Below are 56,162 nucleotides of genomic sequence, written 5' to 3'. Positions count from 1 at the left end.
GCGCTCGCCCACGGCCGCAAGAAGGTCACGGTGGTGCACAAGGCCAACGTGCTGAAGGCGCTCACCGGTATCTTCCTCGAGGTCGGCCGTGACATGGCGCGGGAGTACGAGGGGCGCGTCGCGATGGACGATCGTATCGTCGATGCCTGTGCCATGCAGCTGGTGATGAACCCCTGGCAGTACGATGTCATCGTCACCACCAATCTGTTCGGCGATATTCTCTCGGACCTGCTGTCCGGGCTGGTCGGCGGGCTCGGCATGGCGCCGGGCGCGAACATCGGCGAGAAGGCTGCGATCTTCGAGGCGGTGCACGGCTCGGCGCCTGACATCGCCGGCAAGGGTATTGCGAACCCGCTGGCGCTGCTGCTGGCGGCCGGCCTGATGCTCAAGCATGTCGGCCGTGACGATCTTGCGCAGCGTCTCCAGGTTGCGATCGACCAGGTGCTGCGGGTCGACGGCGTACGCACCGCCGACCTCGGCGGCCACGCCAAGACAACGGATTTCGCCGCCGCGATCATCAGGCGGATCGCCAACGCCTGAATGGATGGGCACACGCTGCCCTGTCTGCTGACCTGCGAGAAGAAGGACTGTCGACATGACCAAGGGATCGGACCTGCTGGTAAGGGCGCTGGAGCATGAAGGTGTCGATCGCATCTTCGGTGTGCCCGGTGAGGAAAACCTCGATGTCGTCGAATCGCTGCGCGGTTCGAAGATCGAGCTGGTGCTGACCCGGCACGAGCAGGCCGCCGCCTTCATGGCCGCGACCCACGGCCGCCTCACCGGCAGGCCGGGCGTGTGCATCTCGACCCTCGGTCCGGGGGCGCTGAACTTTGCCACCGGCGCGGCCTACGCCCATCTCGGCGCCATGCCGATGGTGATGATTACCGGCCAGAAGGCCATCATGAGCAGCCGGCAGGCTCGCTTCCAGATCGTCGATGTGATCGCGTCGATGAAGCCCTTGACCAAGTTGTCACGGCAGATCGTCAGTGCGGTTAGTATCCCGACGCTGGTGCGCGATGCCTTCCGGGTTGCGATGGAGGAGCGGCCGGGCCCCGTGCATCTGGAACTGCCGGAAGATATTGCCGGCGAGGAGGTGGCGGACGTGCCGATGGTGCCGATCCATCCGATCGAGATCCCGGTCGCGCATCGCGCCGCGCTCGACCGTGCCGCCGAGATGATCCTGCGTGCCGAGCGCCCGCTGATCATGCTGGGCGCGGCGGCCAGCCGGCCGCGTTCGACCTTCGGCCTCGCCGGGTTCGTGCGCCGGACCGGCATTCCCTTCTTCACCACGCAGATGGGCAAGGGGACCGTGCCCGGCGGCACCAACCTCTATATGGGCACCGCCGCGCTGTCCGAGCGCGACTACGTGCACGAGGCCGTCGACAAGGCCGACCTGATCATCGCCATCGGCCACGACACCATCGAGAAGCCGCCGTTCATCATGGGTCCGAAGGGGCCGCAGGTGATCCATATCAGCTACACGCCGGCCAACGTCGAACAGGTCTATTTCCCCAATGCCGAGGTGGTCGGCGACGTCGGCCCGAGCCTCGAACTGCTGGCCGACCGCCTCGAAGGCAAGCTGCCGCGTGCGGGGGCGCTGCTGTCGCTGCGCGATGGCATCCTCAGTCGCATCGCCGATCGCGCCACCGAGAGCCGCTGGCCGCCGACGCCGCAGCGGCTGGTGCACGACGTCCGCCAGGTGATTCCGAGCGATGGCATCGTCGCGCTCGACAATGGCATGTACAAGATCTGGTTCGCGCGCAATTACCGTACCTTCGTCGCCAACACCCTGCTGCTCGACAATGCACTCGCGACCATGGGCGCCGGCCTGCCGTCGGCGATGATGGCGGCGATGCTCTATCCGGACCGCCGGGTGATGGCGGTGTGCGGTGACGGCGGTTTCATGATGAACAGCCAGGAACTGGAGACCGCGGTACGGCTGAAGCTCAATCTGGTGGTGCTGATCCTCGATGACGGCGCCTATGGCATGATTCGCTGGAAGCAGGCGGTCGACGATTTTCCGGATTTCGGCCTGACCTTCGGCAATCCGGATTTCGTGCGTTACGCGGAATCGTATGGCGCCCGTGGGGCCCGCGTCGAGAAGCTCGACGACTTCATTCCGACGCTGGAAGCGGCGTTCAAGAGTGGTGGCGTGCATCTGATCGCGGCGCCGATCGACTATTCCGAGAACATGCGCGTGCTGGTCGAGGAACTGCGCGCTCGCATTCCGGCGGATCCCGCCTAGCCGCGGGCTCTCCGCTGGCGCGTCCTTGTCTGCCGGGCTGGCGCAACGTGCCGGAACGGCTCCGATTGGTTCTCAGGATTTCGACCCAGGATACGTACGATGAATCCATTCACCTTCCAGGCCCCTGCCAATATCCTGTTCGAGGCCCGCGCGGCACGAAAGATCTCCGACCTTGTCGGCCACTACCGCGCACGCCATGTCATGCTGGTCACCGACAAGGGGGTGCGCGCGGCCGGCTTGACGCGCGATGTCGAAGCGGCGCTGGTCGGCGATGGCGTGACGCTGACCGTGTTCGATGACGTGGTCGCCGATCCGCCATCGGAGGTCGTCGAAGCAGCGGTCGCGCTGTGCCGCGAGCGCGGGATCGACCTTGTGCTGTCGATCGGCGGCGGCAGTGCGCTCGATACCGCCAAGCTCGTCGCCTATCTCGCGCGGACGCCGGACCGACTCGAGGACATCTATGGCGTCGGTCTGGCGAAAGGCGAGCGGTTGCCGCTTATCCTGGCGCCGACCACGGCCGGCACCGGCTCGGAGGTGACGCCGATCGCCATCGTCACCACGCCGACCACCGAGAAGAAGGGCGTGGTGTCGCCGAAGCTCATTCCCGACTGGGCGGTGCTCGATCCCGAGCTGACGCTCGGCCTGCCGGCCCATGTCACCGCCGCCACCGGCATCGACGCCATGGTCCATGCCATCGAGGCCTATACCAGCAAGGTTCGCAAGAATCCGATGTCGGACCAGCTTGCGCGCCAAGCGCTGGCGCTGCTGTCAGCCAATGTCCGCACCGTCTGCCGTGATGGCCAAGATCTCGAGGCGCGGTCGCAGATGCTGCTGGGCTCGATGCTCGCCGGCATGGCCTTCGCCAATGCGCCGGTCGCGGCAGTCCATGCGCTGGCCTATCCGATCGGCGCCATCTTCCATGTTCCGCACGGGCTGTCGAACGCGCTGGTGCTGCCGCATGTGCTGGAATTCAACCTGCCGGCGGCGGAGGCGCTGTATGCCGAGCTTGCCGGCATTGTCCGGCCTGGCCTCCCTGCCGAGGCGCCGGCCGCACGGGCACGGGCTTTCATTGACGAAGTGGCCGCGATCTGCCGCGACTGCGAGGTTCCGGCGTCGCTGACCGCCGTCGGCATCGGCCGTGACGACCTGAAGAAGCTTGCCGAGGATGCCATGAAGCAGACCCGCCTGCTGGTCAACAATCCGAGACCGCTTGCCTATGACGACGCCTATGCGATCTACAGTGCGGCTTTCGAGGGCAGCAACCGTGCGCTGCGCGCGACCCATGGCTGACGATACAGCCCGCGGAGATCCCTTCAGCCAGAGCGTTCAGCAATGGAGCGCGCTCTGGCGTTCGATGGCCGATGTGTCGACGAAGGCCGGCGAGGCGTGGTCGAACTCGATGCTGCCGTTCATCATGGCACGCGCTGCCGAGCATCGTGGCGGGGCCGGCGGCAATGAACTCGGCGATGCCATCGAGCGCCTCGCGCAGGGACCGCGGCTGGCCGACATGCTCGATTTCGATCGCAAGCTGTGGCTGCTGTTCTCGGCCTGGAGCGAGCTGCAGCACAAGCTCGCCGCCTACAACCTGATCGCGGCACGCCCCTGGCAGCGCGCGGCGGAGCAGTACGCCGCCACCGCGAAGCCGGATGCCGGCGACGACGGCTGGCGCGGCCGGCTCGGCGCCTGGACCGCACTCGCCAACGACGAGATGATCCGCAACCAGCGCTCCGACGAATTCCTGTCGGTGCAGAAGGACCTGCTGCAGGCGGCGACCGAGTTCCGCAGCCGCCAGACCGAAATCAACAAGACCGTCGCCAAGCTGTTCGGCCTGCCGACGCAGAGTGATTTCGACGACGTCACCCGCCAGCTCACCGAGCTGCGGCGCGAGGTTCGTGCCCTGGCGCGGCAGCGCGACGACGCCGGTGCAACGGAGAAGCAGCGATGAGCGGGCAGGGACCGGGCGAGCGGGCCGCACGCGACGCGGCGGCATTCGCCGAGAAGATGTTCAAGGCGACGCAACTGCTGTCCGACATCAAGGATGCGGATGTCGATGTCGGCGCCACGCCGAAGCAACTGGTGATGCGGCGCGACAAGACCGAGCTCTATCGCTATGCGCCGCTCGTGCCGCGCCAGGTCGAAACTCCGGTGCTGCTCGCCTACGGCCTGATCGGCCGCTACACCATGGCCGACCTGCAGCCCGATCGCTCGCTGGTGCGCAGCCTGCTGGGGCAGGGGCTCGATCTCTGGCTGGTCGACTGGGGCCAGCCGAACCGCACCGAGCGCTGGCTGACCATCGACGATTATGTCGACGACTATATTCACGCCGCCGTCGAACGGGTGTGCCGCGAGACCGGCCATGACAAGGTCACGCTGCTCGGCATCTGCGAGGGAGGCGTATTCACCGCCTGCTATGCGGCGCTGTATCCCGATCGGGTCAAGAACCTCGTTCTCACCATCACGCCGATCGATTTCCATGCCGACCGTGATGATCCGGACGCCCATCACGGCTTTCTCAACGTCTGGACCCGCAGCCTCGACCGGGCCGACATCGATCGTCTCGTCGATACCTATGGCGGCTTGCCCGGCGAATTCATGAGTTCGGTGTTTTCGCTGATGACGCCGATGCGCTCGCTGACCAAGTACAACGTCGATCTGCTCGACGTGGTCGACGACGAAGCCAAGCTGATGAACTTCCTGCGCATGGAGAAGTGGCTTGCCGACCGGCCGGCGCATCCCGGCGAGGCCGCCAAGCAGTGGCTGAAGGACCTCTACCAGGACAACAAGCTGGTGAAGGGCGAGTTCGAATTGTCCGGCCGGCGTGTCGACCTCTCCGCCATCGCGGCGCCGGTCCTCAATGTCTATGCGCTCAACGACCATATCATTCCGCCGACCTGCTCGCAGGCGCTGCGCGGGCATGTCGGCAATGCCGACTATTCCGAAATTCCGCTGCCGGGCGGCCATGTCGGCCTGTTCGTGTCGAGCAAGTCGCAGGGCGTCCTGAGCCGGGATATCTCGCAATGGCTGGCTGCACGGGATTGAGGCAGTGATGCTGAAGAACAAGATCGTTTCCGCCGACGAGGCCGTCGCCATCATTCGCGACCGCGACACCATCTGCACATCAGGCTTTGTCGGCGTCGGCACGCCGGACGAACTTCTGATCGCGCTGGCCAAGCGTTACCGCGAGACGCGCCATCCATCGGACCTGACGCTGATGTTCGCCGCTGCGCCCGGCGATTCCCGCGAGCGCGGCCTCAACCGTCTCGACCAGGACGGCCTGCTGAAGCGGGTGATCGGCGGCCACTGGGCGCTGGTGCCACGGCTCGGCGAACTCGCGCTCAAGAACCGCATCGAGGCCTACAACCTGCCGCTCGGCTGCATCTCCCACCTCTATCGCAACATTGCCGCGCGTGGTCCGGGCACCATCTCCAAGGTCGGCCTGCGTACCTTCGTCGATCCGCGCCTCGAGGGCGGCCGTCTCAATGCCGCGACCACCGAGGATCTCGTCGAGCTCATCGACATCGGCGGCGAGGAGTGGCTGCGCTACAGGTCGTTCCCGATCCATGTCGCGCTGCTGCGCGGCACCACGGCGGATCCTTCCGGTAATATCACCATGGAGCGCGAGGCGCTGACCCTCGACAATCTCGCGATGGCGATGGCGGCGAAGAACTCTCGCGGCTTTGTTGTGGTGCAGGTCGAGCGCATCGCCGCCGCGCACTCGCTCAATCCGCGCGAGGTGCAGATCCCCGGCATCCTCGTCGATTGCGTCGTCGTCGCCGAGCCGGAAAACCATGTGCAGACCTACGGTACGGGCTATAGCCATGCCTTTTCCGGCCGTCAGCGGGTGCCGATGGACCGTGTCGAGCCGCTCGCCCTCGACGAGCGCAAGGTCATCGCGCGGCGCTGCGCCTTCGAGCTGCCGCCCGGCGGTGTGATCAATCTCGGCATCGGCATGCCCGAGAGTGTTGCCGCGGTCGCGACCGAGGAGCATATGCTGCAGTACCTGACGCTGACCGCCGAGCCCGGCATCATCGGCGGCATGCCGCAGGGCGGACTCAATTTCGGCACCGCGCTCAATCCCGACGCCGTCATTCACCAGAACCAGCAGTTCGATTTCTACGATGGCGGCGGCCTCGATCTCGCCTGCCTCGGCATGGCGCAGGCGGATGCGGCCGGCAATGTCAACGTCAGCCGTTTCGGCAACCGTCTCGCAGGCGCCGGCGGTTTCATCAACATCTCGCAGAGCGCCAAGAAGCTGGTGTTCGCCGGCACCTTTACCTGCGGCGGGCTCAAGCTCGCGATCGAGGATGGCGCGCTGCACATCCTGCGCGAAGGCACGTCGAAGAAATTCATCAGGCAGGTCGAGCAGGTCACCTTCAGCGGCGACTATGCCGCGGAGACCGGTCAGCCCGTCTACTATGTCACCGAGCGTTGCGTGCTGCAGCGAACGCCGGCCGGCGTCGAGCTGATCGAGGTGGCGCCGGGCATCGATATCGAGCGGGATATTCTCGCCCACATGGAATTCGCGCCGCTGATCCGCGACGTGCGGGCGATGGACGGGCGCATTTTCCGCGACGGCCCGATGGGGCTGCTCCATGCGCTGCTCGGCCGCAGCCTCGCCGATCGTCTCAGCTACGATGCGGCGCGCAATACGCTGTTTGTCAACTTCGAGGGGTTCGAGGTGCGGACGGTCGAGGATGTCGACCTCGTGCGGCGCGAAGTCGAGCGCGTCTGCCAGGCCGCCGGCAAACCGGTGGCTCTGGTCGCCAACTACGATGGCTTTCATCTCGATCCGATGGTCGGCGACGCCTATTTCTCGATGATCGCCTACCTCGAGAAGCGCTACTACGCCTCGGCCTCGCGCTACACCACCAGTGCGTTCATGCGTCTCAAGCTCGGCGAGGCGCTCGCCGACCGGCATGTCGCGCCCCATATCTTCGAGACCCAGGTCGAGGCGCAGCGCTTCGCCGACATGGCGTGGCGTCCCGGCGAGACGGCGGCCGCGGCTGTCGGTCTGGTACATTGAGATGACGAACGCGGATGAAGCCGCAGAGGGCGCAGATGCCGCGCCGGCGCCGGACCGCGCCGGCATGGTGCTGGGACTGTCGCCGGCTGGCTTTCACGAGATCGCCTGTACCGATTGGGGGCCGCTCGACGATCCCCGGCCCATCGTCTGTGTTCATGGTCTGACGCGGCAGGGGCGCGATTTCGATCCTCTCGCTGCGGCCCTTGCCGCCCGCGGCCGGCGCGTGATCTGCCCGGATCTGCCGGGACGCGGACGCAGCGGCCGACTGCGCAACCCCGATGACTACGCATTGCCGCAATACTGCGCCGACATGAACGCAGTGATCGCGCGGCTCGGCGTGCGCGAGGTCGATTGGGTCGGCACCTCGCTCGGCGGTCTGATCGGGATGATCATGGCGGGGTTTGCCGGCAGCATCGTGCGCAATCTCGTGATCAACGACATCGGCCCGTTCGTGTCCGCCAGCGGACTGAAGCGCATCGGGCAGTACATCGGCAGCATGCCGGCGTCGTTTCCGACGCTCGACGCAGCTGACGCCTATATCCGCACCGTGCTCGCGCCCTATGGCGATCTCAGCGATGCGCAATGGCGTCATCTCGCTCGCCACAGCGTGCGCTGGAATGCGGAGCATCAGCGTTACGACATGCTGTGCGACCCGGCGATCGCCAAGGGGTTTCGCTCGCCGTGGTTCTATCCGCTGAATCTGTGGGCCTATTGGGAGGCGATCACCGTGCCGGTGCTGGTGTTGCATGGCGCACGCTCGGACCTGCTGTCGTTCGCCCTCACCCAGGAGATGAAGAAGCGCAATCGCGGCGCCAGCGTGTTCAGCTTCGACGATTGCGGTCACGTTCCGCCGCTGATGGCGGAGGAGCAGATTGCGGTGGTGACGCGCTTCATCCTCCAGGAAGCACCTGCCTGGCGGCAGCCGTCCGCCGGCGCGGCAGGGGCGCGCTGATACCGGCTACATTCGTGCGGCGATCGCCTGGCCGAGCGCGGCTGCCGCGGTCGGCAATTGGCGGCGGAACAGGGCATGACGTTCGTCGGTGAAGCGCACCGTCGGCACCGCGAGATTGAGCGCGCCGAAGAAACGGCCCTCATGAGTGACGGCGGTCGCCATGCCGGTGATTCCTGTGGTGAACTCTTCGCGCGAGTAGGCAAAGCCGCTCTGCTGCACGGCCGGCAGCTCGTTGCGCAGGGCGTCGGTGGTGGTGATGGTCACCGGCGTGATGGTCTCGAAGGTCAGGCCGCGCAGGTAATCGTCGAACTCGGCCGCTGGCATGCGCGACAGCACGATCTTGCCGCTCGACACCGCGTAGAGCGGCGCCCGCTCGCCAACCTTCATGGTGTAGGTCAGCGCCTGGCTCGAAGCGGCGGAGGCCAGTGCCTCCATGACATTGCCGATGCGCACGTAGAAGCCGGAGGTTTCGTTGAGCTCGGCGGTGAGGCGCTTGAGGAATGGCATCGCGATGGTCGCGAGCGGTGGCGGTGACACCTTGTGCACGAGCAGGCGAACCTGATCGCCAACGCGGTAGCGATCGGTGATTTCGTCCTGCTGCAGATAGCCGCGCGCCAGCAGGTTGTTCAGCAGGTGAAACAGGCTGCTGCGTGGAATGCGCAGGTCCGTCAGCATCCGCGAGAACGACGGCGGCTCGTTGGCGTCGGCGACGTACTCCAGAATGTCGAAGGCTCGGTCCGCGGATTTCACCGACGCGGCAGGATTCAGTTTCATCACGGCAACCGGTTCTCACACGGGGATGGAGGGTAGCTTGACGGCTGCTTATCATAGTTCCATAATTAGTACTAGTTTACAAATGTAAACTAACCCCGTGACTTTTCGACACTGTGGCCGGCACATCCGGCCGCGCGGCGACAAGAGGCCTGCATGAGCGACGAAACTGCCGACCGGACCGCAATTCAGGAATTGATCGAGAACTGGGCGCTGTGGCGTGACGCCGGCCTGTGGGATCGCTTTGCCACGGTGTGGCATGAGGACGGCTGGATGTCGGCGACCTGGTTTCAGGGCCCGGCCTCCGAGTTCATCCGTGTCAGCAAGGAGGGCTGGGACAAGGGCGTCAGCATCCTGCACTTCCTCGGCGGCATGACTGTCGACCTGTCCGCCTACCGCGCCGTCGCGCAGACCAAGATGACCATCTCGCAGCGCGGCCCGGTCCATGGCGTCGAGTGCGACGTCGTCTGCACGGGGCGGTTCTACGACTTCCTCGAAAAGCGCCATGGCAAGTGGGGCGTGGTGCGCCGCCAGCCGATCTACGAAAAGGATCGCCTCGATCCGGTCGATCCCGCCGCGGTGCTCAAGCTCGACCAGGACAAGCTCAGGCAATTCCCGGTCGGCTACCGCCATCTCGCCTATATCCAGGAGGAGATCGGCTATCGCGTGAAGCGTGACATGCCCGGCCTCAAGGGGCCGGAGGTCGAGAAGCTGTACGCCGAGGGCCTCGCCTGGCTGGGGTGAGTTCTCTCACCCGCGGCATGCTTCGTGTCACCATATGATGCCACGTTGCTGTTGCGCATGCTCCATCCCCTCATCCTGAGAAGCCTGCGCAGCAGGCGTCTCGAAGGATGAGGCCCCGGGCCTTCGTTGTGGCGTCCCGCATGTTGCCGTGCTCAGGGGAGCTCCAGCAGGCCTGCGCATGCGCTGGCCGCATGCACATGGTGCCTGCCGCGTGCCGGCGTTCCTCAGCGCATCAACCGCCGCCATCCCACGACGACGCCGCTGAGCGAGACGATGAGGCCGATCAGCGACAGCAGCCACACCACGATGTCCCAGGCCGGCCGGGAGGCCAGCAGCGGCAGCAGGTCGATGCTGTGCAGCGCGTTGAACCACCAGCGATAGGCGCGGCGGCTGTCATCACTGCGGCCCAGGATCTCGCCGGTGGTCGGCGAGATGTGAAACCAGCTGTGCGCGGCATCGTCGAAGCCGATGCGCAGGATCGGCAGCAGCCGTTCCTGGTGGTGCGAGTACCAGTACCAGTCCGGCTGTGTCAGTTGTTGCCGCAGCGTGACCGTGGCGTCGGGCAGCAGGCGGCGCGCGGCCGCGGCGATGTCATCCTGGGTCAGCGTCAGCGGTGCGCCGCTCGCGGGATCGGCGGTGGTGATGTGCCCCGCGTGATCGGCGAGCAGCATCAGCGCCCGTCCGCCGAGCCAGACGTAACGCGCCTCGACCGCCGGGACCTGCGGCCGCGCCACCGCGTCGGCGATCCGGGGCGCACTTTCGCCGGCGTAGCGCACGGCCATGTCGCGGCCGACGGCACGGCCGGCGAACAGGTCCAGCGGATTGAGCGACAGCCAGCCGCTGACCATCCAGGTGAACACGAAGACGCCGCCGATCAGGCCGGCGACGTGATGCCACGCCATCCAGCCGCGATAGGGCGTCACATGCCCGCGGGCGGAGCGTTTGCGCAGGCGCAGCCGCAGCACGCCGATCCAGAAGCCGGTGACCGCGACGACGATGCAGAAACCGGAGATCCACAGCACCACCTGCCGCCAGGTCGCGCCGTCCTTGCGCAGCACGGTGGGATAGATCCAGTGCGGGATCGAACCCAGCCAGTTCCAGACGCGCTCGTGCCGCGTGGTGTCGAGCGCGATCTCGCCGGTGCGTTCGGAGATGTAGAGCTCGGTGCCGTCGGCGTCGCCGAGCATCACCAGGAACAGCGGCCGCAATGGATCGTAGCGCGCGGTCACGCTCCACTGGTCGCGCGTGACGGTCCCGATCACCTGTGGTCGCGTCGCGGCCGGATGATGGGCCGCGATCGCTTCGGCGTGATCGGCGGTGATACTGCCGATCGATCGACCGTCGGTCGCCGCGATTGTCGCGCGATGGCCGTCCCAGCCGGTGATGCGGTACACCGGCATCCTGTCCATCATCGCGAGCCGCAGCTCGCGCGGATAGGCCGTGACGCCGGCGAGTGTCATGGCGCGGTCCGGCGTCACCAGCACCTTGTCCCAGGCGATGGGCGGCAGTGCCGTCCAGCGCTCCGTGTCGGTGAGCTGTGGAAACGCGACATACATCATCACCACGCCGGACACGAACCACATGGCGAACAGCAGGCATGTGGCGATGCCGATCCAGCGATGGATGATGTAGAGCCAGCGCCTGGCGTGTCGTGTGATCCGCAGGCTCATCTCAGGGCAGGCTCATCAAGGGCAGGCTCATCGTCAGAACTTGACGTTGACCGACAGCTCGGCGGTGCGCGGCATGCCGAGCAACCACTGGCCGTTGTAGGGCGCCGATACCGCGTAGACCTTGTCGAAGATGTTGTAGATGCGCAGCGCCACCGTGGTGCGCGCATCCGGCGTCCAGCGCAGGCCGGCATTGACCAGCGCGTAAGACGGCCGCTGCAGTGTGTTGGCAGCGTCGGTGTACATCGCGCCGACCACCTGCACGCCGGCGTTCGCCGACCAGTTCGGCGCCAAGTTCCAGGTCACCCAGGCATTGCCGACCTGCTGCGGCACGTTGATCGGCACGTTGCCGGCATAGCTGACCAGCTTGCCGCCGGCGACGGCGGAAAAGCTGTCATACTTGGCGCGCAGCAGCGCGATATTGGCGTCGACCCGCCAGGCGTCGTTCAGGGCGAGCCCGAGGCTTGCCTCGATGCCGCGCGACGATTGCTGGCCGACCTGCAGCGAGGGGCCTGCGATGTTGTTGGGATCGGGCGTCAGCAGATTGTTCTTGACGATGTCGTAGGCGGCAAGCGTCCACTCGCCGCGGCCGCCCCAGAACGACTGCTTGACCCCGACCTCGACCTGGCGGCCGGTGGCCAGCTGGAAGTTCTTCTGGCTGGTGTTGAGTGTGATCAGGTTGCCGACCGGATCGACCGCAGTGGCGTACTGGCCGTAGAACGCCAGATTGTCGATCGGAGTATAGACGGCGCCCGCGCGCCAGCTGGTACCGGACAGCGAGGTCTCGAAGCTGTTGGCGGCGACGCGGTCGTCAGTCCGGCTGATTGTCGGCCGGTCGAGCCGCACGCCGCCGACCAGCGCGAGCTGGTCGGTGAGGATCAGGCGATCCTCGGCGAACAGCGCATACTGATTGGTGACCGAGTGGAAGCCCGGCGTGGTCGGGCTGGTGGTCGCCGAAAACAGACCGGGATCGTAGTTGAACGGCGGCACGTAGGTCTGGCCGGCGTAGGGCGAATTGTTGATGTGGGCGAAGTTGATCTGGTTGACGTCGAAGCCGGCGACGAACTCGTTCCTGATGCCGAAGATATGGCCGCGCAGCGTCACATCGGTGCGGGTGCCGAGCTGCTTCTGGTCGTGGAAGATCTCGATGTAGTTGTTGCGGCCGACGAGGCCGGTCGCCGGATTGAACGTATAGGCCTCGATGTCGCGCCAGTGCCGATTGCTGACCAGATAATAGGTGGTGTTGCGCACCGACACGCCGTCGGCGACATCCCACTCGGTCTTGAACTGCGTCCAGTTGTCCTTGTAGCGGATCTGGCTGTCCCAGGTGTTGTAGTTCTGGAAGCGCAGCGCCGGGTCGATGGCGCCGTTGATCAGCGGTGTGCCGAAATAGCGTGACGGGCTGCGGTCGCCGTAGTCGTTCGACAGTGTGAAGGCGAGGTTGTCGGCGGCCTGCACCTTCACTGCGGCGGAGAAGGCGACATTGGAGGTCTTGTCACGCTCGACCCAGCCGTCGGACATGTTGCCGGCAGCGGTGACGCGGTAGGAGACGTTGGGATTGATCGGCCCGCCGCTGTCGACCGCGAGCCGGCGCGTCATGTTGGTGTCGAGCGAGATTTCAGCCTCGTTGTGTGCGGTGGTGATCGGCTTCTTCGGCACAACGTTGACGATGCCGCCGATCGCGCCTTCGCCGTACATCACCGACGCCGGCCCGCGCATCACCTCGATCTGCTGGGCCGACCATGTGTCGAACGGGAACGTCACGGTACCGGAGCCGACATAGAAGCGCGTGCCGTCATACAGCGTCATCACCGAGTTGCTGCCGGAGAAGCCGCGGGTCGAGAACGACAGGCCGCCATTGCCCGGCGCCGGATTGGCGGTGAAGCCCGCCGCGTTCTGGGTCACGGCGTCGAGCACGGTGTGCTGGCCACGGGCGGCGATGGTGTCGGCGCTGATCACTTCGACGCTGGCGGGCGTCTGCAACGGCGTGAGGCCGAGGCGGCTGCCGGTGGTCGATGGCGCGGTGAGATGCAGCGCGGTCGGCGCCGCGACTGCCGGCGTGGCGCCGGCCGGTGCGTTCGTCGCGGCAGCGGTTGCCGCGGACCTGGGGCGTGCGCGCCCGGCGCGCTCCGCGCGCTTGCCGGTGGCGCGCTTCGGCTTGGGCTGAGCGGTCGGCGACACCTCGATGGCGTCGAGCCGTCCTGCCGGCTGTGCAGTCTGGCTGAAGGCGTCGGCGGGCAGCAGCAGTGCCGTGGCGACGGAGCAGAGCAGGGTGGCGCGCCGGCGCGATGCGGCGTGGGAGGGAAGTCGCATGATGATCAATGGGCTCGGAATAGGGAGAGGATGATGGGGCGGTGGCTGATGCCGGGCGCTTCAGCGATGGTTGGCGGCCGGCCGGGCCTCGCGGCTGCACCCGTGGGGCTGTGCATGCGCGCGACGGCGGCCGGTCGTGACCGGTTTGCGCGACGCCGTCGGGGGCGTTCACAGGGCATCATCGCAACTCCGCTATTTTGAATATGTAATGTTATAACATTACATATAGGTAGAGCGGAACGCAAGGCGCTGCTGGCGGAATGAAGTCGTTGCCTCGCCGCAGAACGGGTCCGGCAGACGGCTGACGCCCTGGCAATGAGCGAGACGTACGTGGGGAAAATCATGAGTCGGCGACTCGCGGTAACGTGGCACGTCACCGCGAACGCAAGACGGCCCGAACGCGTGAGCGCGACGGATCGACCTCCACCAGGACGCCCCGCCCGATGTGCTCGCGTGTGACCACGACTGACGGCAGGTCTCCTGGCTCACGGGTCATCGCCTGTCGTCGCCTTCCCGAGCGAAGCTGCTCAGTGGCTGGGTGGCGCGCGGTTCAGGCCGCGCGCTGACGAAAGGCTCGCCGTTTACAGTTGCGGGGACAGCCGCGGCTTAGGGCGAGCCCGCACCGCATTCCCTTTTGATCCCCCGAGGGGAACCGTCGATGGGAACGATAGGCAGTGCCGACCGGAGGGTCAATCGAGGCAGCGCGCCATGCACAGGCGGGGGTGGTCCTGTGGCAATAGGTCTCACCGGTGTCGCTTGTCCCGACCGGCTGGCATGAACTGGCGCCTGCGGTGGCGCTGGTTGACTGGCCAAGGCGCCCGCCTATGGTTCGCAGGTAGGTTCAGGGCTGCATCCATGCCTTCGCTTGCGCCATCCGCGCCGACTGTGCACCCGTCGGTTCGCAAAAAGAATCTCACAAGAATTGAAGACCACACGCCCATGAATCTCCATCGTCTGTTGCACACGCGTCTCGCCGCCGGCCGTCCGGTCCGTGTTGCGCTGATCGGCGCCGGCAAGTTCGGCTCCATGTTCCTCGCCCAGGTGCCGCACACGCCGGGCCTCGAGGTGACGGTCATCGTCGATCTCGATCCGGAGCGCGCGCGCGATGCCTGCCGCACCGTCGGCTGGGAAGCGGAGCGCATCGCCGCGACGTCGTTCACGAAGGATGGTCTTGCGGCGATCGGTGATGCCGCCGTCGAGGTGGTGATCGAGGCGACCGGCAATCCCGCCGTCGGCATCCGCCATGCACGCGCGGCGATTGCCGCCGGCAAGCACATCGTCATGGTCAATGTCGAGGCTGACGTGCTGGCTGGTCCCTTGCTGGCCGAGGAGGCGCGCCGGGCCGGCGTCGTCTACTCGCTGGCCTATGGCGATCAGCCGGCGCTGACCGCCGAGCTCGTCGACTGGGCGCGCGCCACCGGCTTTCGCGTCGTCGCCGCCGGCAAGGGCACCAAGTACCTGCCGATCTATCATGATGTCACGCCGGCGGATGTGTGGACGCATTACGGCCTCAGCGCTGCCGAAGCACAGTCCGCGGGCATGAATCCGCAGATGTTCAACTCCTTCCTCGACGGCACCAAGTCCGCCATCGAAATGGCGGCGATCGCCAACGCCACCGGCCTCGACGTGCCGTCGGCCGGCCTTGCATTTCCGCCCTGCGGCGTCGACGACCTGCCGCATGTGTTGCGGCCGCGCGAGGCCGGCGGCGTGCTCGAACGCGCCGGCACGGTCGAGGTGGTGTCGTCGCTCGAGCGCGATGGCCGTCCCGTGTTCCGCGATCTGCGCTGGGGCGTCTATGTCGTGCTCGAGGCGCCGAACGACTATGCCGCCGACTGCTTCCGCCAGTATGGCCTGAAGACCGACGCCAGCGGGTGCTATGCGGCGATGTACAAGCCGTATCATCTGATCGGGCTCGAGCTGAACATCTCCGTGCTGTCGGCGGTGCTGCGCGGCGAGCCGACAGGCCAGGCGCAGGATTTCCGCGGCGATGTCGTCGCGGTGGCGAAGCGGCCGCTGCGCGCCGGCGAGACACTGGACGGCGAGGGTGGCTACACCGTGTGGGGCAAGCTGATGCCAGCGGTCGACAGTCTCAAGGTCGGCGCGCTGCCGATCGGCCTCGCTCATGGCGTCAGGCTCGTGAGCGACATCGCCCATGGCGGGGTCGTGCGCTGGGAAGACGTGGCGTTCGACGCCAGCAACGAGACGGTCGCGTTCCGCCGCGCCATGGAGGCGCGCTTCGCGGGGCGGACGACGGGTTGACGTTCGATCCGCATGCAACCCGCTGACGTTCACCGCTGCTGAACCTGAGGAGCGGCGCAGCCGCGTCTCGAAGCATGAGGCCCGGGGCCGGGTGTTGCCAGATGTGCCCTGGCCTCATGGTTTGCGACGCGCGGCTATGCCGCGCTCCTCACCATGAGGAGAGACTCATTTCTTGTCCGCTTCGGCCGCCCCGCGAAAATCCGGCTTGCGCCTGCCGAGGAAGGCGTCGACGCCCTCGCCAAATTCCGCGCTGCCGAACGCCACCGCCTGCATCATGGTCTCGCGTGCGAGAAATTCCTCGATCGGCTCATAGGCGCTGTTGACCAGCGTCTTGGTCAGGCCGAGCGAGGTCGCGGGGCCGGCGGCGATTTCGTTCGCGAGCGTCAGGGCGGCCGCGCGCAGTTCGGCTGCGGGCACGACGGCCCTTGCGAAGCCCAGTGCGACGGCGTCGGCGGCCTCGATGCGGCGGTTGGTCAGCAGGATGTCCTTGGCGCGCGATGTGCCGATGGCGCGTGGCAGCGTCAGCGCGAGGCCGAGGTCCGGTGCCGCGCCGAGGCCGGAAAAGGCCGGGCGGAAGAACGCGCCGTCGGCAACCAGGACGAGATCGCACATCAGCGCCAGCGAGAAGCCGGCGCCGGCGGCGGCCCCGTTCACCGCGGCGATGACCGGCTTTTCGCCAGTGAGGATGTATTTGACCCACGCATGGCTGCGCTGCATCCGCGCCCGCACCGCCGGAGCGTCGCGCTCGCTCATGTTGGTAATATCGCCGCCGGCGCAAAATGCGTCGTCCGTGCCGGTGATCACTACACAGCGCACGGCATGATCTGTCATCAGCGCCGGGATCATCCGCTCCAGCCCGGCCTTGATCTCGACACTCAGGGCATTGCGGCTGCGCGGCCGGTTGAGGCGCACTAGCGCGACGTCGGCATGGTGTTCGATGACGACGGCGTCGTCCACGGCGGGGGAGGGGTGAGTCATGGGATCGGGTCCGGATGGGTGGGGGCAGTCGGAAGGCTAGTCCGCTCCCCACAAAAATGAAATAGAATTTCGCAATTGTGCGACGCGCCGGGATTGGCTTAACTGCCGGCCAACGACACAACAACAATGGTCGAGGAAGCGATGAACCTGACGGCGGGCCTGCGCAAGGCAGCGGCATTCGATGGCGATGGCATGGCGCTCAGTTGCGGCGACATCCGTATCGACCGGCGCACCTTCGTCGATCGCGTCGCCCGTCTCGCCGCCGTGCTGCGCGACCTCGGCATGGCGGCGGGCGATCGCGTCGCGATGCTCGCCCTCAATGGCCAGCCCTACATCGAGTTCTATTTCGCGGTGCTGTGGGGCGGCGGCGTGATCGTGCCGATCAACGCGCGCTTCGCCCTGCCGGAAATGGTCGAGCAATTGCGCGATGCCGGACCGGTGGTGCTGATGGTCGATGCGCATTTCGCAGGTCTCGGCGCCGAGCTCGCCGCCGCCGCGCCGTCGGTGCGGACGGTGTTGCATGTCGGACCGGGCGAGGCACAGGGCGGCGCTGTCGCCGGGGAAGCGGCGATGGCCGCGGTGCGGCCGATGGACGATGCCTTGCGCGGCGGCGAGGATCTCGCCTGCCTCTTCTACACCGGCGGCACCACGGGCCGCTCGAAAGGCGTGATGCTGAGCCACCGTAACCTGTGGGCCAACGCGGTGGTCACCGCCGGGCGCTTCGGCTTCGACGAACGCACCGTGACGCTCCATGCCGGGCCGCTGTTCCATCTCGGCGCCGGCGCGCGCGTCTTCACCACCGCGGTGGTTGGCGGCGCCCATGTCGTGATCCCGCGCTTCACGCCGCAGGAGGTGGTGGAAGCAGTCGCGCGCCACCGCGTCACCACGGTCACCTTCGTGCCGACCATGCTCGGCATGCTGCTGGAACTGCCGGACCTCGATCGCTACGATCTCTCCAGCCTCAACCTGATCAGCTATGGCGCCTCGCCGATGCCGGAAGCGGTTCTGACGGCCTGCCTGCAGCGTTTTCCGTCGGTGCGGTTCGCGCAGTCCTACGGCATGACCGAGCTGTCGCCGGTCGCGACCATTCTCGGCCCCGAGGATCATGTCGCGGATGCGCCGCGACGGCGGCTGCGCTCGGCCGGCCGGCCGGTGTGGTCGGCGGAAGTGAAGGTGGTCGATGCCGATGATCGCGAACTGCCTTGCGGCGACATCGGCGAGATCGTGGTGCGCGGACCGATGGTGATGCAGGGGTATTGGAACAAGCCGGAGCTGACGGCACAGACGCTGCGCGGCGGCTGGATGCATACCGGCGACAGCGGCTACTTCGAGCCCGACGGCTATCTCTATGTCGCCGACCGCATCAAGGACATGATCATCTCCGGCGGCGAGAACATCTATTCCATCGAGGTCGAGAATGCCGTCGGCAGCCATCCCGACGTCCTGCAATGTGCCGTCATCGGCGTCCCCGACGAGCGCTGGGGCGAGCGGGTGCATGCGGTGGTGGTGCGCCGGCCCGGCACTGCGCCGACCGCGGAGGCGATTCTCGCCCACTGCCGCGATCTCATCGCCGGCTACAAATGCCCGCGCAGCGTCGACATCCGCGACGACGCGCTGCCGCTGTCCAGCGTCAACAAGGTCAACAAGGCCGAACTGCGCGCGCCGTTCTGGGACGGACGGACAAGGCAGGTGAATTGAGGCGGAGCGGCAGCAGGGGGCCTTGCTCGTGTTCTGCCGCGAGCTTTCCCCTCATCCTGAGGAGCGGCGCAGCCGCGTCTCGAAGGATGAGGCCGAGACCGGGCAGTCGCCGGACAGACTCGGGCCTCACGGCGCGCGGCGCACCGCCTTTCTCGCCTTGAGGGGCAAGCTGGATGGCCGCGAGTCCGTCGCTCAGTCGCCGCCCATGGCGGCGCTGATCTCGCGGGCGATGGCGGCGATCGCCGGGCCGTAGTCGTTCTCGAGTTCGTCCGGCGACACCAGATAGGCCGGGCCGCCGATGCACAGCGCATACACCGTGCTGCTGCCGGGCACCGTCACCGGCGCGCCGACGGCGTTGATGTCCTTGCGCCACTCGCCGGCCGAGACGCAGTAGCCGCGCTCGGCGACCTCGCGCACCGAGCGCTCGACCGAGCGCTGGATCATCGGCCAGTCGTCGCCGTGCTGGCGGCGGATGCTGTCGAGCAGCGGCTTGCGCTCGCTGTCCGGGATCGCGGCGAGATAGGCCTTGCCGAGGGCGGTGACGGCGACCGGCATGCGCGACCCCGGCGGCAGCCGCAGCCCGACCAGGCCCTGGCCCTCGCAGGTTTCGATATTGAGCATCATCAGCTTGTCGCGCATGGCGAGGGCGATATGCAGGTTATGGGCGTCCGCGAGGCGCTCCATGATCGGGCGCGCGACGCGGCGGATGTCGAGGTTGGCGAGCGCCGCATAGCTCAGCGACAGCGTGCGGCCGCCGAGCTGGTAGGTCGCCGCGCGCGGATCGTAGGCGAGGTAGCCGAGCTGGGTCAGCGTGTGGGTGATGCGTGAGATCGTCGGCTTCGGCAGGCTGGTGCGGCGCGCCAGTTCGAGGTTGCCGAGCGCGCGGTCGCGGGAGCCGAACGCGCTGAGCACCTCGAGGCCGCGCGCCAGCGCGGTGACGAACAGCCGGCCGCCGGCGCCGTCGGTCTCCTCGTCGTTGTCCGCCGCGCGCGGCCGCCGGGTGGCGCGCTGCAGTTTCATCCGCGCGGTGCGCTTGCGGGCGCGCTCATCGGCGACGGCGGTCGTCGTGGCTTTCTTCCCGGCGCGTACCGCAGGCGCCGTCGATCCCGCCAATGCCGTGCCCGAGGCCCTGGCGGCGACCTTGGTGGTCGTCGCCTTCGCCGCGGGACGTTTCGCAGATGCAGGTCGCGCGCCGGTCGTCTTCGTGGCCTGAGGCCGTGTGGCGGCGGAACGGCGCGGGGGCTTGTCGGCGTCCATGCGGGATCCTTCGTGGTGGAGCGCGATGTCTCGTCATTTTCCGCCGCGCGGTCATCGCGCGGCGTCGCCGTGTAGCAGCTTCGTGCCGGTCTGTCTCGCCGCAGTGGCAAGCATATGCGAAATCAATTTTCGCATGTTGCCACGCTCCTGCCGCCGTGGCAATTTTCGCCGCAACGAACCTGAAGAAGACGATAGCCGAGGAGACGCCGCCGATGCCGATCGACCCGCAGGCCCTGCGCAACTGGCCGTTCGAGGATATCGAGCACACCTACGCCACCCGTGACACCATCCTCTATGCGCTCGGCGTCGGCTGCGGCGCCGATCCGCTCGACGAAAGCGACCTGCGCTTCGTCTACGAGGCACAGCTGCAAGCGCTGCCGTCGATGGCGGTGGTGCTCGGCTATCCCGGCTTCTGGCTCGGCGATGCCCGCACCGGCGCCGACTGGAAGAAGGTGCTGCATGGCGAGCAGGGTTTTACCATCTTCAAGCCGTTGCCCGCATCCGGCACCGTGATCGGCCGCACCCGCGTCACAGGCCTGTTCGACAAGGGCGCCGGCAAGGGTGCGGTGCTCTTGTCCGAGCGCGACGTCATCGATAAGGCGAGCGGCGAAGTGCTGTGCCGTCTGACCTCGACCACCATGCTGCGCGGCGATGGCGGCTTCGGCGGCCCGTCGGGGCCGCTGCCGACGCCGCATCCGATTCCCGAGCGCGCACCGGACGCGACGCTCAGCCTCGCCACGCTGCCGCAGGCGGCGCTGATCTACCGCCTGTCCGGCGACTACAATCCTCTGCATGCGGATCCCGCGGTCGCCCGCGCCGGCGGATTCGAGCGGCCGATCCTGCATGGCCTGTGCACCTATGGCGTGGTCACCCGCGCCCTGCTGCGCCTCGCCTGCGGCAACGATCCGGCGAAGCTGCGCGCCATGCAGGTACGCTTCTCCTCGCCGGTCTATCCCGGCGAGACCATCGTCACCGAGCTGTGGCGCGAAGCCGGCGGCGTCGTGTCCTTCCGCGCCCGCGTCGCCGAGCGCGACCTCGTGGTGATCAACAACGGCCGGGCGGAGGTCGTTTGAGGAGCAAGAGTTCGAGCCGCAAGGGCGTTTCCCCCTCATCCTGAGGAGCTCGCGCAGCGGCGTCTCGAAGGATGAGGCCCGGGAGCCCTCGCGCATCGAACGCCATGGCCTCATGGTTCGAGACGCGCGGCGTTGCCGCGCTCCTCACCATGAGGAGAGAGGGCATGACCCCGAGCTGGAGGAGCCCTCAAATCTGCCGCTTCGCCGCCGCCCAATAGGGATCGCGCAGCCGGCGCTTGAAGATCTTGCCGGAATCCTCGCGCGGCAGGTCGTGCTGCACTTCGATGCGCCGTGGCACCTTGTAGCTCGCGAGCGCGGCCGCGAGACTTTGGCGGATCGCCTCGACGTCGAGCGTGACGCCGGCCTGCGGCTCGACGACGGCCATCAGCGCCTCGCCGAATTCCTCGTCGGGAATGCCGAACACCGCGCAATCGTGCACGCCGGCACAGCCGTGCAGCACCGCCTCGATTTCGGCGGGGTAGATGTTGACGCCGCCGGAAATCACCATGTCGCGCTTGCGGTCGGAGATGAAGACGTAGCCGTCATCGTCGATGTAGCCGACATCGCCGCTGGTGATCAGGCCGTCGCGTTCGATCTCGGCACGCTTCTCCGGCTTGTTGTGATAGCTGAAGTCGGGATTGGCCTTGATGCGGGTGTAGATCTCGCCGACATGGCCTTGCGGCACCGCGCGGCCGGTGTCGTCGAGGAAGCGGATCTCGGCGCCGGGAAAGATGCGGCCGACCGTGCCGGGCTTCTTCAGGGCGTCCTCCGATGTCGCGAAGGTCACCGCGCCGGATTCGGTCGAGCCATAGAACTCGTAGATCACCGGGCCCCACCAGTCGATCATCGCGCGCTTGACGTCGGCCGGGCAGGGCGCGGCGGCGTGGATGACATGGCGCAGCGACGACACGTCGTAGCGGTTGCGCACGGCGTCCGGTAACTTGAGAAGCCGCACGAACATGGTCGGCACCATGAAGATGTTGTCGATCCGCTCGTCCTGGACGATGCGCAGGAATTCTTCCGGATCGAACCGCGGCATCATGATCAGCGCGCCGCCGAGGCGCCCGGCGCGCACCGCGAAGGCGTTTGGTGCCGAGTGATAGAGCGGCCCGGGCAGCAGCGCCCGCACGCCGGGCTTGAGGCCGTAGATCGTCGCCCGCATCGCCTCGGACGCGGCGGCCTGTTCCGGCGTCGGTGCGTCGCGGCGCACGCCCTTGGGATGGCCGGTGGTGCCGGAGGTGTAGATCATGCTCTGCGGCGGCGGCCGTCGCTCGCCGTCATAGGGTGTCTGCGCCGCGAGCCAGCGTTCATAGTCCTGCGAGCCCCGTGGTGGTGCCAGCTGGGCCGGATCGATCGCGTAGGACTGCAGGATCTCCGGCGGGGTCGGCACGCTGATCTGAGTGACGCCAGCCGGAATCGCCTCACGCGACGCGTTGAGCAGGTCGGCGTGGCCGATCAGTACCTTGGTCGCAGTGTCCCTGAGGATGTAGGCGACTTCGTCGGCCTTGAAATGCCAGTTCACCGGTACGGCATAGGCGCCGAGCATCATCGCCGCATAGCTCGCCTCGAGGAAGGCGATGTCGTTGCGCATCAGGATGCAGACGCAATCGCCCGCTCCGATGCCGAGCCGCGACAGGCCGCCGGCGATCGCCTGCGCGCGTGCCTCGGTGGTTGTGAAACTCTGATGGCGCGCGCCGCTGGTGATGCCGTTCGCTTCGCTCGTCGCCGTCATCGATCATTCTCCCGTGCCGCCCTTGGCGGGCTGTTGTCGTGATGTGGCCGCGCGAAATATTGCGGCGTGCGGAATGCGTGCCGCGCAGGTCACGCGCGCGAGGGGTGGTATGGCTGGACGTGTCGTGCGACGAAAAATTCGGGCAAAATCACCGGCGTCCTCGCATGTTCTGATTTTGCGAAATGCTATTTCGCATGTTTGACTTTTGCAAGGTGCCGTGGCACATCGAACGCGATCACGACAAGAACAACGCGGGGCGATGTTCACGCTCCGCACGGGAGAGAGAAATGGCAGCCCCCGCACGCGCCCGTCCGGTGCCGACACCGGAAACCAAGCATTACTGGGAGGGCGCCGCGCAAGGCGAGCTCCGCCTGCAGCGTTGCGACGATTGCGCCAAGGCCTACTTTCCGCCACGTCCGTTTTGCCCGTCGTGCGGCTCGCGCCATGTCAGCGTGTTCAAGGCCAGCGGCAAGGGCACGCTCTACAGCTACGTCATTCATCATCGCCCCGTTCCCGGCTTCACGCCGCCTTACGCCATCGCGGTGGTCGAGCTCGCCGAGGGACCGCGCATGATGAGCAACATCGTCGACTGTCCGCAGACGCCCGAGGCGCTGGTGCTCGACATGCCGCTCGAGGTCGCGTTCGAGAAACTCGACGACGCGATCACGCTCCCTCAGTTCCGCCCGGCGAAGGGGTGAGCCATGCGTCGTAACCAGGTCGCCGTTGTCGGCGCTGCCGAAACCACCGAGCTCGGCGTCGTGCCCGGCATGTCGCAGCTCCAGCTCCATGCGGATGCCGCGCTCAACGCCATGGCGGACGCGGGCCTCAAGCCCTCGGATATCGACGGCATCGCCACTGCGGTCGAGGCGCCGCAGCAGATCGCGCATTATCTCGGCATCACGCCGACCTGGGCGGACGGCACCTCGGTCGGCGGCTGTTCGTTCATGCTGCATGTCCGCCATGCGGCGGCGGCGATCGAGGCGGGTCTGTGCAAGACCGTGCTGATCACCCATGGCGAGAGCGGCCGTTCCAATATCGGCAAGCCGCCGCGCGTGGTGGCGGCCGACAGCCTCAATGGCCAGTTCGAAATGCCCTATGGGCCGTTCGGGCCGCCGAGCCTGTTCCCGATCCCGGTGCTGCGCTTCATGAAGACCCATGGCATCACCCAAGAGCAGATCGCCATGGTGTCGGTGGTGCAGCGCGAGTGGGCGGCGAAGAACCCGCGCGCCACATATAAGGATCCGATCACCGTCGACGACGTGCTCAACTCGCGCATGATCGCCTATCCGTTCCGCATCCTGCAGTGCTGCGTCGTCACCGACGGCGGCGGCGCGCTGATCCTGACCAGTGCCGACCGCGCCAGGGATTTCCCCCAAAAGCCGGTCTACGTCATGGGCACCGGCGAGAGCGTCGAGACGCCGATGGTCAGCCAGATGGAGACGTTCAATTCCTCGCGCGCGTTCCGTGTTGCGGGACCGACCGCGTTCCGCGAGGCGGGCATCAGCCATGCCGACGTCGATCATCTCATGATCTACGACGCCTTCGCCCACCTGCCGCTGTTCGGTCTCGGCGATCTCGGCTTCATGCCCCATGCGGAGGCCGGCGCGTTCATTGCCGGGCGCAACACCGCACCGGGCGGCAAGCTGCCGGTCAACACCAATGGCGGCGGCCTCAGCTACATGCATTCCGGTCACTACGGCATGTACGCGCTGCAGGAGAGTGTGCGCCAGATGCGCGGCATCGCGCCGGCGCAGATCCCGAATGCGAAGATTTCCGTGTGTCACGGCGTCGGCGGCATGTTCGCCGCCAGCGGCACCATCGTGTTCACGAACGAGAGGTGATGTCGTTGAATTGTTATCCGTCACCCCGAGGTGGGCCTGCGCAGCGGGGCCCTCGAAGTGCGACGGCCACGACGACCGAGAGGCACTGGCCGTTCATCCTTCGAGGCTCGCTTCACTCGCACCTCAGGATGACGGAATACAGGTTGGCAGCACCACAGGGAACCACACCATGACACAGAAAAAGGCACTCGACGGCAAGGTCATCATCGTCACCGGCGCCGGGCGCGGCATCGGGCGCGAGATCGCGCTGCTGGCGGCGGCGGAAGGCGCCAAGGTCGTGGTCAACGATCCCGGCGGTGCGGCGGACGGTTCCGGCACCAGCGCTGCGCCGGCGGAAGAGGTGGTCGAGGAGATCCGCAAGCGCGGCGGGACCGCGGTTGCGAATTTCGAGACCGTGGCCGAGGCCATTCCCGCCAGCAAGATCGTTCAGACCGCGATCGATGCCTTCGGCAAGCTCGACGGCGTCGTCAACAATGCCGGCATCCTGCGCGACGCCATCTTCCACCGCATGAGCGTCGACGCCTTCGAATCCGTCATCAAGGTGCACCTGATGGGCTCGTTCTATGTGTCCCATGCCGCGGCACGCCTGTTCCGTGAGCAGGAGAGCGGCGCCTTCGTGCACTTCACGTCGACTTCCGGCCTGATCGGCAATTTCGGCCAGGCCAATTATGCCGCCGCCAAGCTTGGTATCGTCGGCCTGTCGAAGTCGATTGCGCTGGACATGAACCGCTTCAACGTGCGTTCGAACTGCGTGTCGCCGTTCGCCTGGAGCCGCCTGATCGGCACCATTCCGACGGAGACGGAGGCCGAGAAGGCCCGGGTCGCCCGCATGCAGCAGATGGGCCCGGAGAAGATCGCGCCGCTGTCGGTGTTCCTGCTCGGCGACGACGCCAGGGATGTAACAGGCCAGATCTTCGCGGTGCGGATGAACGAGATCTTCCTGATGGGCCAATCGCGCCCGCTGCGGTCGATTCACCGTGACGAAGGCTGGACCTGCGAAACGCTGGCCAACCACGGCATCCCGGCGCTGAAGTCGTCGTTCTACAAGCTCGACCGCTCGGCCGACATCTTCTCGTGGGACGCGATCTGAGCCGGGCTGCCAACTTCGCTTGTTGCGGAAGGTTCTGGCCGTCTTCTTTGTCGTGGCCGGGCTTGTCCCGGCCACCCCGCTTAGGGACGCATTGCTTTCCTTGCTGGGGTCGCCGGGAGACCTTAGTCCTGGCGATCCGTTAGAGACGGATCGCGCTGCCCGGCGACGACACTAAGGTCACGGCCCCAACGCCCATGGCCTCATAGTTCAAGACGCGCGGCTTTGCCGCGCTCCTCACCATGAGGCGCGGTGTTGTCAGCATTTGACGCCGCCGTCCAAAATCGGCTTAGCTCACAGCAAGCGCCGCACACGATGGCGCAGACAGATTCGGGAGGCTGACGATGACCATCACCCGCCGGACCTTTGGCCTCGGCGCTGCAGGCGCCCTGATCGCGCCGGTAGCCGCGCCCTTGGTGCGCCGCGCATCGGCCGCCGGGCCGACCATCCGCGTTGGCGTGGTCAATTCGATGAGCGGCAGCCTCGCCGCCTATGCCCAGGAAGGCCAGCCGGCCTTCGAATACATGATCAGGAAGATCAACGCCGAAGGCGGCATCCACAGCAAGGGCGGCGCGCAGATCGAGCTGGTGATGGCCGACGACACCAGCCAGCCGGCGCGCACCGCGGCCGAGGCGCGGCGGCTGATCACCGAGGAGAAGGTGCAGCTGCTCACCGGCACCATCCTCAGCGCCCAGATGCTGGCGCTGACCCCGGTGCTCGACGAGCTCAAGGTGCCGACGCTGTCGGTATGGGCCGGCGGCGCGCACTCCAGCTACATGTTCACGCTGGGCTACCCTTACGACCGCGGCTATGCCCAGACCATGCATGACTTCGTCGTATCGCTGCGCGATGACGGCAAGTTCCCGATCAAGACCGCGGTGATGGGCTACTCGAACTACGAGGCCGGCCAGCAGGTCAACAAGTTCCTCACCGAGAAGCTCAAGGCCAGCAACATCGAGATCATCGGCGAAGCAGCGCTCGACATCCGCGCCCAGGACCAGACCGCGGCGATGGTGCGCATCCGCTCGCTCAAGCCCGATGTCGTGGTGGGCCTCGTGACGCCGCGCGACGGCATCCTGCTGCATCAGGCGCGCTACAACCTCAACTACCACGGCAGCATCTTCTGCGGCGGCACCGGTGGCTACACCGACCTGTCGCTGTGGAAAGATCTTGGCCCCGAGATCGGCAAGGCGGTGCTGACGCGCAACCTGTTCGGCATGACCGGCTTCAGCACCGGCGCCAGGATCGAGTCGATGCAAAAGATCATCGCCGAACTGCGCGATGTGGCGAAGCTCGACCGGATCGGGCAGGGCGCCATCCAGTACGCCCAGGCCGCGCGGGTGCTGCAGCAGGTGCTGGAGAACGCGACGTCGCTGGAGAGCGAAGCGCTGCTCAGCGCCTTCAAGAAGCTCGACATCCCCTACGGCGATCCCAACCTTTATGTCGCCAAGCCCCAAGGGCTGCAGTTCGCCGAGGATCGCCTGCTCAAGGACGGCTCGGCGATGTTCATCCAGTGGACGGCGGACCAGGAGCAGCAGGTCGTATTCCCCAAGATCTTCGCCCAGGCCGCGCCGCGAGCGAAGTCGTGAGGACAGGGGAGTGATAGTTCCTCATGGTGAGGAGGCGCGCAGCGCCGTCTCGAACCATGAGGCCCGCGCGTTGCGGCTTCATCCTTCGAGACGCAGGCTTCGCCTGCTCCTCAGGATGAGGAGGGAGGTCCGCCAACGCTGGACCTCCGGAGACGGTGAGTGAGGGGAAGGGGCTGACGTGGCATTTCTGGAGGTCGCCGGCATCACCAGGCGTTTCGGTGGTCTCGTCGCGCTTAACGCCGTCAGCTTCGCCGTCGATAAGGGCGAGATCGTCGGTATCATCGGCCCGAACGGCGCAGGGAAGACGACGCTGTTCGGGGTCATCTCCGGCTTTATCCCGCCGAGCGAGGGCACGGTGCGGTTCGACGGCGAGCCGATCGGCTCCCTGCGGCCGGACCAGCTGGTGCGCCGCGGCCTGATGCGCAGCTTCCAGATCGTGCAGACATTTGCCGACATGACCGCGCTCGACGTCGTCACCACGGCGGCACTGACACGGCGGCCGATGCGTGAGGCGATCGACTATGCCGCGCATGCGCTCACGCGTGTCGGCCTCGGCGCGAAGTGCGACGCCACGCCGGCGACGCTGTCGCTGCAGGACAAGAAGCTGCTGGAAATCGCCAAATGCATCGCCACCGATCCCACGTGCATCCTGCTCGACGAGGTGATGGCGGGCCTTACCATGGCCGAGACGGCCGCGCCCATGGCGGTGATCCGGGAGCTCAATGCCCAGGGCGTCACCATTGTCATGGTCGAGCATGTCATGCCGGTGATCATGCGGCTCGCCACCCGCATCGTGGTAATTAACTTCGGCGAGAAGATCGCCGAGGGCACCCCGGACGACATCATTCGGGACCAGCGCGTCGTCGATGCCTATTTCGGAGACCATGTCGATGCTTGAGGTCGATCGGCTGGTCGCGGGTTATGGCGGCGTCTCGGTGCTGCACGAGGTGTCGATGTGCATCCGGCCCGGCGAGATCGTCGGCCTGCTCGGCGCCAACAATGCCGGCAAGACCACGCTGATCAACGTTTTGTCCGGCACGGTGGCGGCAAGCGCCGGCCGGATCGTGTTCGCCGGCGAGGATATCACCCGCCTCACCGCCAGGCAGCGGGTCGAGGCCGGCATCGTCCAGGTGCCGGAGGGACGTCTGGTGTTTCCGGAGATGAGCGTGCGGGAGAATTTGCTGCTCGGCGGCATCAACCCGCGCGCCCGCGCGCAACGGCCGCAGCAGATGGACCGCGTGCTCGACCTGTTTCCGCGTCTGCAGGAGCGCCTCGGCCAGGCCGCCGGCACGCTGTCCGGCGGCGAACAGCAGATGCTGGCGATCGGCCGCGGCCTGATGGCGGATGCGAAACTGCTGATGCTCGACGAGCCGTCGCTCGGTCTGTCGCCACGCTTCGTGCAGTACATCTTCGCCATCGTCGACCGTTTGCATGCCGAGGGACTGACCATCCTGCTGGTGGAGCAGAACCTCAACCTGACGCTGCGCCACGCCGGGCGCTGCTATGTGCTGGAGCGCGGTCATGTCGCGGTCGAGGGCACGGCCGACGTGGTGAAGAACGATCCGCGCACCCGCAGCGCGTATCTCGGGCTTTGACGGGGAGAGCGACGTGACCGAACTTTATCAGGCGTTGGCGCAGGGCTTTCTGATCGGCTCGACCTACGGGCTGCTCGCCCTCGGCATGGGCCTCGTCTATGGCGTCAGCGGTGTCGTCAACTTCTCCCATGGCGACTTCATCTCGCTGGGCATGTTCATGTGCCTTGCGCTGTATTCGGCGTTCTCGCTTGATCCCTATGTTTCGGCGGTGATCACTGTGCCGGTGATGACAGCGCTCGGTGCGCTGGTCTACCGTTTCCTGATCCGGCCGATGGTCGGCCATCAGTTTTTGATGATCGTGCAGCTCACGCTGGGCTTAAGCCTTGTGCTGCAGAACGGCATCCTGATGGTGTTTGGCGGTCAGCCGGCGCGCACGCCGTCGGTGGTCGAGACCAAGCTGATCCTGCTCGGAGATGTCGTGCTGCGGCTGCCTCATGTCATCGCCTGCGTGATCTCGTTCGCCCTCGCCATTGCGCTCTACGTCATGCTGCGCTCGACCGACTTCGGCCGCTCGATCCGCGCTGTGCATCAGAATTCCCATGCCGCGGCACTGATGGGCATCAATGTCGGCCGTGTCCAGGTGCTGACCTTCGCGATGGGCATCGGTCTCCTGGCGCTCGCCGCGGTGCTGCTGCTGCCGGGCACGCCGATCCAGCCGACCCAGGGCCTGCGCTACACGGTCATCACGCTGCTGGTGGTGGTGCTCGGCGGCATGACCAACTTTGTCGGCATCATGCTCGGCGGTCTCGTCATCGGCGTCGCCGAGGCTTTTGGCACGATCTACCTCGAGGGGCCCCTCGGGCTCCTGATGCCGTACCTGATCTTCGTCGCCATCATGTTGTTCCGGCCGCAGGGCCTGACCTGGAGGGCGGCACGATGAAGGACGAGTTCTATCGCACCCTGCGCTCCCCGATCTGGTGGGGCGTTCTGCTGCTCGCCGCGCTGCTGCCGCTGGTGTTGTCGAGCTACTATCTGCACATCGTGACGCTGGCGCTGGTCTATGTCGCGCTGGCATCGTCCTGGAACATCGTCGGCGGCATGGCGGGGCAGATCTCGCTCGCTCACAGCCTGTTCATCGGCATCGGCGCGATGTTGTCCAGTGCGTTGCTGCTCAAGCTCGGCATCAACATGTGGCTCGGCCTCGTGATCTCGGCGGCGATCTCCGCCGTTGTCGGCGCCGCCATCGCCTGGATCGACTATCGTTTCCGTCTCGGGCACCTGTCCTTCGTGCTCATCACGCTGGCATTTGCCGAAATGGGGGCGATCGTTGTCGAGGGCTGGGATTTCCTCGGCGGCGCGTCAGGCCTGCTGCTGCCGCGCGATGGCGGCAACTTCTGGCGCTTCGAGTTCGGCGGCGGACAGGGCGCGTTCTGGGTGATGCTGGTGCTTGCCGCGATCTGCGTCCTGGTCAACGTCGCCATCCTCAACGCGCCGCTCGGCTATTACCTGCGCACCATCCGCGACAACGAGAAGGCAGCGCAGGCCATTGGCGTCAACGTGCTGCGCTACAAGACCATGGCCATGGTGATTTCGGCCGTGCTGGCGTCGGTGGTCGGCACCGCCTATGTCCGCTATCTCACCTTCGCCGATCCGTACCTGCTGATCTCGCCGGTGATCACCATTGAGATCGTGCTGTTCGCCACCGTCGGTGGACTCGGGCGCGCCTATGGCCCTGCGCTCGGCGCGCTGTTGCTCGTGCCGCTCGGCGAAGTGCTGCGCGGCAAGCTCGGCGCGACGCTGCCGGGGCTGCACTACTTTATCTATGGTGTGGTTGTGGTTGCCGTGATCCTGGCGTCGCCGCGCGGCTTGCTGCCGCTGGCGGAACGGCTGTGGACGCGCTGGCGCCGGCCGGCGTCTCGCGCGGGGTGAGCGCCTGTTCAGCGGGAACCGCCTCCATCTTTCGACGGATATCGTAATATTTTCGACTTATATGGCCCTGGTTGCAGCCGCGCCGGAAATCTTGATTTGAGCGAGTGGCGATTCATGGTCAGCATCCCCACCGGGCGATATGCGCCTGTTTCAGGGGACCAGCGACGATGCCAATCCTCAAGATCAATGGCAAAGACCATGATATCGACGCAGAGCCGGATATGCCGCTGCTCTGGGCCATCCGTGACTACGCCGGGCTGACCGGAACCAAATACGGTTGCGGCATCGCACAATGCGGCGCCTGCACCGTGCATCTCGACGGCGAACCGACCCGCTCCTGCAGCGTCCAGCTCGGCGACGCCGTCGGCAAGTCCATCGTCACCATCGAAGGCCTCGCCGCCGGGAACGGGGCGCTGCACAAGGTGCAGCAGGCCTGGGTCGCGCTCGACGTGCCGCAATGCGGCTATTGCCAGAGCGGCATGATCATGGCGGTGGCTGCGCTGCTCAAGGACAAGCCCAAGCCCACCGACAAGGACATCGACGACGCGATCACCAACATCTGCCGCTGCGGCACCTTCGTGCAGGTGCGCGCGGCCATCCATGCCGCCGCGGACGCGTGAGGTGACACCATGACACAGCATGTCACGATCTCGCCGGCCGTCAGCCGCCGCGCCTTTGTCATCGGCGCTGCCGCCCTCGGCGGCGGCCTCGCCCTCGGTCTTGATCTGTCCGCCGCCCGTGCCGCCGATGGCGCGCCGGCGGCCGCGGCACCCGAAGTCAACGCCTGGGTGGTGGTGCGGCCCGACGACACTGTCGTCATCCGCATCGCCCGCTCCGAGATGGGGCAGGGCACGCTCACTGGTCTCGCCCAGCTTGTCGCCGAGGAACTGCAGTGCGACTGGTCGAAGGTGACGACCGAATATCCGACCCCGGGCGAGAACCGCGCCCGCCAGCGGGTGTGGGGCGACTTCTCCACCGGCGGGAGCCATGGCATCCGCGGCTCGCACGACTACGTCCGCCAGGGTGGCGCCGCCGCGCGGATCATCCTGATTCAGGCCGCTGCCAACGCCTGGGGCGTGCCGGCGTCCGAATGCAGTGCCGCCAACAGCGTCATCACCCACGCAGCGACCGGGCGCACCACGACCTACGGCAAGGTCGCGGACGCCGCGGCGAAGCTGACGCCGCCGACCAATATCCAGTTGAAAGATCCAAAGGACTGGACCATCGCCGGCAAGGGCCTCAAGCGGCTCGACACCGTCGACAAGACGACCGGGCGCATGACGTACAGTATCGACGTCAAGCTGCCGGGCATGGTCAGCGCGGCGATCAGGGATTGTCCGGTCTTCGGCGGCAAGCTCCGGAGCTTCGACGCCGCCAAGGTCACCGGCATGAAGGGCGTCAAGCAGGTGGTCAAGGTCGGCGACAGCGCCGTCGCCGTAGTCGCCGACAGCTGGTGGCACGCCAAGGCTGCGCTCGATGCGCTGCCGGTGACATGGGATGAGGGCGAGCACGCCAGGCTCTCCAGCGCGTCGATCGCATCCTGGCTCGCCGAGGGACTCGATCCGGCGCAGCCGGCGTTCGTCGGCAACAGCAATGGGGATGCCAAGGGCGCGCTCGCCAATGCTGCGCGGCGTATTGAGGCCACCTACGCCTATCCCTACCAGAACCACGCCGCGATGGAGCCGCTCAACGCCACCGCGCTCTATACGCCCGAGCGCTGCGAGGTGTGGACCGGCACGCAGAACGGCGAGGGTGCGCTCGCCGCGGCGATCGCGGCCTCCGGCCTGCCGCCGGAGAAGTGCGACGTGCACAAGGTGATGCTCGGCGGCGGCTTCGGCCGGCGCGGCATGTCCGACTACGTCACCCAGGCGGTGCTGATCGCCAAGCAGATGCCGGGCACGCCGGTGAAGCTGCTGTGGTCGCGCGAGGAGGACATGCTCCACGGCCGCTACCATCCGGTGACCCAGTGCAGGCTGGTCGGCGGCCTCGACGCCGACGGCAACCTCACCGCGCTGCATCTGCGCCTTTCGGGTCAGTCGATCCTGGCGAGCGCTCGGCCCGGCGCGCTGCAGAACGGCATGGACCCGGCCGCATTCCAGGGGCTCGCGCCACGGGGCGAAGCCGTGTTCGGCTACGACGTGCCGAACCTGCTGGTCGAGCACAGCATGCGCAACCCGCCGGTGCCGCCCGGCTTCTGGCGTGGCGTCAACATCAACCACAACGCGATCTATCTGGAGTCCTTCATCGACGAGCTGGCGGCAGCGGCGAAGCAGGATCCGCTCACCTTTCGCCGCAAGCTGATGGCCGGGCATCCCAAACACCGTGCGGTGCTCGATGCGGTCGCCGAGCGTATCGGCTGGGATACGCCGCCGCCCCAGGGCGTGTTCCGCGGCATCGCCCAGCACATGGGCTATGGCAGCTATGTCGCGGCGGCAACCGAGATCTCGATCACCGACGGCAGCAAGATCAGGATCCACCGTATCGTCGCCGCGACCGATCCCGGCTATGTCGTCAACCCGGCGCAGGTCGAGCGCCAGATCGCCGGCTCGTTTGTCTACGGCCTGTCGGCGCTGTTCTATGGCGAGATCACGCTCAAGAACGGCCGCGTCGAGCAGGAGAACTTCGACAGCTACAACTCGATGCGCATCGCCGAGATGCCGAAGGTCGAGACCATCCTGATGCCGAGCGGCGGCTTCTGGGGCGGTGTCGGCGAGCCGACCATCTGCGTTGCTGCGCCCGCCGTGCTCAACGCGTTCTTTGCCGCGACCGGCAAGCGCATCCGCTCGGTGCCGCTCAAGAACCACGATATCGTGTTCGCCTGATCACGACGTCGAATTGATCGCATGCCGCTGCCGGGGATCAACTCCGGCGGCGGTTCCTTTTTTGGGGCGGGGTTCCGTCGCGCCCCTTTGCATTCTACGGGGAGGCGATGGCGCAGCAAAATCCTTTCGCGGCCTGTGAGGCCGGCGCCAAGTCCTTGCTTTTATCGCGCTGCCTCTTGCCTGATGTTCCGCCGCCGCCAAAATCACCAAGATAACGGTGGGCGTGTCGCGTCCGCCAGTGCCTTGTGCCGAAACCCTGCGGTCTTGTAGGGGCGGCAAACGGGAGATCAACAAGATGGGACTTCAACCCGCCACCCTCGAATCCGTACCGTTCGTGACCGCCGAGCTCAATTACATCGCGCCGATGGCCACCAAGCCGCGGACCTATGCTTACGATCCGCCGCCGGGCGAGCCGAAGAGCAATATCGTCAGCGAGCCGCACAGCCTGCCGATCTTCGACGTCCGCAAGGCGGGGCACGACTTCTCGCTCGACCGCGAAGGCTTCGCGCTGCTGCCGCAGCCGACCGCGGTCAGAAATTTCGATGACGAGGACGAGATCCGCCGCGTCTACTATCCCGAGGTCGAGCGCTTCCTGCGGGCGACGCTGAAGGCTGACCGTGTCGTGATCTTCGACCACACCGTGCGCAAGCGTGTTGCCGGGGCCGCCGACGTGCGCGGCGCCGGGCCGCGCCAGCCGGCGACGCGGGTGCATGTCGATCAGACCGCGGCCTCCGGGCCGAACCGGGTGCGCGAGCATCTGCCGGATCAGGCCGACGCACTGCTGCGCGGACGGGTGCAGATCATCAATCTGTGGCGGCCGCTCCGCGGCCCGCTGCGCGACACGCCGCTGGCGATGTGTGATGCGACCACGGTCGCACCGCAGGATCTCGTTGCCTCAGACCTGATCTACCCCAACCGTAATGGCGAGAACTATTCGGTGACCTTCAATCCCGATCACCGCTGGTTCTACGTGCCGGAGATGCGGGTCGACGAGGCGCTGCTGCTGAAGTGTTACGATTCGGCGACCGACGGCCGCACCCGCTTCGGCCCGCACACCGCCTTCGTCGACCCGACCACGCCGGCCGACGCGCCGCCGCGCGAGAGCATCGAGGTCCGCACGCTGGTGTTTCATACGCATTGATGCCGTGGCGTAGGGCCCCGGGGAATGGTTGCGGCCGTTGTTTGGTGCGCGTTGCGCTTGCAGATTTTTCAGCGTCATCACCGGGCCGACGTGAAGCGTCGCAACCCGGTGATCCAGCTTCAGCGCCGCGATCGCGCGTGGCAGGTGGCGGGGCCTAGCCGGCGGGACGCCGGCTGAAGCGCTCGACGAGCAGGAATTTCTGCACCTTGCCGGTCGGCGTCCGCGGTAGCGCAGCCGCCTCTACCAGGAATTCCTTTGGCGTCTTGAAGCCGGCGAGATGTTGCCGGCAGAAATCTGTGAGCTGCTGCGCCGTGATGGTCGCATCGTCGCGGGGAATAACCAGCGCCGTTACGCGCTCGCCCCACAGGTCGTCGGGCAGGCCGAATACCGCACAGTCGGCGACGCCAGGACAGCGCAGAATGATGTCTTCGACCTCCGCGGCATGAACGTTCTGGCCGCCGGACACGATCATGTCCTTCTTCCGGCCTCGAATTGTCAGGAAGCCGTCTTCATCGACGCTGCCGAGATCGCCGGTGTGAACCCAGCCGTTGCGAAAGGTCTCGGCGGACTTCTCGGGATTTTCATGGTAGGCGGTCGTGGTGTTCGGCGAACGTCCGAGGATTTCGCCGAGCTGTCCGGGGCCGACGGCATTGCCGTTGTCGTCGGCGATGCGGATGTCCGTGAACGCGATCGGTCTGCCGACCGACTGCGGTTGGCGACGGCGATCGTCCGGGGTGCTCACCACCAGCGCGCCGGTCTCCTGCATGCCGTAGTATTCATAAAGGTCCGGACAGAGATGGGCGGTGACCTGCTCGCCGATGCTTGCCGGCAGGCTGGCGCCCGCGAACACGATCCCGCGCAGGGAACTGAGGTCACGCGCGGCTGCGGCCTGCGCCGGCAGCAGCATCGCCGCCATGGTCGGGACGAGATTGACGATGCTGACGCGCTCGCGTTCGATCAGGCGCAGCACCTCGTTCGGCTCGAAGTTGACCAGCACGTTGGGGATGCCGTAGAGGATCGCGCCCAAAATCCAGGCAAAGCCGACGCGTCCGAAAGCCGGAAACACGGTCATGGCCACGTCACGACGGTCGAGGTCGAACGCCTGGAACATCGGGCCGAGCGTGCTGTTGTTGTACTGCGTCAGCACATAGGATTTCGGCAGTCCGGTGGTGCCGGAGGTGAGGTTGAAATAGAAGGGATCGGCCTCATCGATCTCGACATCGGGTGGCTGCGCAGAGGCCGATGCCAGTAGCGTTTGGTAGTCGAGAGCCCCGTCGCTGCGGTTTCCGTCGATCTCTATCACATGGCGAACGCTCTCACCGATCGCTGGCGCGGCCGATGCGAACCGTCCTTCGTAGATGAGGGCTTTCGCGCCCATGGATCGGACCAGTTCGCGCATTTCCGGCAACGCCAGCCGATAGTTCAGCGGCAGGCCGATGATGCCGGTGCGGGCCAGCGCGAAGTAGATTTCGGCGATCTCGGCCCGGTTGGAGGTCAGGAAGGCGACGACGTCGCCTTTTTTGTAGCCGAGCCCGAGCAGCGCATGCGACAGACGGTTGCAGCGATCGTTGACGGTGCGGAAGTCGAAGCGCCGGTCGGTCGTGGCACAGTAAATGGCCGGCGAGTCCGGAAAGCGTAGCGCAGCCGTGGCCAGGATATTGCCTACCAGCATTTTGCCGAGAGAGCGGTCCATGAAGGTGTTTCCTTGTTTTGATGCGGGGCGCTGTTGTGTTGCCCTCGTTGTCGGGCGCGGTCTTTCTCAGCTCACCCGCCGCTCCTGCGTCTCCCAGAACGGCCGGCGCAGCTCGCGCTTCAGGATCTTGCCGGCGCCTGATAGCGGCAACGGCTTGTCGCTGATATCTGCGCTGCGCGGGCACTTGTAGCCAGCGATGAGGGTCTTGCAGAACGCCAGCAGTTCTGCCTCGGTGACGCTGGCGCCGCTCTTGGTGACGACCACGGCGTGGACCTGCTCGCCCCATTGCTCGCTGGGGATGCCGATGACGGCGCACTGCGCCACGGCCGGGTGCTGCGCGACCGCATTTTCGACTTCCACCGAATAGACGTTCTCGCCGCCGCTGATGATCATGTCCTTGACGCGGTCGACCACATAGATGAAGCCGTCGTCGTCCATGGTGCCGCCGTCGCCGGTATGCATCCAGCCGTCGACGATGGCGCGCGCGGTTTCCTCTGGCCGCTCCCAGTAGCCCATCATGACGTTGTCGCCGCGGGCGACGATCTCGCCGACGGTGCCGCGCGGCACCTCGTTGTCATCGATATCGACGATGCGCACCTCGCAGCCGAGCGTGGCGCGGCCGGCGCCGCGATGGCGGCCCTTGGCGCGGCTGTCGCCGATGTGGTCGTTCCAGTGCAAGAGTGTCGCGATCGGCGATAGCTCGGTCATGCCGTAGGCCTGGGTGAAGTGCACATGGGGCAGGGCGCGCGAGGCGCGGTCGAGCACCGCCTCGCTGATCGGCGACGCGCCATAGATGATGTTCTGGAGCGACGACAGGTCGTAGTTCCCGAGCGCGGGGTGATCGACCAGCATCTGGATCATCGTCGGCACCAGCAGGACGTCGGTGATCCGCTCGTTCTGGAACGCCGCCATCACCCCCTCGGGTGTGAAACCCTGAATCATGACATTGGTGCCGCCGCCGAGCAGCAGCGAATACATCGCCGCGCCGTTGGCGAGGTGGAACATCGGCGCCGCGTGCAGATAGGTGCAGCCTGCGGGAAACAGCCCCTCGCCGAGCGCGTTCAGCGCATTGGCCATCAGGTTGGTGTGGCTGAGCATCACGCCCTTGGAGCGGCCGGTGGTGCCGCCGGTGTAAAAGATGCCGGCGAGGTCGGCGCCGCTGCGCATCGCATCGGGGACCGGCGCGCTGGCGTCGAGCAGGGCTTCGTAGTTCGCCATGCCGGCGGGTGTGTCGCCGTCGTCGGCATAGATCAGCTGGAGGCCCGCAATGGCCTGCGCCAGCGCGGCGCCGGTCGCTGCGAAGGCCTTGTCGACCACGAGCAGGCCGGCGCGGCAGTCGCGCAGCGCATCCTCGTTCTCGACCGCGCTCCAGCGGATGTTGAGGGGAACGATGACGCCGCCGGCCCAGCCGGTGGCGAGATAGAGCTCGAGATAGCGGTCTGAGTTGAGCGACAGCACGGCGACGCGATCGCCGGCCTTGACGCCGAGCGCCTGCAGCGCGCCGGCGAGGCGCGTGATGCGCGCGCCGACCTCGCCCCAGGTGCGGCGGCGGCCGTTGCAGATGGTGGCGAGGCCGCCGGGATTGGTCTGGCGCGCGCGTCGCAGTCCTTGGGTAATGTTCATGGCTTCTCTCCCGATGTGATTGTGGGTGAACGCTTTCAGCGTTTCGTGTGTTGTTTGGTTGTGCGTGGTTTGCGTGGAGGCCTCACGGCGAGGCCGTCGGTGAGTTGCATGGCGAACGTCTCGCCGATGGCTTCGGGCGTCATCGTGCCGTCGCGCTTGTACCAGTGCCCGATCCAGTTCAGCGAGCCGGCGATCATGAATGCCGTCATCTTGGGATCGCACGGCGTGATCGAACCATCGGCGATGCCCTCGGTGATATAGCCGCGAAAAGTGCGGTCGATGCTCTTCTTGCCGGCGAGCACGATGTCGCGGTGCTTGGCGCCGAGATCACGAACGTCAAAGCGTACCAGGCTGGCGCCGAAATCGGTCGCCATCAGCCCGCCATAGGCGCGCGCCATCTTGCGCAGCTTGTCGAGGCCGCTGCCGCCGGCAGCGTTGATCGCGGCCGTCGAAGTCTCGACGAGCTCCAGTCCCATCGCCCAGCACTCGAACAGGATCTCGTCCTTGCCGCGGAAGTAGTTGTAGAGCGCGGGCTTGGTGATGTTCAGCCGCTCCGCCACCTCGTTGAGCGTGGCGCGGTGATAGCCCTGCTCAAGAAACAGCTGCACCGCGGTGCGCAGCACCGCCTCGCGCTTCTCGTCGCGGGCGCGGCGGCGGCTTTCGAACGGCAGCCATGGGGATTCGGCAGCAGGGGCGCGGGTGTCCATATCGATCATCTCATGTCGATCATCTTTGGTGTGCGGCTTCGGGCGCATTGACAGGCCCATCGGACCCGTATATTACCCACGGGTAATAAAAAGTCCAGCGGGTCAATTTCGGGAGGTTCGCATGTCGTCGCATGTCCATGTTGCCGGGGTCGGCATGATCCCGTTCGCCAAGCCCGGCGCCAGCGCGCCGTATCATGAGATGGGGGCAGAGGCGGCGCGGCGTGCGCTCAGCGACGCCGGCCTCGACTACGGCATGGTCGAGCAGGCCTATGTCGGCTACGTCTACGGCGATTCCACCTGCGGCCAGCGCGCGCTCTATCCCGTCGGGATGAGCGGCATCCCCATTGTCAACGTCAACAACAACTGCTCCACCGGCTCGACTGCGCTCTATCTCGCGCGGCAGGCGATCGCGTCGGGCGCCGCTGACTGCGTGCTCGCGCTCGGCTTCGAGCAGATGAAGCCCGGCGCGCTCGGCTCGGTGTACACCGACCGCCCCAGCGCGTTCGGCGAGTTCGATGCGGCGGCGGACAAGCTGGTCGACGCCGCCGGCATTCCGCTGGCGCTGCGCTACTTTGGCGGCGCCGGCCTCAGCCACATGCAAAAGCATGGCACGCCGCTATCGTCGTTTGCCAAGGTGCGCGCCAAGGCCAGCCGCCATGCCGTCAACAATCCGCTGGCGCTGTTCCGCAAGGAAGTTACGGCCGATGACGTCATGAACGACCAGGTGATCTGGCCGGGCGTGATGACCCGCCTGATGGCCTGCCCGCCGACTTGCGGCGGCGCCGCTGCGATCCTGGTGTCGGAAAAGTTCGCTGCCAGGCACGGCCTGCGCCAGGACGTGCGCATCGCCGCCCAGGCGATGACCACGGATACGCCGTCGACCTTCGGCGCTGCCGACATGATGCAGCTCGTCGGCTATGACATGAGCCGCGTCGCGGCCGACAAGGTCTATGAGGTGGCCGGCGTCGGCCCCGAGGACATCGACGTGGTCGAGCTGCACGATTGTTTCGCCCACAACGAGCTGATCACCTATGAGGCGCTCGGGCTGTGCCCCGAGGGCGGTGCGGCGCGGTTCATCGATGACGGCGACAACACCTATGGCGGCCGCATCGTCACCAACCCGTCGGGCGGTCTCCTGTCCAAGGGGCATCCGCTCGGCGCCACTGGCCTGGCGCAGTGCTACGAGCTGACGCGGCAGCTGCGTGGCGCGGCGGAGCGCACCCAGGTCGACGGCGCCCGGCTCGCGCTGCAGCACAATCTCGGGCTCGGCGGCGCTTGCGTCGTCACCCTCTATGAGCGCGTCTGAGGTTCGCCATGGTTGATCAATCTGCGGTCGGGCACCGCTTCTCGGAAGTCGTCGCCCATGTCGAGCCGGGGCGGCTGCGCTATTTCTTCAACACGCTCGGCGAGACCAACCCGGTCTACCGCGACGCCGCGGTGGCGCAGGCCTGCGGCTATGCGGCGGTGCCGGTGCCGCCGACCTATCTGTTCTGCCTGGAGATGATGGACGCGGAGAAACCGTTCGAGTTTCTCACCGCGCTCGATATCGACCTGTCGCGTGTGCTGCACGGCGAGCAGAGCTTTGCCTACCATGCGCCGGTGATGGTCGGCGACACGCTGACCTTCAGCCCACAGGTGAAGAGCGTCACCGACAAGAAGGGCGGCGCCATGACATTGATCGTGGTCGAGACGGCGGTGACCAACCAGCACGGCGTCCATGTCGCCGACACCAGCCGCACCATCGTGGTGCGCAACGGAGGCAACGCATGAACGCGCTCGCCAATCCCGCGGTCGGCGACCGCGTCGTGCACAAGAGCTTTCTGCCGATCAGCCGCCACACGCTGGCGCTGTATTGCGGCGCGTCCGGCGACCACAACCCCATCCATGTCGACATCGACTTCGCCCGCAGGGCCGGCTTTGGCGATGTGTTCACCCACGGCATGCTGGTGATGGGCTATCTCGGCCAGGCGCTGACGGATGCGGTGCATCCTTCCAAGGTGCGCAGCTTCTCCACCCGCTTCGCCGCCATCACCCAGCTCGGCGCGAAGCTGACGTGCGAGGGACATGTTGCCGAGCTGACCGAGCATGAGGGCGAGCGCCGCGCGAGGCTGACGCTGACTGCCAAGGATGAGACCGGCGAGGTGAAGCTCGCGGGCGAGGCGGTGGTGGCGATCTAGCGGATACGGGCCTCATCCTTCGAGACGGCTGCTGCGCAGCCTCTTCAGAGTTTGACTGGAATGCAACCACCGACCTGAGTGTTTGTCGTCGCCGGGCTCGTCCCGGCGACCCCGATGAGGAAGGCACTGCGTCCCCAAGCGAGGTGGCCGGGACAAGCCCGGCCACGACACGGAAAGACGGTTGCGCTTGGATTTCATCATGGCCTGACGCTTTTCCACTCGGACACTCAGGATGAGATTTGGCTCCTCAGGGTGAGGCTTGGGTTCCTCATGGTGAGGAGCCGCCCGACGCGCGGCGTCTCGAACCATGAGGCCATCTGCAGCGCTTCGACGCAAGACGGCTCGCGCACCCACGGACAACAATGCTGAACAAGGAAACACCATGACCAAACTCACCGGAAAAGTCGCCGTCGTCACCGGCTCGGGGCGGGGCATCGGCCGCGCCATCGCGCTCAAGCTTGCGAGCGAGGGCGCAAGGCTCGTCATCAACGATCTCGACGCTGCACCGGGGGATGCGGTGGCTGCGGAGATTGTCGCCGCCGGCGGCCAGGCGGTCGCGGTCAACGGAAGTGTGTCGGAGACCGGCTTCGCCGACCGCTTCATCGGCGCCGCGATGGAAAAGTTCGGCGGTCTCGATATCATCGTCAACAATGCCGGCTACACCTGGGACGCCACCATCCAGAAGATGACCGACGAGCAGTTCCAGGCGATGCTCGACGTCCATCTGGTGGCGCCGTTCCGCATCCTGCGCGCCGCCGCCGAGCCGATCCGAATCCTGTCGAAGAAGGAGGCGGAGGAAGGCCGCGAGGTGTTCCGCAAGGTCGTCAACATCTCGTCCATCGCCGGGCTCTACGGCAATGCCGGGCAGGCGAGCTATTCCTCGGCCAAGGCCTCCCTCGTCGGCCTGACCCGCACGCTGTGCAAGGAGTGGGGCCGCTACAAGGTCAACGTCAACTGCGTCGCCTTCGGCCTGATCAACACCCGCCTGACCCAGCCGATCGAACAGCAGCAGAAGACCATCGACGTCGCCGGCCGCGACATCAAGGTCGGCGTCCAGCCGCAGATGCTCGACGCCATGAGCCGCATGATCCCGCTGGGCCGCGGCGGCACGCCGGAAGAGGCGGCGGACGCGGTCTACTTGTTCTGCAGCCCGGAATCCAACTACATCAGCGGCCAGGTCGTCGTCGCCGGCGGCGGGCTGATCATTTAAGATGGCAAGTGCTGGTCAACAGCACGGGGCCTCATCCTGAGGAGGCGCGAAGCGCCGTCTCGAAGGATGACTGATGCAACGTGAGTGGCCTCATGGTTCGAGACGCGCGGCAGGCCTGGGCGGTGGCGGTGGTCATGCTCGAATGCCGTGCTCTTCACCGTGAGGGTTGTGGATCATCGTGCCGATGGGTGAACTGATCGGCTTTGGCTATCTGTTGTGATCGAGGAGTTCTCCCATGCCCTACCGCTCTCCGTGGATGACCGAGGAACTGGACGTCTTCCGCGACCAGTTCCGCAAATTCCTCGCCAAGGATCTCGCGCCGCAGGCCGAGACGTGGCGCAGGCAGAAGGTGGTCGATCGCTCCGCCTGGCGGGCGCTGGGCGAGATGGGGGCGCTGCTGCCGAGCGTGCCGGAGGCCTATGGCGGTCTCGGCGCGAGCTTCGCCTATGACGCGGCAGTGTTCGAGGACATCGAGCGCACCGTGCCGGAGCTCAACAACGGCGTCACCGTCAGCAGCGGCATCGTCGCCCATTACATCGCCAACTACGGCTCCGAGGAGCAGAAGAAGCGCTGGCTGCCGGGCATGGCGCGCGGCGAGCTGATCGGCGCCATCGCCATGACCGAGCCCGGCACCGGCTCGGACCTGCAGAGCGTGCGGACCACCGCGCGGCGCGAGGGCAACGCCTATGTCGTCAACGGCCAGAAGACCTTCATCACCAATGGCCAGACCGCGGATCTCGTGATCGTCGTGGCGCGCACTGGCGGCACCGGCGCCAAGGGCCTGTCGCTGCTGGTGCTGGAGACCGCCGGCAACGACGGCTTCCGCCGCGGCCGCAACCTCGACAAGATCGGCTTGCAGGCCGGCGACACCTCGGAGCTGTTCTTCGAGAACGCGATCGTGCCGCCGGAGAACCTGCTCGGCTCCGAGGAGGGCCAGGGCTTCGTCCAGCTCATGCAGCAGCTGCCGCAGGAGCGGCTGATCATCGCCATCGGCGCGGTGGCGGCGATGGAGCGCGCGGTGGAGCTGACCGCCGCCTATACGAAAGAACGCCAGGCGTTCGGCAAGCCGATCCTCGAATTCCAGAACACGGCCTTCAAGCTCGCTGAACGCAAGACCGAGGCGACCATCGCGCGGGTGTTCGTCGATTACTGCATCGGCCGCCTGATCGAGGGCGATCTCGACGCGGTGACGGCCTCGATGGCCAAATGGTGGTCGACGCAGAAGCAGTGCGAGACCGTCGACGAATGCCTGCAGCTCCACGGCGGCTACGGCTACATGCAGGAATATCCGATCGGCAACATGTATGTCGACGCCCGCATCCAGAAGATCTATGGCGGCACCAACGAGATCATGAAAATGCTGATCGCGCGGTCGCTGTGAGGGAGAGTGCTCACATGGCAATGGTTCTCACCGAGCGGCGCGGCGCGGTCGCCGTCATCACCCTCAACAATCCGGCGCAGTACAATGCGCTCGGCGGCACGTTGATCGCAGAGCTCAACGCGGCATTCGATGCAGGGCTGGCCGACAAGGCCGTGCGCGCCATCGTGCTGACCGGCGCGGGCAAGGGGTTTTGCGCCGGCGCCCAGCTCGGCGGTTCGACCTTCGACGCGGGCGATCGGGTTGCTTCGCTGCTGCGTGACGAAGTCAATCCGCTGATCGCCAAGATGCGCGCGGCCGCCGTGCCGGTCGTGGTCGCGGTCAACGGCCCGGCGGCCGGCGCTGGCGTCGGCATCGCGCTCGCCGGCGACATCGTGCTGGCGGCGCGCTCGGCGCGCTTCGTGCTGTCCTTTGTCAAGCTTGGCGCCGCGCTCGATGCCGGCACCTCGCAGCTGCTGCAGCGCTCGGTCGGCGTCGCCCGCGCCCGCGCGCTGGCACTGCTCGGCGAGCCGCTCGATGCGGCGCGGGCGGAGCAGTGGGGCCTGATCTGGAAGACGGTCGACGACGAACAGCTGATGTCCGAAGCGTTTGCGCTGGCGCAGAAGTTGGCCGAGGGCCCGCCGATCAGCATCGGCCTCATCAAGGGCCAGGTCGAGGCCGCCTTCGCCGCGCCGCTGGCGACCGCCCTCGACGGCGAGGCGATCGCGCAGGCGAAGGCCTTCGTCACCGAAGACCTGCGCGAAGGCGCCGCCGCCTTCGTCGAGAAGCGGCCGGCGAAATTTTCGGGGCGCTAGCGTTTTGCTGTGGTGGCATGAGGTCTGTGCCGTTCCCCTCATCCTGAGGAGCCTGCGTAGCAGGCGTCTCGAAGGATGAGGCCCGGGCCTTCGTTGCAGATGCGCATCGGCCTCATGGTTCGAGACGCGGCCGAGAGGCCGCTCCTCACCATGAGGAGAGAGGCGCGGACGTGCGGTGTAGGCGTTTTCGCAACAAGCGTTGACGTATAGCCCAGGTGAACGAAGCGACACCCGGGATTCTCCGAGCATGCATTTTGGACGGCGTCCCCGCTACGCGGCGAGAGACCGCCTTCAGCTCCTCATGCTCGACACCACGATGCTGGCGACGTCGGAGTAGATCTCGACCAGCGGGTTGACCACCGGGTGCAGTGCGTTCTTCGACACCAGGCGGTCGTGCAGCACGAGGTGGTCGATGCCGGTGGTGAGGAAGCAGGCGACGGCGTCGCGCGGCGTCTCGACGATTGGCTCGCCCTTGACGTTGAACGAGGTGTTGAGCAGCACCGGCACGCCGGTCAGCGCCTCGAACGCCTTGAGCAGCCGATAGAGCTCCGGATTGGTCTGTTCGCGCACGGTCTGCACCCGCGCGGTGCCGTCGACATGGACGATCGCCGGGATGCGGTCGCGCCATTCGTCGCGCACGCGCTTGGCGATCAGCATGAAGGGAGAATCCTCCTCGCCCTCGAACACTTCCCTGGCGCGTTCGTGCAGCACGATCGGCGCGAATGGCCGGAACGCCTGGCGATGTTTCACCCGCTTGTTGAGGATGTCCTTCATCTCCGCGCGGCGCGGATCGGCGATGAGGCTGCGGTTGCCGAGGGCGCGCGGGCCGAATTCCGAGCGGCCCTGGAACCAGCCGATCACCTTCTGGTCGGCGAGCAGTTTTGCGGTGTCGGCGGCGATGTCGGCGCTGCGGGTGACGGTGGTCTGCACGCTGATCAGCGAGCGCTTGATGGCAGCGTCGATCTCGTCGTCACCGTAGCGGCGGCCGGTGTAGGCGTGCTCCATCACATAGCCGCGTGGCTGCTGCAGCAGCACGAGATGACCATAGAGCGCGCAGCCGATGGCGATGCCGTCGTCGCCGGCCGCCGGCTGGATCCAGACATTGTCGAAGCCGGCCTCGCGGGCGATACGGCCGTTGGCGACACAGTTGAGCGCGACACCGCCGGCGATGCACAGGTTCTTTGCGCCGGTAGTTTCGCGCAGCCATTTTGCCCGCGCCAGCAGCACGTTCTCGGTGTCGTCCTGCACCCGCCAGGCGAGATCCTGCCAGTGCGTCACGTTCGGGCTGTTTTCCCACGACTGGTCGGTGTCGAGGATGAAGGGATGGTCGAGGTCGCGTGTCCACGGCGGCACGTCGAGTTCGCCATCGCGCAACTGCATCAGCGATCGGGCGTGGCCGGGGCGGCCGTAGGGTGCGAGGCCCATCAGTTCGCCGCACTTGTTCCAGTCGCCGAACACATAGGTCGAGGCGCGGCTGTACAGCGCGCCGAGGCCGCGCATGTTGTAGAATTCATCGCTGAGGAAGCCGCGCTCCGGCTCCATCCAGACCTTCTTCAGGCAGGTGAGCTCGCGCCCCTTGAAAGTGTAGTAGCTCTCCGACTCGCGGGCGAGCGGGCCGGCAGCATCGGCGGGGTAGGGCTCCGACACGTCCGACTTGTAGCTGCCGACGCCGTCGACGATCATGACCGCGCCTTCGTCGAACGGCGAGGCGGCGAACGCGCTGAAGGCGTGGGCGAGATGGTGCGAGATCGACACCACCTTGGCCGAGGTCGACTGGAACAGCGGATGGGCCGTCGCGGTGGCGCGCTCCGGTTCCGGCAGGAAACCCGGCATGTCCTGATAGACCAGCCGCTCCTCCATCTCCGGCACCGGCAGGATGTAGCAGTTGCGCACCACCAGATCGACGTCGTCCAGCGTGATGCCCTCGGCCTTGAGGCAGTAGTCGATCACTTCCTGATAGAAGCCGCTGGCGTGCTTCTCGCGGGTGATGCGCTCCTTGGCGATCGCGACCGCGATGGCGCCATCGCGCAGCAGGCAGGCGCTGACGTCATGATCATAGGTGTTGAGGCCGAGGACATAGGTGTGGGACTTGGGCATGCGGCTTTCGCGACGGGGATGGAAGAACGCGGGGAAGGAACCGGATAGGACGATACGACAGCCCGTCCGGTTCAATCCATGCAATGACATTGCGGCTTTATACTTGGTCCGGAGCGGAACGCGCGGGGTTTCATCGGCGTTGGCTGTGCGCTGCAACAATGGCGGCGCGTGCACACGCGGCACAATGTGGCGCTGAAGCCGTTCATGTGTGGCGTGGCGTCGAACCGTCGCAGGCCATGCCATGACAAAGCCTCGGTGGCATGACGCGATGGAGGGGGAGATCGTTTGCTTGACCCATTCGGGGCCCGTCCCTATCCTGCCGCCGTTACGGGGACATGCCTTGAGTCATGCGTGCTTGATGTTGGGTCGCTGACGAACACTTTGGCTGGCTGATGCGGTTTTGCACCGGTCCGGCGCCTGAAACGACCGGGAGATGACGAGATGACGACTGTGAAGTCCCGTAAACCTTTTCTGACACGCGCCTTGGCCGCGCTGACGCTGGTCGCGATCTATGGCGTCAGTCTCGTCGGCACCACGGCGGTGATGACGGCTGCAGGCACGACGTCGGCGGAAGCCCGTGGTGGCGGTCGCGGCGGTGGCCGTGGTGGTGGCGGTCGCGGCGGTGGCTGGGGCCGTGGTCGCGGCGGTGGCTGGGGTCGCGGACGTGGCTGGGGCCGTGGTCGCGGCTGGGGCATCGGCCCGGGCTGCTTCTACAATCGCTGGGGCCGGCTGGTCTGCCCGTACTGGTGATGTGACCGGCGCGGTCATGGTCCGCGCCGTCGATCATCCGGTGATGTGAGATCGGACGACGTGGGTTTATGCGAGGTGCGCCGGTTCGCCGGGGCACCTCGTCTCGTTTGGGCGTTCATTCGCGCCGGGAGACAATCGTACTCCTGGCGTGGGTTTCCGCAGCATGGCTGTGTCGCGTTGAGCGGGTTCGGCCCACGGTCGTGGACATAAATTCTAAATTATTGCCATTATTTAGTATAAATGACGCGTCGATCATCCCTGCGGGATGATAACAATCCTTATTTCCCCGCGGCAATGGACCGCATCCGGCCCGTCCATTATTTACGAGTGCCTGCAAGGGTTTAACGCACATCAGGCGAGGCCGGGCCGTGTCACCAACGCTCACCGTCATTGCTCCGGGATTTCTGATCGGCCTGCTGTTCGGCTCGGTCGGCCTGCTGTCGGGCTTCTGCCTCAACAGCAGCATCAAGGACTGGCTGCAGGCCGATGACGGCCGCAGGATCCGCAGCTTCGCGCTCGCCGCCGCCGTCGCCGTGCTGGCGACCCAGCTCGCGGCCGCCGCCGACCTCGTCGATCTCTCGAGGTCGATCTACCTGCAGCCGCAGTTTTCCGCGCCGCTGATGTTCGCCGGCGGCCTGCTGTTCGGCTACGGCATGATTCTCGCCAATGGCTGTGCGTCGCGCGCCCTGGTGCTGCTCGGGCGCGGCAACCTGCGCTCGCTGGTCGTGGTGCTGGTGATCGCGGTGGTGGCGCAGATGACGCTCAAGGGCCTCGTCGCGCCGGCGCGCATCGCGCTGCTGCAGTGGTCGCAGGCGACGCCTGCGTTCAACGCGCTGCCGGCAATCGCCAGTCACCTTGGCCTCGGCGAGGGTGCCGCCCACATCGTCGCCGGTCTCGTGGTCGCGCTGCCGCTCGCCGTCTTCGCGCTCGCCGACGCCCGTTTCCGCCGCGCGCCGCTGCAGGTCGCCGCCGGCCTCGCCGTCGGTGCGCTCGTGGTCGCCGGCTGGCTGATCACCGGCTATTTCGGCGCTGACGATTTCAATCCGGTGCCGGTGACGTCGCTGACCTTCGTCGCGCCGCTGTCCGATACCCTGCAATACGCCATGCTGTCGACCGGCCTGTCGATGAGCTTTGGCACCGCGCTGGTGCCCGGCGTCATCGCCGGCAGCTTCATCACCGCGGCGCTGACCCGCGGCTTCAGGGTCGAGAGCTACAGTTCGCCCAACCACATGCTGCGCTCGATTGCCGGCGCGGCGCTGATGGGCTGCGGCGGCGCGCTCGCCTATGGCTGCTCGGTCGGTCAGGGCCTCACCGGCCTGTCGACGCTGTCGATCGGCTCGTTCGTCGCGGTCGCCGGCATCTTCGTCGGCGCCATCGTCGGCCTGCGCGGCCGCCTGCGCGTGCCGGCGCTGCAGCCGACCTGACGCGCGCGCCGTCTTCTGCTTCTGTCAAACGGGCGTTCCCGACGCATTCACTCAGGTGCGCCGCGTCAGGCCCTTCTGCGTCATGCGCCAGATCAGCAGGTCGATGCGGTCCTGGCCGAAGAACGGTTCGCCTTCGAACACGAAGGTCGGCACGCCCCAGTGGCCGGACGCCGCGTGGTCGCGCTCGTTGTCGGCGATGACGGCCTCATGGCGATCGGGCTCGGCCGTGATCGCCGCGTCGAGTGCGCCGAGATCGAAGCCCGCGGCATGCGCGGCGCGCGCCAGATGGTCGCCCTCGTTCCAGCCGCTGACACGGCCGTCCCACAGCACCGGCGCGATCGCCGCGGTGAAGGCAAGCGAACGGTTTTCGAGCTGCGCCGCGGCGGCGAGGCGCGTCAGGCGATGGATGTGGGGTTGCTCGGCCGCGACCTCGAGCGTTGTCATGTTCTGCACGATCGGATCGGGCCGGGGAAAGCGGAACGGGATGCCTTCGTGCTCGGCGACACGCATGGCGTCGCGCACCACATAGCGTGCGAAGCGCGGATCGGCACGCTTGAAGAAGCCGGGCACCCGCACCGCCAGCGGATACACCGCGCGCAGCCGCACCTCGATGTCATAGTCCTCGACCATGCGCATGGTCTTGTGCAGGGCGAGGTAGCTGTAGGGACTGCGGAACGAGAAGAACAGGTCGACCGCGGGCGGCATCGCCGCCTCAGCCCCGCGCCGCCAGCGTCACCTTCAGGCCGTCCCTGGGCTTGGGGATCGGCCACATCTGCCACGCCGGTTTGTAGCCAGGCGCGATCGAGACATCGAGATTGCGCAGCACGTGCACCGCGAAACATTTCGCCTGCATATAGGCGAAGTGCAGGCCCAGGCACATGTGCGCGCCGCCGCCGAACGGCACATAGGCGAAGCGGTGCCGCGCACGCTGTGCTTCATCGGTGAACCGCAGGGGATCGAAGATCTCCGGCTCGGGCCACAGCTCCGGCATGTGGTGGGTGTAGAGCGTGTTGACCCCGGTGAGCGTGCCGGCGGGGATGGTGAAGCCGCGAAACGTGAAATCGCGCGTGGCGCGGCGCGGCATCGACGGCACCGGCGGGTTGAGGCGCATCGCCTCCTTGAAGGCCATCTCGGTGAGCGGCAGCGCCTCGAGCTTGTCGAATGGCAGCGGCTCGCCCGCGGCGAGGCCGAGCGCGGCGACTTCGGCGCGCAGCCGTTCCTGCCACTGCGGATCGGCGGCGAGAAAGTACACCAGCGAGGTCAGCGACGACGTCAGCGTGTCGTGCGCGGCCATGGTCAGGAAGCTCATGTGGTCGACGATGTCCTGCGTCGACAGCAGCGCGCCGTCCTCGTGGGTCGCCTGGCAAAGCTGCGAGAACAGGTCGTCGCCGCCACGGGCGCGGCGGATCGGGATCTGTTCGGAGAAGTAGGCGACGATGCGCTTGCGGCCGGCGACGCCGCGCGCCATCTGCGTGCCGGGCAGCGGCTTGCGGACCACGGCGACGGAGGCCGCCACCATGTCGACGAATGCCTGGGTCACCTCGGTGGTCTCGGCCCCGATGTCGGTGCCGAGGAACGAGGTGGCGGCGAGGTCGAGCGTGAGCTGCTTCATCGCCGGATAGAACAGCATCTCGCCCGGCGAGTGCCGCCATTGCGCGACCCGCGCGGCGATGCCGGCATCGAGCTGGGCGAGGTACGATTTCATCGGGCCGGCCTTGAAGGCGACCGACAGCGCGCGGCGATGGAGGCGGTGCTCGTCGAAGTCGAGCAGCATCAGGCCGCGCGGAAACAGCAGGCCGAGAATCGAATCCCAGCCATGGGTCGAGGAGAACAGCTTGGTCTGGTCGAGGTAGACGAACTCGTTGGCCTCGGGACCGAGCAGGGCGATGCTGGTCTCGCCGAGCAGCCGCGACCGGTAGACCGGGCCGAAGCGTTTCGCCATGCGGCGGGCTTCGCCGAGCGGGTCGGCGAGGACATTGAAGGTGCGGCCAACCACCGGCCAGCCCTCATCGCCGGGAATATGCCGCAGCGCGGCACGGTCTGCGCGGGCGACATGGCCGGCGGGAAGGGCCTGGGAGGCGAGGCTCGGCATCGACATCGGCGCTCTCCGGATCTGCGGCGTGGTCGGCTCGTCGGCCGGGAGGATGTCGCGCCCGCCGGTGATTGGCAAGCGCGCGCTTCATCAAAAATCACATCGCGGGGGTTCACGATATCCATGGCCGCGATCACGTCCGCGCGGGTGGCGGCGCCGCGCGTCAGTTGGTTCACGGCCGGTTCACGTCGGTGGCCTCACGTTCCGGCCGCGGGGTCTTCCAAGCGAGGAGAGATGATGATCGCGAAATCCTGTCTGGCCGTAGCCGGCGTCGCAGCGGTGATGCTCGGTGCGGCGAACCTTCCGGCGCGGGCGCAGAGCAATGCGGAGGCCGAGATCATCGGCTTCCATCAGCTCTGCGACAAGGGTGACCGGCGTGCCTGTGTGCGTTTCGGCATTCTGCTCGGACGCAACGAGCAGCGGCATGCCGACTGGCGGCGTGCTCATGCCGAATGGTTCTGGTGGGAGCGCTGACGCCATCCGTTCGAACGGCATCACCGGGCCGGTGTCGGCCGCGTCCCGGTGATGCCGGCGCCGTGCACGGCCTGATCAGCGCTTCGTCTTCGATGCGTTCAGGGTAGCTGCGGCACGGATGAGGGCCTTCAGCGCCTTTGCGTTGATCTTCTCGCCCTCGCGGACGTCGATGGCGCGGCGCGTGTTGCCCTCGAGGCTGGAGTTGAACAGACCCGACGGGTCCGCCAGGGCCGCGCCTTTCGCAAACGTCATTTTCACGACGCTCTTGTAGGTCTCGCCGGTGCAGATGATGCCGTCGTGAGACCACACGGGGACGCCACGCCACTTCCACTCCTCGACGATGTCGGGGACGGCCTCCTTGATGAGCGCGCGGAGTTCGCCGAGCATCTTGCCGCGCCAGTCGCCGAGCTCCTCGATGCGCGCGTCGATCAGGGACGACGCATCTGCCGCCGGCACGGCCTTCGCGCCGTGCTTCGTTGTCTTCACAGGCGTTGCCGCTTTGGTCATGGGCGTTGTCCCGCGTGCGTCGCTTCGCCGGCCGTGGTGCGCGACGGCGCGATATATGGTCGTGCGAACAGGTAGAGGCCGCTGAGCAGCATCAGCACGAGCGGGAACAGGGCGAGGAGCCCGACCCAGACCGCTTGTTTCTCCTGCACCATGGCGATGATGTTGGCGATGGCGGCGACTGTGAAGGTGATGGACAGCCAGCGGTGTGCCTGTCGAATCCGGGCGTTCCAGTTCAAGGGAATCTCCTCCGAAAGATGGGGGGTGATGGATTTGCCTGTGGACGTCAGTCCGTCCGCGCCACGACCTGCTCGAGGTCGGTCAGGAATTTCTGCCAGCCGAACCGGGCGCCGCCGTGCGCCTGCTTCTGATCGGGCCGGAAGCCGGCTTGCTCGACGCGCAGAAGAGTCCCGCTGCCTGTCGGAGTGAGGGTGAAGGTCACCACGCTCTTCAGATCGAAGGCGGCATCGTCGTGCGCGTGATCCCAGGTGTAGGACAGCGTGCGGTGCGGTTCGATGGCGAGGACTTCGCAATCCAGCACGCCGCCCCATTCGCCGCGCAGGTTGAAGCGATGGCCGACCACCGGCTTGAAGTCGTTCTTCATCAGCCATTCCTGGATGAGATGGGGCTGGGTCAGCGCACGCCACAGCTTTTCCGGCGGATGCGGCATCTCGCGCTCGACGACGACGGTGCGCGTTTCGGTCGACGTATTGCTCATTGGTCCATCCGTTTCAGCAGGTCTTCGAGATCGTCGAGCCGGTTTTCCCAGAAACCGGCCATCTGGTTCGTCCAGTCGATCAGCGGCGTCAGCGCACGGAGTTGCGCGCTGTAGTGCGTCTGTCGGCCGTCCTGGCGATCACGCACGAGGCCGGCCTGTTTCAGCACGCCGAGATGCTTGGACACGGCCGGTTGCGAGACCCCGGCGCGGGCCGTGAGGGCGCCGACCGTCTGCTCGCCTTCGCGGCACAACCGCTCGAAGATCGCCCGCCGCGTCGGGTCGGCGAGCGTTCGAAAGAGCACATCGTGGGTAGCTGACATATCCCGATCAATAACTCAGTGGTTATTAATCAATCTATAACCGGTGAGTTATGATTGAGTCAAGCGGGTCGGCGAGGCGTGACGGCCGTCGAGGGGAAGGTCCCGGCATTTCGGCACCGGTAACGTTTTGCTTCGGTGCTCCATAACGGCGGATATGCTCACACAAGAGCGGCTAAACGATTCGGCGCTCAGATCCGAATGGGTGAGCTTTGGTCCTCTATCGGCCGCCGGAGCATAGCATCATGGTGGTATCCAGCGCCCCTGTAGCAAAAGGCTATTTCGACGATAGCCAAACCAATGGTGAGGTTTGGGCGATTGGAGGCTACGTCGGCAGTTTCTATCAATGGAAAGCATTTCAGCAGCTCTGGCCGGAGGTTTTAGCCAAACACGGTGTGCCCTACTTCCACATGCGGGAAATGCAAAAGCCAAACGGCGTCTATGCCAAATGGTATCCGGAGAAAGAGCATCGCCAAGAGGTTGCGAGCTTTATGGGCGATTTGGCTGAAGCCATTAAGGAGAGCAATCTAGCGGGCTTCGGTTGCTTGGTTCGCCTCAAGGACCTTGAGCGCTTCAATGTCGAAAAGAGTTTGAAGCTCGAACCTTACGCGCTGGCGGCGTATGGCTGTATGGTGCTGGTTGGCAAGGATTATTGTGGGCACACAACCGAATTGATCTTCGATCACGTCGAAAAGGTTCAAAAGAAGCTGGACACGGCGCAGAAGTACGCGGAGTCCGATAGTTTTAATGGCGCTCAGGGCATCTTCGATCAGCTTGCAGCCAACGGACTGCCGGAACAGCTGACGTTTAAGGATGTTCCAGCTCTTCAAGCCGCTGACTTCTGGGTTTGGGAGCTCCGTAAGAATCATCTCCGGATGAATGAATGGTGGTCCTTAGAAGATCGCCCGCAGGAGTGGGGTGATGAGCAATGGAAGCATATGGAGCGCTGGGTTGCAGACAAATACGGGAGTTTTGAAGCAGCTACGCGCAAGTCAGCTCAGGCGCTTCTTTCGCATCCGAATTTTACATGCATGATTTGGCACTATCAGGAGCTCTGCGACGCGCATCAATCCAGGGGAGGTGTTTGGCCCTAACGCCCTAGGTGCATCGCTCACTTCTTGAACTGGGCGCCTTCCAGCTCGATGTAGATGCGATAGGCGTTGCCGCGGTTGTTGGCATCGAACGCCGGAAATTCCTTGTACTTCGACCAGTCGGTGTCGCGGTAGGCGGTGTCGAAGTCGGTCCAGTTCTCGACCGCCTTGCCCATCGCCGCGCGCACATAGGTGATGTAGTCGCGGGTGAAGGTGATCGCCTCCTTCGCCGCGGCCGACGGCTTGCCGTGGCCGGGGATGACATAGCTCGGCTCCAGTTTGAGCACGGTGTCGAGCGCCCTGAGCCATTGCGCGGTGTCGACGTCGTCGCCGTTCATGAACGGGATGCGGCTGTTCTGCACGATGTCGCCGGCGAACAGCACGCCGTCGGGTTCGACCATCATCATGATGTCGCTGCCGGAGTGCGCGGGGCCGGCATAGATCAGCGAGAAGCGCTTGCCGCCGACCATCAGCGTCGCGCGGTCGTCGAAGGTGATGTCCGGCGGCACCACGCGGGTGTCCTTGTTCACCCACGGGTAAAGCGCGCCGCGGCGCTGGTCGAGGCGCTGTGCCGCGCGCTCGTCCTGGGTTTCGTCGTTGTCGCGGTATTCGGTGGCGCGATCCTGCGCGACGATCACCGCCGGCGAATGATCCTTGAACGCCTGCAGGCCGTAGATGTGGTCGGCGTGGTAGTGGCTGGCAACGACGAAGCGCACCGGCTTGTCGCTGTGTGCGCGGATGTCGGTCAGCAGTGCGAAGCCGAGGCTCGGCGTGCCCAGCGCGTCGAACACCACGACGCCGTCGTCGGTGACGACATAGCCGGCGTTCGAGGTGTTGCCCTCGTTGGCCGATCCCGGCACGCCGGGATTGCCGATGCTGTAATACACCGGCTTGCCGGGCACCTGCTGGATGTCGAGCGGCCGCGTCAGCGGCGCGTAGGCCGCCGGGGTCTCGGCGCGCGTCGGTGCCTGCGTCAGCGCGATGGCGGCGAGCGCGGCGAGCAGCGGAGCAGGACGCAATTTCATGCCATATCGTCGCAATAGAGTTTCTTCAGCGTCTTGATCAGCTTGGCGACGCGCGGGTCGGCGATGCGGTAGTAGATGTGCTGGGAGTCGCGGCGCGTGGCGACGAGGCCGTCGGCGCGCAGCTTTGTCAGATGCTGCGACAGCGCCGACTGGCTGAGGTCGACGGCGGCGACCAGTTCGCCGACGTTCATCTCCTTGCGCGTCATCAGGTAGCACAGGATCAGCAGGCGGTTGGCGTTGCCAAGCAGGCTCATCAGCCGCGCGGCGTCGGCCGCCTGCCGCGCCAGCTCCCGTCGCTCGCTGTCCTGCGCCGCGCGCGCCCTGGCTGCGCGGGAGGTCTGCATGTCCATGATGGTCTGCCCCGGTCGCGGCCGTCGTGCGGTTCCGTTTTGCTGCGATGCACGATGCCGCTGTGAAGTCTATCAGCGTCCACTACTTTAGCATTGACTAATTTAGCAGTCATCGATACGCGAGAGAGAAAGATTTCAAAAGCGCCGCCGATCGGAAAAGATTGCTGGCGAGGGAGGGAGCGTGTGGAGCAAATTCTTGCGCGGGCTCACCGCGGGCGGTGTCTCCGCGATGCGCGACGACAATGGCGCCGTTCGCCTGGTCGGGCGGCGTTCGCTGCTGAAAACCTCCGGCGCGCTCGCCGCCGGCCTGCTGTTGCAAGGCGGTGCGGCCGAGGCCGGCGAGGATCCGCCGGCGCCGCCGGCGGATGCGCCCTGGTCGCAGTCGCTTGGCGCCGGCGTCGTCGACCGGCCCTATGGCCGGCCGGCGGATCAGGAGGCCGGCGTCATCCGCCGCAACGTGCCCTGGCTCACCGCCGGCATGGAATCCTCCGTCAGCTTCTCGCCGCTGCAGGATCTCCACGGCATCATCACGCCGAACGGCCTGTTCTTCGAGCGTCATCATGCCGGTCGTCCGGATGTCGATCCTGCGGCGCATCGTCTGATGATCCATGGCCTGGTCGAGCGGCCGCTGCTGCTCACCATGAAGGACATCCTGCGCTATCCCTCGACCTCGCGCGTCCACTTCATCGAATGTCCGGCGAATGGCGGCATGGAGTGGCGTGCTGCCCAGCTCAACTCGCTGCAGTTCACCCATGGCATGGTCAGTTGCGCCGAATGGACGGGCGTCAAGCTGTCGACCCTGCTCGCCGAAGTCGGCCTCAAGAAGGAGGCGAAGTGGCTGCTGGTCGAGGGCGCCGACGGCGCTCACATGACGCGCAGCCTGCCGCTCGACAAGTGCCTCGACGACTGTCTCGTGGTCTATGCCCAGAACGGCGAGGCGCTGCGTCCGGAGCAGGGGTATCCGCTGCGTCTCGTCGTCCCCGGCTGGGAAGGCAACGTCAACATCAAGTGGCTGCGCCGCATCAAGGTCGGCGATCGCCCTTGGTACTCGCGCGAGGAGACCTCCAAGTACACGGACCTGA

51 protein-coding genes and 1 riboswitch (2 of these 52 only partly in view) are annotated in these 56,162 nt (G+C 66.3%); of the genes, 33 read left to right on the top strand and 18 right to left on the bottom strand.

Features of this window, described 5'->3' with window-relative positions; all coding sequences use genetic code 11:
- The 7 genes from JQ639_RS07435 to JQ639_RS07405 form a co-directional block, all read left to right on the top strand.
- Nucleotides 1-540, top strand: partial view of an isocitrate/isopropylmalate dehydrogenase family protein gene (locus tag JQ639_RS07435; RefSeq protein WP_211965461.1) — the 3' portion only. It extends 498 nt beyond the left edge of the window; 540 of the gene's 1,038 nt are visible here — the last part of the coding sequence; its start codon lies off the left edge, out of view; its stop codon occupies nt 538-540.
- A gap of 55 nt (nt 541-595) precedes the next feature.
- Nucleotides 596-2,245, top strand: a complete 1,650-nt coding sequence (locus tag JQ639_RS07430) for an acetolactate synthase large subunit (protein WP_211965460.1) — start codon at nt 596-598, stop codon at nt 2,243-2,245.
- A gap of 99 nt (nt 2,246-2,344) precedes the next feature.
- Nucleotides 2,345-3,535 carry an iron-containing alcohol dehydrogenase gene (locus JQ639_RS07425; protein ID WP_211965458.1) on the top strand — a complete coding sequence of 397 codons (1,191 nt, stop codon included), beginning with the start codon at nt 2,345-2,347 and terminating at the stop codon, nt 3,533-3,535.
- Nucleotides 3,528-4,190 (top strand): poly(R)-hydroxyalkanoic acid synthase subunit PhaE, encoded by a 663-nt coding sequence (locus JQ639_RS07420; RefSeq protein WP_211965456.1) that lies wholly within the window; start codon nt 3,528-3,530, stop codon nt 4,188-4,190. Before JQ639_RS07425 ends, JQ639_RS07420 begins: the two co-directional genes overlap by 8 nt.
- A complete protein-coding gene (gene phaC / locus JQ639_RS07415) occupies nt 4,187-5,284 on the top strand; it encodes a class III poly(R)-hydroxyalkanoic acid synthase subunit PhaC (RefSeq protein ID WP_211965454.1) in 1,098 nt (365 codons plus the stop codon). Before JQ639_RS07420 ends, phaC begins: the two co-directional genes overlap by 4 nt.
- Before the next feature lie 7 nt (nt 5,285-5,291).
- Entirely contained in the window at nt 5,292-7,268 is a 1,977-nt protein-coding gene (locus tag JQ639_RS07410; protein ID WP_211965452.1) for an acyl CoA:acetate/3-ketoacid CoA transferase, read from the top strand.
- A gap of 1 nt (nt 7,269) precedes the next feature.
- Nucleotides 7,270-8,220 (top strand): alpha/beta fold hydrolase, encoded by a 951-nt coding sequence (locus tag JQ639_RS07405; RefSeq protein WP_211965450.1) that lies wholly within the window; start codon nt 7,270-7,272, stop codon nt 8,218-8,220.
- A 6-nt stretch (nt 8,221-8,226) separates the two neighbouring features.
- Here the strand turns inward: JQ639_RS07405 and JQ639_RS07400 are convergent, their stop codons facing one another.
- Nucleotides 8,227-8,994, bottom strand: a complete 768-nt coding sequence (locus JQ639_RS07400; RefSeq protein WP_211965449.1) for an IclR family transcriptional regulator — start codon at nt 8,992-8,994, stop codon at nt 8,227-8,229.
- Between the two features lie 153 nt (nt 8,995-9,147).
- On the opposite strand from JQ639_RS07400, the gene JQ639_RS07395 reads away from it, so the two are divergent.
- The gene (locus tag JQ639_RS07395; protein ID WP_211965447.1) at nt 9,148-9,735 is read left to right on the top strand and encodes a nuclear transport factor 2 family protein; all 588 of its coding nucleotides are present in this window, start codon (nt 9,148-9,150) and stop codon (nt 9,733-9,735) included.
- 224 nt (nt 9,736-9,959) lie between these two features.
- Here the strand turns inward: JQ639_RS07395 and JQ639_RS07390 are convergent, their stop codons facing one another.
- Nucleotides 9,960-11,405: a PepSY domain-containing protein gene (locus tag JQ639_RS07390; protein WP_211965445.1), complete on the bottom strand. Its 1,446-nt coding sequence runs from the start codon at nt 11,403-11,405 to the stop codon at nt 9,960-9,962.
- Nucleotides 11,406-11,438: 33 nt separating this feature from the next.
- Nucleotides 11,439-13,715, bottom strand: a complete 2,277-nt coding sequence (locus JQ639_RS07385) for a TonB-dependent receptor (protein WP_211965443.1) — start codon at nt 13,713-13,715, stop codon at nt 11,439-11,441.
- Between the two features lie 453 nt (nt 13,716-14,168).
- Nucleotides 14,169-14,387: riboswitch (cobalamin riboswitch) on the bottom strand.
- Nucleotides 14,388-14,654: 267 nt separating this feature from the next.
- Here JQ639_RS07385 and JQ639_RS07380 point away from each other — a divergent pair.
- The gene (locus tag JQ639_RS07380; protein WP_211965441.1) at nt 14,655-15,974 is read left to right on the top strand and encodes an NAD(P)H-dependent oxidoreductase; all 1,320 of its coding nucleotides are present in this window, start codon (nt 14,655-14,657) and stop codon (nt 15,972-15,974) included.
- A gap of 165 nt (nt 15,975-16,139) precedes the next feature.
- On the opposite strand, the gene JQ639_RS07375 is transcribed toward JQ639_RS07380, so the two are convergent.
- On the bottom strand, nt 16,140-16,952 hold the full coding sequence (locus JQ639_RS07375; RefSeq protein ID WP_211965439.1) for an enoyl-CoA hydratase/isomerase family protein: 813 nt from the start codon (nt 16,950-16,952) through the stop codon (nt 16,140-16,142).
- A gap of 126 nt (nt 16,953-17,078) precedes the next feature.
- Here JQ639_RS07375 and JQ639_RS07370 point away from each other — a divergent pair, with 126 nt between their 5' ends.
- Entirely contained in the window at nt 17,079-18,650 is a 1,572-nt protein-coding gene (locus JQ639_RS07370; protein WP_211965437.1) for a class I adenylate-forming enzyme family protein, read from the top strand.
- 192 nt (nt 18,651-18,842) lie between these two features.
- On the opposite strand, the gene JQ639_RS07365 is transcribed toward JQ639_RS07370, so the two are convergent.
- On the bottom strand, nt 18,843-19,907 hold the full coding sequence (locus JQ639_RS07365; RefSeq protein ID WP_211965435.1) for an IclR family transcriptional regulator: 1,065 nt from the start codon (nt 19,905-19,907) through the stop codon (nt 18,843-18,845).
- Nucleotides 19,908-20,119: 212 nt separating this feature from the next.
- Here JQ639_RS07365 and JQ639_RS07360 point away from each other — a divergent pair, with 212 nt between their 5' ends.
- The gene (locus tag JQ639_RS07360; RefSeq protein ID WP_211965433.1) at nt 20,120-20,980 is read left to right on the top strand and encodes a MaoC/PaaZ C-terminal domain-containing protein; all 861 of its coding nucleotides are present in this window, start codon (nt 20,120-20,122) and stop codon (nt 20,978-20,980) included.
- A 187-nt stretch (nt 20,981-21,167) separates the two neighbouring features.
- On the opposite strand, the gene JQ639_RS07355 is transcribed toward JQ639_RS07360, so the two are convergent.
- Nucleotides 21,168-22,712, bottom strand: coding sequence for an acyl-CoA synthetase (locus JQ639_RS07355; RefSeq protein ID WP_211965431.1), 1,545 nt, complete (start codon nt 22,710-22,712; stop codon nt 21,168-21,170).
- Between the two features lie 287 nt (nt 22,713-22,999).
- Between JQ639_RS07355 and JQ639_RS07350 the strand changes: the two genes are divergently transcribed.
- The 11 genes from JQ639_RS07350 (at nt 23,000) to JQ639_RS07300 (ending at nt 34,656) form a co-directional block, all read left to right on the top strand.
- Entirely contained in the window at nt 23,000-23,410 is a 411-nt protein-coding gene (locus tag JQ639_RS07350) for a Zn-ribbon domain-containing OB-fold protein (protein ID WP_211965429.1), read from the top strand.
- A gap of 3 nt (nt 23,411-23,413) precedes the next feature.
- On the top strand, nt 23,414-24,553 hold the full coding sequence (locus JQ639_RS07345; RefSeq protein ID WP_211965427.1) for a thiolase C-terminal domain-containing protein: 1,140 nt from the start codon (nt 23,414-23,416) through the stop codon (nt 24,551-24,553).
- 169 nt (nt 24,554-24,722) lie between these two features.
- On the top strand, nt 24,723-25,643 hold the full coding sequence (locus JQ639_RS07340) for an SDR family NAD(P)-dependent oxidoreductase (protein WP_211965425.1): 921 nt from the start codon (nt 24,723-24,725) through the stop codon (nt 25,641-25,643).
- A gap of 341 nt (nt 25,644-25,984) precedes the next feature.
- Nucleotides 25,985-27,229 carry an ABC transporter substrate-binding protein gene (locus JQ639_RS07335; RefSeq protein WP_211965422.1) on the top strand — a complete coding sequence of 415 codons (1,245 nt, stop codon included), beginning with the start codon at nt 25,985-25,987 and terminating at the stop codon, nt 27,227-27,229.
- Between the two features lie 178 nt (nt 27,230-27,407).
- Nucleotides 27,408-28,127 carry an ABC transporter ATP-binding protein gene (locus JQ639_RS07330; RefSeq protein WP_211965420.1) on the top strand — a complete coding sequence of 240 codons (720 nt, stop codon included), beginning with the start codon at nt 27,408-27,410 and terminating at the stop codon, nt 28,125-28,127.
- Nucleotides 28,120-28,824 carry an ABC transporter ATP-binding protein gene (locus tag JQ639_RS07325; RefSeq protein WP_211965418.1) on the top strand — a complete coding sequence of 235 codons (705 nt, stop codon included), beginning with the start codon at nt 28,120-28,122 and terminating at the stop codon, nt 28,822-28,824. The genes JQ639_RS07330 and JQ639_RS07325 overlap by 8 nt, the downstream gene beginning before the upstream one ends.
- 13 nt (nt 28,825-28,837) lie before the next feature.
- The gene (locus JQ639_RS07320; protein ID WP_211965416.1) at nt 28,838-29,704 is read left to right on the top strand and encodes a branched-chain amino acid ABC transporter permease; all 867 of its coding nucleotides are present in this window, start codon (nt 28,838-28,840) and stop codon (nt 29,702-29,704) included.
- Nucleotides 29,701-30,693: a branched-chain amino acid ABC transporter permease gene (locus tag JQ639_RS07315; protein WP_211965415.1), complete on the top strand. Its 993-nt coding sequence runs from the start codon at nt 29,701-29,703 to the stop codon at nt 30,691-30,693. The genes JQ639_RS07320 and JQ639_RS07315 overlap by 4 nt, the downstream gene beginning before the upstream one ends.
- 167 nt (nt 30,694-30,860) lie before the next feature.
- A complete protein-coding gene (locus tag JQ639_RS07310; RefSeq protein ID WP_211965412.1) occupies nt 30,861-31,313 on the top strand; it encodes a (2Fe-2S)-binding protein in 453 nt (150 codons plus the stop codon).
- 9 nt (nt 31,314-31,322) lie between these two features.
- Nucleotides 31,323-33,515 carry a xanthine dehydrogenase family protein molybdopterin-binding subunit gene (locus JQ639_RS07305; RefSeq protein WP_211965410.1) on the top strand — a complete coding sequence of 731 codons (2,193 nt, stop codon included), beginning with the start codon at nt 31,323-31,325 and terminating at the stop codon, nt 33,513-33,515.
- Nucleotides 33,516-33,810: 295 nt separating this feature from the next.
- The gene (locus tag JQ639_RS07300; RefSeq protein ID WP_211965408.1) at nt 33,811-34,656 is read left to right on the top strand and encodes a CmcJ/NvfI family oxidoreductase; all 846 of its coding nucleotides are present in this window, start codon (nt 33,811-33,813) and stop codon (nt 34,654-34,656) included.
- Nucleotides 34,657-34,810: 154 nt separating this feature from the next.
- On the opposite strand, the gene JQ639_RS07295 is transcribed toward JQ639_RS07300, so the two are convergent.
- The 3 genes from JQ639_RS07295 to JQ639_RS07285 all read right to left on the bottom strand — a co-directional run bounded on the left by JQ639_RS07295 (nt 34,811) and on the right by JQ639_RS07285 (nt 38,679).
- The gene (locus tag JQ639_RS07295; RefSeq protein ID WP_211965406.1) at nt 34,811-36,349 is read right to left on the bottom strand and encodes a class I adenylate-forming enzyme family protein; all 1,539 of its coding nucleotides are present in this window, start codon (nt 36,347-36,349) and stop codon (nt 34,811-34,813) included.
- A 66-nt stretch (nt 36,350-36,415) separates the two neighbouring features.
- Nucleotides 36,416-37,972, bottom strand: a complete 1,557-nt coding sequence (locus JQ639_RS07290) for an acyl-CoA synthetase (protein WP_211965404.1) — start codon at nt 37,970-37,972, stop codon at nt 36,416-36,418.
- A gap of 35 nt (nt 37,973-38,007) precedes the next feature.
- The gene (locus JQ639_RS07285; RefSeq protein WP_211966508.1) at nt 38,008-38,679 is read right to left on the bottom strand and encodes a TetR/AcrR family transcriptional regulator; all 672 of its coding nucleotides are present in this window, start codon (nt 38,677-38,679) and stop codon (nt 38,008-38,010) included.
- Between the two features lie 121 nt (nt 38,680-38,800).
- Between JQ639_RS07285 and JQ639_RS07280 the strand changes: the two genes are divergently transcribed.
- From JQ639_RS07280 to JQ639_RS07255, 6 genes are all read left to right on the top strand, one after another.
- On the top strand, nt 38,801-39,985 hold the full coding sequence (locus JQ639_RS07280) for a lipid-transfer protein (protein ID WP_211965402.1): 1,185 nt from the start codon (nt 38,801-38,803) through the stop codon (nt 39,983-39,985).
- An 8-nt stretch (nt 39,986-39,993) separates the two neighbouring features.
- Nucleotides 39,994-40,449 carry a MaoC family dehydratase N-terminal domain-containing protein gene (locus JQ639_RS07275; RefSeq protein ID WP_211965401.1) on the top strand — a complete coding sequence of 152 codons (456 nt, stop codon included), beginning with the start codon at nt 39,994-39,996 and terminating at the stop codon, nt 40,447-40,449.
- On the top strand, nt 40,446-40,856 hold the full coding sequence (locus tag JQ639_RS07270; protein WP_211965399.1) for a MaoC family dehydratase: 411 nt from the start codon (nt 40,446-40,448) through the stop codon (nt 40,854-40,856). The genes JQ639_RS07275 and JQ639_RS07270 overlap by 4 nt, the downstream gene beginning before the upstream one ends.
- A 382-nt stretch (nt 40,857-41,238) precedes the next feature.
- Nucleotides 41,239-42,066: an SDR family NAD(P)-dependent oxidoreductase gene (locus JQ639_RS07265; RefSeq protein ID WP_211965397.1), complete on the top strand. Its 828-nt coding sequence runs from the start codon at nt 41,239-41,241 to the stop codon at nt 42,064-42,066.
- Nucleotides 42,067-42,301: 235 nt separating this feature from the next.
- On the top strand, nt 42,302-43,447 hold the full coding sequence (locus JQ639_RS07260) for an acyl-CoA dehydrogenase family protein (protein ID WP_211965395.1): 1,146 nt from the start codon (nt 42,302-42,304) through the stop codon (nt 43,445-43,447).
- 14 nt (nt 43,448-43,461) lie between these two features.
- Nucleotides 43,462-44,238 carry an enoyl-CoA hydratase-related protein gene (locus JQ639_RS07255; protein WP_211965393.1) on the top strand — a complete coding sequence of 259 codons (777 nt, stop codon included), beginning with the start codon at nt 43,462-43,464 and terminating at the stop codon, nt 44,236-44,238.
- Between the two features lie 291 nt (nt 44,239-44,529).
- Here JQ639_RS07255 and JQ639_RS07250 read toward each other — a convergent pair whose 3' ends face one another.
- Nucleotides 44,530-46,335: a carbamoyltransferase family protein gene (locus tag JQ639_RS07250; protein ID WP_211965391.1), complete on the bottom strand. Its 1,806-nt coding sequence runs from the start codon at nt 46,333-46,335 to the stop codon at nt 44,530-44,532.
- Nucleotides 46,336-46,776: 441 nt separating this feature from the next.
- Between JQ639_RS07250 and JQ639_RS07245 the strand changes: the two genes are divergently transcribed.
- Nucleotides 46,777-47,085 (top strand): hypothetical protein, encoded by a 309-nt coding sequence (locus tag JQ639_RS07245; protein WP_211965389.1) that lies wholly within the window; start codon nt 46,777-46,779, stop codon nt 47,083-47,085.
- Between the two features lie 368 nt (nt 47,086-47,453).
- A complete protein-coding gene (locus tag JQ639_RS07240) occupies nt 47,454-48,509 on the top strand; it encodes a YeeE/YedE family protein (protein ID WP_211965387.1) in 1,056 nt (351 codons plus the stop codon).
- Nucleotides 48,510-48,560: 51 nt separating this feature from the next.
- Here JQ639_RS07240 and JQ639_RS07235 read toward each other — a convergent pair whose 3' ends face one another.
- Both JQ639_RS07235 and JQ639_RS07230 read right to left on the bottom strand, forming a co-directional pair.
- The gene (locus JQ639_RS07235; RefSeq protein WP_211965385.1) at nt 48,561-49,214 is read right to left on the bottom strand and encodes a 2-hydroxychromene-2-carboxylate isomerase; all 654 of its coding nucleotides are present in this window, start codon (nt 49,212-49,214) and stop codon (nt 48,561-48,563) included.
- A gap of 7 nt (nt 49,215-49,221) precedes the next feature.
- Nucleotides 49,222-50,607 (bottom strand): cytochrome P450, encoded by a 1,386-nt coding sequence (locus JQ639_RS07230; protein WP_211965383.1) that lies wholly within the window; start codon nt 50,605-50,607, stop codon nt 49,222-49,224.
- 117 nt (nt 50,608-50,724) lie between these two features.
- On the opposite strand from JQ639_RS07230, the gene JQ639_RS07225 reads away from it, so the two are divergent.
- Nucleotides 50,725-51,075: a hypothetical protein gene (locus JQ639_RS07225; RefSeq protein ID WP_211965381.1), complete on the top strand. Its 351-nt coding sequence runs from the start codon at nt 50,725-50,727 to the stop codon at nt 51,073-51,075.
- A 75-nt stretch (nt 51,076-51,150) separates the two neighbouring features.
- Here the strand turns inward: JQ639_RS07225 and JQ639_RS07220 are convergent, their stop codons facing one another.
- The 4 genes from JQ639_RS07220 to JQ639_RS07205 are packed head-to-tail and all read right to left on the bottom strand — an operon-like array spanning nt 51,151 to nt 52,617.
- Nucleotides 51,151-51,582 carry a DUF1801 domain-containing protein gene (locus JQ639_RS07220; RefSeq protein WP_211965379.1) on the bottom strand — a complete coding sequence of 144 codons (432 nt, stop codon included), beginning with the start codon at nt 51,580-51,582 and terminating at the stop codon, nt 51,151-51,153.
- Entirely contained in the window at nt 51,579-51,818 is a 240-nt protein-coding gene (locus JQ639_RS07215) for a hypothetical protein (RefSeq protein ID WP_211965378.1), read from the bottom strand. The genes JQ639_RS07220 and JQ639_RS07215 overlap by 4 nt, the downstream gene beginning before the upstream one ends.
- Before the next feature lie 47 nt (nt 51,819-51,865).
- Nucleotides 51,866-52,297: an SRPBCC family protein gene (locus JQ639_RS07210; protein ID WP_211965375.1), complete on the bottom strand. Its 432-nt coding sequence runs from the start codon at nt 52,295-52,297 to the stop codon at nt 51,866-51,868.
- Nucleotides 52,294-52,617 carry an ArsR/SmtB family transcription factor gene (locus tag JQ639_RS07205; protein ID WP_211965374.1) on the bottom strand — a complete coding sequence of 108 codons (324 nt, stop codon included), beginning with the start codon at nt 52,615-52,617 and terminating at the stop codon, nt 52,294-52,296. Before JQ639_RS07205 ends, JQ639_RS07210 begins: the two co-directional genes overlap by 4 nt.
- A gap of 242 nt (nt 52,618-52,859) precedes the next feature.
- Here JQ639_RS07205 and JQ639_RS07200 point away from each other — a divergent pair, with 242 nt between their 5' ends.
- Complete coding sequence (locus JQ639_RS07200; RefSeq protein WP_211965373.1) at nt 52,860-53,708, top strand: hypothetical protein; 849 nt, start codon at nt 52,860-52,862, stop codon at nt 53,706-53,708.
- A 17-nt stretch (nt 53,709-53,725) separates the two neighbouring features.
- Here the strand turns inward: JQ639_RS07200 and JQ639_RS07195 are convergent, their stop codons facing one another.
- Together JQ639_RS07195 and JQ639_RS07190 are read right to left on the bottom strand one after the other, a co-directional pair.
- Nucleotides 53,726-54,730 carry an MBL fold metallo-hydrolase gene (locus JQ639_RS07195; RefSeq protein WP_211965371.1) on the bottom strand — a complete coding sequence of 335 codons (1,005 nt, stop codon included), beginning with the start codon at nt 54,728-54,730 and terminating at the stop codon, nt 53,726-53,728.
- Entirely contained in the window at nt 54,727-55,074 is a 348-nt protein-coding gene (locus tag JQ639_RS07190) for an ArsR/SmtB family transcription factor (protein ID WP_211966507.1), read from the bottom strand. Before JQ639_RS07190 ends, JQ639_RS07195 begins: the two co-directional genes overlap by 4 nt.
- 235 nt (nt 55,075-55,309) lie before the next feature.
- Here JQ639_RS07190 and soxC point away from each other — a divergent pair, with 235 nt between their 5' ends.
- Nucleotides 55,310-56,162 carry the 5' portion of a sulfite dehydrogenase gene (gene soxC / locus JQ639_RS07185; RefSeq protein ID WP_211966506.1) on the top strand. The gene runs 422 nt beyond the window's last position, so only the first 853 of its 1,275 coding nucleotides appear in the window; the start codon lies at nt 55,310-55,312; the stop codon falls past the right edge of the window.

This window comes from Bradyrhizobium sp. U87765 SZCCT0048, assembly GCF_018131225.1.
In the GTDB taxonomy this organism is placed as follows: domain Bacteria; phylum Pseudomonadota; class Alphaproteobacteria; order Rhizobiales; family Xanthobacteraceae; genus Bradyrhizobium_A.
The sequence above is the reverse complement of the archived record's forward strand: the minus strand, read 5'-3'. Positions and strand labels throughout refer to the sequence as shown.

Coding starts and splice junctions, on each gene's coding strand:
- JQ639_RS07430 (WP_211965460.1), top strand. CDS start 596: ATGACCAAGGGATCGGACCTGCTGGTAAGGGCGCTGGAGCATGAAGGT.
- JQ639_RS07425 (WP_211965458.1), top strand. CDS start 2,345: ATGAATCCATTCACCTTCCAGGCCCCTGCCAATATCCTGTTCGAGGCC.
- JQ639_RS07420 (WP_211965456.1), top strand. CDS start 3,528: ATGGCTGACGATACAGCCCGCGGAGATCCCTTCAGCCAGAGCGTTCAG.
- phaC (WP_211965454.1), top strand. CDS start 4,187: ATGAGCGGGCAGGGACCGGGCGAGCGGGCCGCACGCGACGCGGCGGCA.
- JQ639_RS07410 (WP_211965452.1), top strand. CDS start 5,292: ATGCTGAAGAACAAGATCGTTTCCGCCGACGAGGCCGTCGCCATCATT.
- JQ639_RS07405 (WP_211965450.1), top strand. CDS start 7,270: ATGACGAACGCGGATGAAGCCGCAGAGGGCGCAGATGCCGCGCCGGCG.
- JQ639_RS07400 (WP_211965449.1), bottom strand. CDS start 8,994: ATGAAACTGAATCCTGCCGCGTCGGTGAAATCCGCGGACCGAGCCTTC.
- JQ639_RS07395 (WP_211965447.1), top strand. CDS start 9,148: ATGAGCGACGAAACTGCCGACCGGACCGCAATTCAGGAATTGATCGAG.
- JQ639_RS07390 (WP_211965445.1), bottom strand. CDS start 11,405: ATGAGCCTGCGGATCACACGACACGCCAGGCGCTGGCTCTACATCATC.
- JQ639_RS07385 (WP_211965443.1), bottom strand. CDS start 13,715: ATGCGACTTCCCTCCCACGCCGCATCGCGCCGGCGCGCCACCCTGCTC.
- JQ639_RS07380 (WP_211965441.1), top strand. CDS start 14,655: ATGAATCTCCATCGTCTGTTGCACACGCGTCTCGCCGCCGGCCGTCCG.
- JQ639_RS07375 (WP_211965439.1), bottom strand. CDS start 16,952: ATGACTCACCCCTCCCCCGCCGTGGACGACGCCGTCGTCATCGAACAC.
- JQ639_RS07370 (WP_211965437.1), top strand. CDS start 17,079: ATGGTCGAGGAAGCGATGAACCTGACGGCGGGCCTGCGCAAGGCAGCG.
- JQ639_RS07365 (WP_211965435.1), bottom strand. CDS start 19,907: ATGGACGCCGACAAGCCCCCGCGCCGTTCCGCCGCCACACGGCCTCAG.
- JQ639_RS07360 (WP_211965433.1), top strand. CDS start 20,120: ATGCCGATCGACCCGCAGGCCCTGCGCAACTGGCCGTTCGAGGATATC.
- JQ639_RS07355 (WP_211965431.1), bottom strand. CDS start 22,712: ATGACGGCGACGAGCGAAGCGAACGGCATCACCAGCGGCGCGCGCCAT.
- JQ639_RS07350 (WP_211965429.1), top strand. CDS start 23,000: ATGGCAGCCCCCGCACGCGCCCGTCCGGTGCCGACACCGGAAACCAAG.
- JQ639_RS07345 (WP_211965427.1), top strand. CDS start 23,414: ATGCGTCGTAACCAGGTCGCCGTTGTCGGCGCTGCCGAAACCACCGAG.
- JQ639_RS07340 (WP_211965425.1), top strand. CDS start 24,723: ATGACACAGAAAAAGGCACTCGACGGCAAGGTCATCATCGTCACCGGC.
- JQ639_RS07335 (WP_211965422.1), top strand. CDS start 25,985: ATGACCATCACCCGCCGGACCTTTGGCCTCGGCGCTGCAGGCGCCCTG.
- JQ639_RS07325 (WP_211965418.1), top strand. CDS start 28,120: ATGCTTGAGGTCGATCGGCTGGTCGCGGGTTATGGCGGCGTCTCGGTG.
- JQ639_RS07315 (WP_211965415.1), top strand. CDS start 29,701: ATGAAGGACGAGTTCTATCGCACCCTGCGCTCCCCGATCTGGTGGGGC.
- JQ639_RS07310 (WP_211965412.1), top strand. CDS start 30,861: ATGCCAATCCTCAAGATCAATGGCAAAGACCATGATATCGACGCAGAG.
- JQ639_RS07305 (WP_211965410.1), top strand. CDS start 31,323: ATGACACAGCATGTCACGATCTCGCCGGCCGTCAGCCGCCGCGCCTTT.
- JQ639_RS07300 (WP_211965408.1), top strand. CDS start 33,811: ATGGGACTTCAACCCGCCACCCTCGAATCCGTACCGTTCGTGACCGCC.
- JQ639_RS07295 (WP_211965406.1), bottom strand. CDS start 36,349: ATGGACCGCTCTCTCGGCAAAATGCTGGTAGGCAATATCCTGGCCACG.
- JQ639_RS07290 (WP_211965404.1), bottom strand. CDS start 37,972: ATGAACATTACCCAAGGACTGCGACGCGCGCGCCAGACCAATCCCGGC.
- JQ639_RS07285 (WP_211966508.1), bottom strand. CDS start 38,679: ATGGACACCCGCGCCCCTGCTGCCGAATCCCCATGGCTGCCGTTCGAA.
- JQ639_RS07280 (WP_211965402.1), top strand. CDS start 38,801: ATGTCGTCGCATGTCCATGTTGCCGGGGTCGGCATGATCCCGTTCGCC.
- JQ639_RS07275 (WP_211965401.1), top strand. CDS start 39,994: ATGGTTGATCAATCTGCGGTCGGGCACCGCTTCTCGGAAGTCGTCGCC.
- JQ639_RS07270 (WP_211965399.1), top strand. CDS start 40,446: ATGAACGCGCTCGCCAATCCCGCGGTCGGCGACCGCGTCGTGCACAAG.
- JQ639_RS07265 (WP_211965397.1), top strand. CDS start 41,239: ATGACCAAACTCACCGGAAAAGTCGCCGTCGTCACCGGCTCGGGGCGG.
- JQ639_RS07260 (WP_211965395.1), top strand. CDS start 42,302: ATGCCCTACCGCTCTCCGTGGATGACCGAGGAACTGGACGTCTTCCGC.
- JQ639_RS07255 (WP_211965393.1), top strand. CDS start 43,462: ATGGCAATGGTTCTCACCGAGCGGCGCGGCGCGGTCGCCGTCATCACC.
- JQ639_RS07250 (WP_211965391.1), bottom strand. CDS start 46,335: ATGCCCAAGTCCCACACCTATGTCCTCGGCCTCAACACCTATGATCAT.
- JQ639_RS07245 (WP_211965389.1), top strand. CDS start 46,777: ATGACGACTGTGAAGTCCCGTAAACCTTTTCTGACACGCGCCTTGGCC.
- JQ639_RS07235 (WP_211965385.1), bottom strand. CDS start 49,214: ATGCCGCCCGCGGTCGACCTGTTCTTCTCGTTCCGCAGTCCCTACAGC.
- JQ639_RS07230 (WP_211965383.1), bottom strand. CDS start 50,607: ATGTCGATGCCGAGCCTCGCCTCCCAGGCCCTTCCCGCCGGCCATGTC.
- JQ639_RS07225 (WP_211965381.1), top strand. CDS start 50,725: ATGGCCGCGATCACGTCCGCGCGGGTGGCGGCGCCGCGCGTCAGTTGG.
- JQ639_RS07220 (WP_211965379.1), bottom strand. CDS start 51,582: ATGACCAAAGCGGCAACGCCTGTGAAGACAACGAAGCACGGCGCGAAG.
- JQ639_RS07210 (WP_211965375.1), bottom strand. CDS start 52,297: ATGAGCAATACGTCGACCGAAACGCGCACCGTCGTCGTCGAGCGCGAG.
- JQ639_RS07205 (WP_211965374.1), bottom strand. CDS start 52,617: ATGTCAGCTACCCACGATGTGCTCTTTCGAACGCTCGCCGACCCGACG.
- JQ639_RS07200 (WP_211965373.1), top strand. CDS start 52,860: ATGGTGGTATCCAGCGCCCCTGTAGCAAAAGGCTATTTCGACGATAGC.
- JQ639_RS07195 (WP_211965371.1), bottom strand. CDS start 54,730: ATGAAATTGCGTCCTGCTCCGCTGCTCGCCGCGCTCGCCGCCATCGCG.
- JQ639_RS07190 (WP_211966507.1), bottom strand. CDS start 55,074: ATGCAGACCTCCCGCGCAGCCAGGGCGCGCGCGGCGCAGGACAGCGAG.